Source organism: Mucilaginibacter sp. P5_A6, from assembly GCF_056400585.1.
Genome location: NZ_JBFUKZ010000012.1, coordinates 1 through 57,671, shown reverse-complemented (window position 1 = coordinate 57,671; position 57,671 = coordinate 1). Strand labels below are relative to the sequence as shown.

Sequence of the window (57,671 nt, the reverse complement as noted above, 5' to 3'; positions counted from 1 at the left end):
TTACGCCCTACAATAGAAAAGGTTGCTGATTGCAGCCCAACACCCTTAACCCATTTGGACGGAAAAGTGTAACCCAACTTTACTTCGCGCAGTTTAATATAGGATGCATCGTAAACAAATGCTTCATCAACATTGGTAAACCCTTTGTAGTATGATTGGGCAGGTAATATTGTAGTATTAGGAGTTCCATCAACCTTTACGCCTTTAAATATCATCCCATCATGATAAACAGTTTCGCCATTAGGAGCGCTACCTGCCTGCACAGCCGTTGCAGAAGTATTATTACCCGGATAGTAATAACTTAAACCTCCATTTGTGGCACCACGTCCCGGCAATGTTGATGCAAGCACACCAGTGTAAGTACCGGTACGGTTGGTATTTGAATAAATAGAACCACCAAAGCGAGCGTCAACCAAAACACCAAGGTTAATGCCTTTATAGGTAAAACTGTTATTGATACTGCCCAGCCAATTTGGTGTAAATTTCCCCAGGTATTGTTTGGTGGGGTTAATAACCGGTGTACCATTAGCCCCAATAACTATCTGCCCGGATGAGTTACGGGTGTATGCATTGCCAAACAATGTACCATACGGCTGACCAACAGCAGCCAGTACCTGCACCGTACGATCGGTACCCAGGATGTAACTTTGTAAACGGCCTTCAGCATCAAGCGAAACTACCTTACTCCGGTTAAGGGAATAATTGGTAGTAATATCCCAGGTGAAATCTTTTGATTTTATGGGGGTTAAACCCAGCTGAACTTCTAAACCTTTATTGTTGATCTTACCGCCATTGATCAGCTTTTGACTGTAACCGGTAGATGGACTTACATCAACCTTTATGATCTGGTTTACACTATTGGTGTTGTACACGCTCACATCCAAATGTACCCTGTCCTGAAAAAAACCTAATTCAAAGCCAGCCTCAGCAGATGTTGTGGTTTCGGGTTTCAGATTTGGGTTCAGATCTACACTGTTTGCGTTTTGTTGCGGATTTGTGTTAAAAGGAGCCGTAAAATCATAAACGTTGATCAGTTGGTATGGTGTGGTTGCCTTACCCACTTTTGACCATCCACCTCTTAATTTAGCATAGGTAAGCACGTTGCTCTTAATATCCAGCGCCTCTGATAATATTAAGCTACCATTTACAGATGGGTAGAAATAAGACAAGTTAGCCGCCGGCAAAGTTGATGACCAGTCGTTACGGCCTGTAAGGTTAATAAACGCGTAATTTTTATAACCCAATTGTGCCGATGCAAAATAGCTATACGTTTTCAGCTTGCCGTAGTCATTTGATGACACCAGCGGATCGCGCGAATTTTTGAGCGTATATAAACCAGCGACTGCCAACTTGGGTGCCACCTGGTCGTTTTGCTCATTTACTATGGTGCTGATATTACCACCGCCCAATACATCTAATGAGAAATCATTACTGAGCTTTTTGGTGTATTGCAGGCGGGCTTCGGTATTGGTTTCGTTTACGCTATAGGCATCTTCCTCGTACGAACCAAATGGTGTACCATTGGTACCATAGGCTACTTTTATTTTACGACGGTCGTTATAATAATCGGTCCCGGTACGGAAATTGGCCGATAAACCTTCGATGATCTTATAGTTTAACTCAACACTACCTATAATGCGGTTTTTGTGCTGGCCAACGGTGTTTTCATAAGCCAGCCAGTATGGATTACTATAATAGCTGTTGTTCCAGTTAAAAGTATTGCCATTGGCATCCTTATAGTTTTTCAATTGATTAATATCAACCTGGCGGCCAAACCAGGTGAATTGCAGCATAGTACTGGTAGCTCTTCTGCCACCTGCCCCAGGCAGGTTATCTGCATCATCTTTGATGTAATTGGCAATGGTAGTTATTGTTAATTTAGGGCTAAGCCTGAAGGTAGAGTTCAGTAAAAACGAATTTCTGCCCTGTGACGTATTTGGAATAACACCCGTTTGATGCAGGTTGTTGTAGGATAGACGGTAATCAGCCTTATCGCTACTCCCGGATAGCGCTACTCCATTATTAAGGGTTACACCTGTTTTAAAAAAATCCTTTACATTATTGGGATGCGCCACAAATGGCACAGCCTGCCCATTTGAATAAAACTGTGGTATAAGTGAACCGTCAAGAGCCGGACCCCAGCTTTCGTCGACACCATCATTTACGCCACCGCCTTTACCATCCACATAGCTGAACTTACCGTTTGAACCCTGACCATACTGATTTTGGTAATCGGGCAAAACCTGCAGATTGGAGAAACTTGTATTTGAATTAATAGTGATACCTAATCCTTTTGAACTTTTACCAGTTTTGGTTTTAATAAGGATAACACCGGCAGCAGCCCGGTATCCATAAAGCGCCGCCGCGTTTGGACCCTTGAGTACGCTTACAGATTCAATATCTTCGGAGTTAAGATCGGCTATGGCATTGGCAAAATCCCTTGAACCATTTGTACCCAGGAACTGGGAGTTATCTACAATAGTACCATCTACCACAAATAATGGCTGATTGTTACCGGCTATAGAGGTTTCGCCACGAATTATAATGCGGGATGATCCCATATCACCCTGGCTGTTGGTAACCTGTACACCTGCAATTTTACCTGCCAGCGCGTTTACCAGGTTGGTCTCCTTGGCCTCAGAGATGTCCTTTGATTTTAATCCCTGAACAGAATAGCCCAGTGATTTCTTGTCTTTAGAAATATTAAGCGCCGTGATTACTACCTCGTTAAGTGAATTAGGAGCATCCTGTAATATGATCTGTAAATTGGTTTCATTTTGCCTTACCGTTATCTCCTGTGTTGCAAAACCTATATAGGTAATCTTCAATACATCGTTAACATTCGCTGAGATGTTGAACTTGCCATCAGCATTGGTTTGAGCACCGGTTGTGCTACCCTTAACAGAGATATTAACGCCAGGCAATGGCAGGCCATCGGATTTTGCGGTTACCACCCCGCTTATTTTAACAGATTGCGCCGCAACCGTTTGGATGAGAAAAAAGGGCAATAGGATTGCCAGTAAAAATCTGTAATTTTTTAACATGATGGTTAATGATTAATTAGTTTTTGTTGCCGGCACAGCAAAGCCAGTCAACAGCTTTTTTTGGGCAAAACAATCCCCGCTGGATACTTTATAGTGCCGGTAAATTCATTATTGATTGTGTTGGTTATAAGCAAAGGCAGCCAGCTGCAGCAGGCATGGGGCTAATAACCGTTGCCATTAAGTTAACAGCAACAACGCATACACTGCATATACAGGTAAACAGAGGCGGAGGAAAATGATACCAATTTGCTGGCAGGGAGTACGTTTTGGAAAGGTGTTCTTGTTGTTTTCATAACAATTTGATATATAGATGGTAACAGGGTCAGTTTAAATACGGAGTTAAAATCATTATTTAGCTTTAAGCCTTTATTTAGTTTACAGATGCAGTTTTATTGTTAACCAGCGCATCTACTGCTTTTAGCATCGATGCAAATTCCTGTGTATCATACAAACGGGTGAGGTAAACAATCTTCCCATCTTTATCGATAACTACATTACGGGTTACCCCGCTTTTTTTATTGGCAAAACGACCGAAAATATTAGCCCCCGGATCAAGCGCCAATGGATAGCTGATCTTCATTTCCTGTTGAAAGTGCTGCACCTTTTCAAGGGGTTCATCGCGGTCTACCCCTATCAGGATCAGACCATTGCCTTTGTAGGCTTGCCATACTTCCTTTTCAAGACGAGGCATTTCCTGGCGGCATACACTGCACCAGCTGGCGGTAAACTGCAGGATAACCACTTTGCCACGCAACTCTTTTAAGGACGTTTTGCTGCCATCGGCCAATACAAGCTCAAAATCGGCAGGGGCCTGGTCGCCAACTTTTACAATATAGCCACGGTCAACAGATGCACTATCGGCTGGTTTTGCCGTTTGTGCGCCGGCAAACAGTGCGCTTATTAAAAACGAGCAGGTAATTAGTAAATGTTTAATATTCATAGTTGTAAATTTTAATGCCTATTTTATGCAGGCAGAAATTTTCAGAAATTTAATTAAACAGGAAATTTTGGAGAGAAAGGCACAACGATCAGCCATAAGCTGCGCAATAATTTGCGGATATTATCTTTTCCGCTTTTTACGGCGGACAGGAATTAGCACCTTTATAACAATGGGCTTACAGGTTGCTAAGACATCATCGGGCCTTTCCCTCAGTCTTTCTTGATAATTAAATTAAAGAACTTATTTCGCCTGCAAATGTAGAATATATTCTACTAAATACATAGACATTGTATAATTTAATTGTCATTTATTTGCAACACTGGCACCAGCCTGTAGTATCTCGGTATTTTGCGTCCCTTCAATACCTTATTAAATCCCTCCGGAGGCCGCGTTATGAACCTGCCACGCTCCTTTTAAGCTCCTTTCAACCACCATTCGGACTCCGCGATAATTATTAGATTTTAGGATAAATTTTAACAAACTATATACTACTATTAATGTACTATTATTGAGGAATGTTGTACTATTATTGAGGAATGTGCAAAAAGCAACTAAGTAAATAGAATTGGAAACGGGAAACAAAATAGACAGCGGATCCGGCGGCGTTTTTCGGATGCCGGGCGCCCCTCCCAGCTACTGGCTTACGCGCTTTGTCATCCTCCGGCTGCTGGGGGTGGTGTATGCTGTTGCCTTCCTGGTGGCCATCAACCAGGTAGTACCTTTGATCGGTTCTCATGGGCTCCTTCCCCTGGAAATTTACCTGAAGCAGGTGAGCGCCGCCCTGGGCTCGGCGGGGGCGGGGTTTGTGCGGCTGCCGTCGATCTTCTGGCTCTGGCATTCTGATGCCGCGCTTTTAACTGCCGCCTGGATCGGGTTTGTGCTGTCATGCGTAGTAGTGGCGGGCTACGCCAATGCGCCGCTGCTTGCGGTACTCTGGTTTCTGTACATGTCGTTTGTTCACCTGGGGCAGGATTGGTATGGATACGGCTGGGAGATCCAGCTTAACGAAACCGGCTTTCTGGCTATCTTCCTCTGCCCGCTCCTCAGCCTGCGCCCGTTTCCGCGGTATGCGCCTCCCCTGCCCATTATCATTTTATTTCGCTGGCTCACCTTCCGCATTATGCTGGGTTCGGGGTTGATCAAATACCGCGGGGATGAAATATGGCGTAACGGCACTGCCCTTTACTACCATTTCGAAACACAGCCTATTCCCGGGCCGCTGAGCCGGTGGTTTCATTTTCTGCCGCGGATAATGCTCAAGACCGGCATCTGGTTCAATTGGCTTGGCGAGCTGATAGCACCATGGTTCGTATTCGGGCCAAAGGTTGTGCGTCATGTTGCGGGGGCGGTGATCGTGTTATTCCAGGTTAGCATTATACTCAGCGGCAATCTTTCTTTTTTAAACTGGCTTACCATTATTCCGGCTTTGGCCTGTTTGGACGACAGCTTCTGGGCCAGGGTTCTTCCCCGCACACTGGTTCGTAAGGCGGAAGCTGCGGCCGGGGGCGCCGAAGAATCCAAACCTATGCTCATCACCTCCTGGGTAGTTGCCGGCTTAATTGCAATCCTGAGCATCCAGCCTGCAATGAACCTGCTGTCCCCGGGGCAGGTTATGAACTCCTCCTTCGACCCGCTGGATCTGGTAAATACCTATGGCGCATTCGGCTCTGTGGGGCGGGAACGCTTGAACGTAGTATTTGAGGGAACGATGGACCAGGTACCCGACAAAGCCAGCTGGAAACCCTACATCTACAAAGGCCTGCCGGTGCTGCTTAACAAGCCGTCGCCGCAAATAGCGCCCTACCAGTTACGTTTAGACTGGCAAATGTGGTTCGCCGCCATGTCTTCTCCCGATCAATATCCATGGACCTATAACCTGGTGTGGAAGCTCCTTCATAACGATCCCGGTGCTATAAGTTTGTTTGCCGGCAATCCCCTCCCCACCGGGCCGCCGCGGTATATCCGGGCAGTGCTATATCGTTATACATTCGCAAAGCCAGGCAATCCCCAGGGCCTTTGGTGGAATCGCGAACAGATCAGCATTTGGATTTCGCCAACCTCAACAAATGATCCACGCCTGGTGGAATATGTGAAAGGTATGGGATGGATGCCGTGAATTGATGGATAGAAGAACAAGCGTGGACAATCATTTTATCGAACTGTTTTCACCTGCAGTAACGCAACAAAAGATCGACTATATTCATCAAAATCCCGTTAGGGCAGGATTAGTATACCGCACCGACGATTACATCTATTCAAGCGCATCTAATTATGCCGGTATTGATGGATTAGTTGATGTCGATTGTTTGTTTTAGTTATTCTGTAGTCGGAGACTACAGGCATAGTGGTTCGGAGACTTCGAACAGCGAAGAAATATTAAGTTGTGAGGGCAAGAAATATTTTGCATTTAAGATTTAATCCTTACTTTGCAAAACCAGAAACCTTAGATCCGGCATGGACACACAAAACCCTCTATTCAGCCCTCAACGTGAAAAAGCAGGCTCCGAAACAAAGGCTAAATACGCCTACCAATATCATTGGGCGCTTTACAGAGCAATTCAAGAACACACGAAAAAAAATGAGTATGCGGTATTTGTTGAACTTCAAGAAGACGTGGTTATGTGTGATTCATTAGATGCCACGAAAGCAAAATTTGAATTCAATCAAGTTAAAACCAATAATGCGAAGTTCACGAAAAATGTTCTAATTAGGCAAAAAAATGGTAGTTCCCCTCTAGGGAAATTGATAAGTAGTGCAGCCAATAAAGTATATGCTGACAAGGTATCAGAACTGAATTTTGTTGCTGTATCTGGATTCGGAATCACTTTAAAAAAACCAGGAGTCACTCTAAAGAAAATTACCGTTCCAGATATTGATGATACTGATTTATCACATTTAACGCTTGCGATCAAAAAAGAACTTAGTGTTACTCCATTACCGACAAACCTTCAGTTCATCATTCCTGATTTATCGAATACCAACTTTCAAAATGACGTAATCGCAGAAATCTCTAAACTCATAAGTCTCTTATTTCCGGGCTCAAACTATAATTCTGTTGATATTTATCGAACACTAATTGACGAAGTTAACAGGAAAGGCGAGGTTTCTTATGATTTTACTAAATGGGATGAAGTATTCAAAAATAAAGCCCTTACATGCTCAACTGTTGCGAAAGTTATAAATGAATTTACAAATCTAAAAGACCAGGCAAAAATTGAAGCCAGTTTTTACGCATATATGCAAGATTTAAATTTGAATACATTGCAAAGTATGAGTTTCAAAAGAAGTTTTGATCGTTATAGACAAATGCGAATAGGCACTAAGACTGTAACTCAACTCGACGTTTCCAAGGAAATTAATCTTCAGATATCAACAAATTTAGTTTCGGACCTTTCCGATGTAGAAAAATTTATAAACGAGGTTTATGTTGCATTAGATAGTAAAATAAAGGCAAATTTTATTTCTGACCAAGATGCAAAAGCCGCAATAATTTGTGAACTGATTATAGGAAATCATGGCCAAGGACAATTTTAAACTACTTATCCGCAATCTAAGAATAGGCAATAATGCAAAGCTTAAAATTCAAACAACTGCTACTGATATCAAATTCAACCGGGTCGGCAAATATGTTCGACTTCCAAAAAGATTTGACGATCATAACGGCGGACGACAATAATTACGGCAAAAGTACGCTTGGAAAGCTTCTTTACTGGTCATTTGGTTGCGATCCCGATTTTGATACGAAGTGGGGTAACCTTGATTGCAAAACGATTATCAGGTTTTCGATAGGTGATAGCCAATATGAAATTATGCGATATAAAAGCATGATTTGCATTAATTTGGATAACAACATCAGCTTTTACCCTAAAATAACGGGGGATTACAGTACCAAAATTGGTCAAATCTTAGGATTCCATGCGTTAATGCCTAAAAGAGATACTGTAATATTAGAAACACCTCCTCCAGCTTATTTTTTTGTTCCATTTTATATTGATCAAAAGAAAAGTTGGGCCGCGGCCTGGGAGGGATTTGGCAGCTTAGCGCAGTATCAGGGCTGGAAATCAACAATAATTAAATATCACATAGGCCTATTACCAAAAGAACACTTTGATTTAGAGCTATCAAAAAGCCTTAAGAAGCAAGAAAAAGAAGCGTTAGATATAGCAATTGAAAAACTAGATGTGACGCTGGAAATTGTTTCTCAATATATCTCTGAACCAAGTGCCACCATTGATCAAAACAAATAGCAAAAATCACAGCTGAAATACGAGAAGATCTTAAAAAGCTTTCAGATTTCCAAGAAAAAACGCTCGATGAGGTAACCAAGTTAGAAGGCGATCGTTCATTTTTGTTTCACCAAAAAACAATATCTGAAAGAATTATTGAAGATTTGGAAAAAGACTATCAATTTGCCGTCGAACATTTCGCCAGCGATGCTATCGAATGCCCGTTATGCGGTACGCAACATGAAAATTCAGTTGTGAACCGTGCCTCAATACTTACAGATAAACAACAAGCTGAATCACAATTAGGTGAAATATCCCGGGCTTTAAGTGACACCGAAGCCAAACTTGAAGCAGTAAAAATAAAGCTTGATAAAACAAGATCAGATATTGACGTAATACACGACAAATACTTGATAAACGAGACGGACCAAAAAATTAGCTTAAATGAAATCATCGAGAATGTGGCTGGAAATTCTATTAAAGAAAGCGTTAAAAATTCTAAATCTGAAAAATTGGTTGCATCCAAATCTCTCGAAAATGAAATAAAACAAATAACCTCTGATCAAAAAAATCTCTTGACAGAAGAACAAAAAAACCGTATCAATGATCTTTTCTTATCAACTTTTACTTCTTATATTGAATTGCTTGATGCGGAGGATATCAACACATCGGCTGTTACGTCCCCAATGGACTATAATAAAATCATTAGAGAGGGTGGTGCAGCAGAAGGTAGTCGCGGTATTCTTGCTTATTATCTTACTATCCATACGATGATTGAACAGTCAGGAAATGACATTATAACACCAATTTTAATTGATACCCCAAATCAGCAAGAACAGTCAGGAACAAACTATGACAAAATATTGCAACTAATTAAAAAGAAAGTTTCCTCGGACTCTCAAATAATTTTATGTGCATTACAAAACGAAAAGTTAGATATTTTAAAAGAGGATGCAAATATTATTCATTTAAATCAGAACAAGCTTTTAGATCCAGACAAATACGAAGAAATAAAGAAGGAATTTGACATTTATAAACTGGACGGACTCGGCGATTATGAGTAAATTGAGTTACTTATAATTATAAACTTAATGTAGTGCTTAAACCTAATTATGAAGAAAATTACAGAACTGGATTTTGGGTTTAACGATGTAGTCAACTACAAAAAACCAGGATATAAACCAATTTTAGATCGTTTCAGCCTGTGGTCGGTATTTTCAAGCTGACCGAGAATTCGGAGTATTCCCCCCCGAGCCGTTGTTGGAGTTGTCTCCAACAACTTTGTTACCGGAGGCATTTTTGTTAAACAGTAAAGCCCGACGACTATTAACTGATGTCGATAGTAGTAAAGTTTATAGCATATGCGAAGATCGGCTCGGCTTCTGCGACATTATAACGGGTAACGAGTTCGTTGGAGACAACTCCAACAAAGTGCGGGAAAGGATGAGGAACACCAACAAGGGCACAGTAGGTGTAGATGAATAAATCACCCAACTAATCTGCCTATATTTAGTCAACGAAATACTTATTGAATATTTTTTCAGATCAATGGGGCATTTCCTGTAAGTATTTTTATAAAACAGTGATAGAAAATGCTTATCAAGTGATGATAGGAGGTACACTTGATGGATGTTGGCAGGAAAAACTGATGCCGAGTTGACGTCAGTTTTGCTCAAATTAAGACACCCGCGAGGGTTTAATTTAAATAAACAATTTACCGCGAAGCCGATTCCAGCTTATGAAAAACATCAGCGAAACTCTGCCCATTAATATCACAGCGGATCAAATCTCGCGCTGACCAGTTTAGTCATGTAATCCCGGTGTTCTCTTTCACACTGATAAATAAAGTTTCTGTGATGTCCAAACAAAGACAGTTGAAAAAAAAGAAATAAGAAAAGATAAGCACTGCTTGTTCAGGCGTCCATGCCTGAACTTAACAAAAGCACTCGTGCAAGTTTACATCGGTTTGCCGTCACACGTATCGACTTAACCGGGCGGAGTTCGTTGCAAATTTGAGAAAATTTCCGTGAAATATTTTTTTTTAAAAATCAATTGCATATTATTCATAATAGTTGTATCTTGGAATGCCATGCAATTCAATGACTTGCATGGCCAAACCAAAACATATCACGTTTATGAAAAGATATTACCTATATCTTATTGTTTTTTTAGTTTCCATTTGTAACACCGTTTTTTCACAGACACCCGTGCCGGTGACTACCGCTCCCGTTACAACGCCCGCGACTGTCACGCCTGCTGCAGGTGCCCCCACTACAACGCCTACGGTTGCCGCTCCTGTTACAACGCCTGCTGCTGTCAATAACGGCGCCCTTATTACGTTAAATTTCAATAACGGAACTCCATCGCTCGATAAGCATTTTCCGTTTGATAAATTGTTTACGCTTCGTTTAACAAATATACCGGCGGCGGTGGACAAGATTGAAATAAGACTTCAAACAGATCCCGTTGCTATTGCCGACTACAAAAGCAAGAAAGCGAGAACAGACGATGGCCCGGCAGACATAATTTTAAAAACATGGAATCGGGGAGATGCCACCGATCTTGTTATCGCATCTTATTTAAAATACAATACTGATATTTTAGTCAAGATTACAACATTTGCGACCAGGCCAATTACTGAAGACCAAAAGCCTGCGTTACGTAATGCATTAGCAGGTGATCCTGACATTGGTGCCATTGTTGCAAAAATGGGCAAGGTATCTGCAACGGACGCGCCTTCGGTACTGGTTGACTATAAGGCTGAAATAATAGGTGTTTTAAAAAAGTCCCTTCAAAAAATCAATCCTAATTATAGCTTTAAAGAACCGGATGCTATCCCGGTGATTCAAATTTTAAGAGACTTTAGGCAGGGTATATTTAATGTGGAAGAACCGATTAAGGATTTTGAAACGTTTACCCAACAAAGCGACACCAAAAAGGCCTCGCTTCGTAAAGCTTTCAATGAGTTAAATTGGGGGTCGCTACAGGTTTCGTCTCCGCAATATCAGGCGTTTAAAGAAATTATAGTCTCGTTGAAGGCGGAAGAACCAGCAGGCGACGCTAACACAGCCGTGAAGAATAGCTTAGATGTTATGGCCAACGCATTTGACCCCACAATTACAAAACGAAATGATTTAATAAAGGGCCTGATAGACAGGGTGATTTTAACCGACTCGTACGAAGCATCTGCCGTTAATACCACATACGATCCAAATTTTGTAAACAGCGCAGCATCATATATTACCCTTGATATCGGAATCCCTTACGTAGCCCGCGTTGACAGAGTTATTATGTATTCGGGGATAAACATCTACTTCAGACCCATTGATAAAAGTATCCCGCTGGAGCATTATAAGAAATGGGATCGCATTTGGTCAAGCACATCTTTTTTACTCGGTGTTTCGCTTGCCTCGATAGAAAAAGAAGGCCAAAGGAAAGGACTTATCGGCACAAATGCGCTGGTTGTTGGGTTCGGGTACCGGGTTTTGCCATTTTTAAAACTAACTGTAGGTACATTTTGCCACTACCGTTATGATAATAACCCGGTAATTGATTTAGGCAGGTATCATTTTTCAACCAGTCCCTTCATCGGGCTTTCGATAGACGCGGATGTTAAACAATTATTTTCGGCGTTTGGTACACCATTTCAATAACCACATAAACATAAACCATGGCAATTTCAGTTAGTAGTTTAGTTGCGGCGCCAACTACCCTTAGCACAGGGACAAATAATGTAACAGTAACCTATTCAGGGTTGGTAACCTTAGCAAGCGACAATAACGTAGCCATAAGCGCGGTATCTGGTAACGCCAATGTAAGGGTAGTTTCGGTTATGCCTTCATCAGCCGCCTTCCCGATGTTGGCAAGTGGGGCACTCCTGCTAAGTTTACAGTTGGCGGTGAGCAGTTCGGGCGGAGGCGTGTTGCAGGCTACTGTAACCACCACTTTCAGAACTGCTACAGGAGCTGCCATAACCAGAAGTTTGGTTTTTTTATATTAAGATGAAAAAAATAATCATTATCGTATTTGCGGTAAACCTTTGTTTGCTTTCGTGCAAAAAGGATGACGATGTATACACGCCCGGGACCGCAACGGGTACCGATATTGCAAATATTTTGCAAATAGATAGCAAGGGCGCCACCGATATTCCAGCAGATTTGGCTACGCCGGTAACCATATATGTTACCGTACCTGCCGACGCTGCAACGGCAAAGAAAACGATCTCGTTAACCACCACCTTAGGGGTGTTTGTTAATGGACTGGCAACATCGTCGGTTATAGCCGACGCTTATGGAAAAGCGCAGTTTACACTTAAATCGGCCGCAATAGGGACTGCGATAATTTCAGCAACGTCGGGTAATTACTCTGTAAACACCTCTGTGAAATTTATTGCCGCAATGCCTGATGACCTCATACTCACTGCAGACAAGTACCAGGTATCGGCATCTGAAACAGCTACAATGACGGCTACGTTGTATCGTGCACCTCAAAGCGGCAGCGTTACCGATCCGGCTAAGGTGGAGTTTAGCGTTTCAAGCGGGTCGGGCAATCCATTATTTATTCCGGCATTTGCTTACAGTGTGCATGGTGTAGCCACTGCAGTGTTAGGGAATCCGTTTAGTAGCACCGGCACCTATACTATAACAGCAAAAACAAATGATCAACAAGGCCAATCTGTTAGTAAAAGCATTACCATTGTAATAAGATAAACATTTATTTAATGTAATAAACGAAGGGCGCTTACCAGTCATGTTCCTATTTTGTTCCTCAGTTGGGGATGCATGTCAAGTATATGTTCAAAATGCTTTTTCAGGCATCCGCAAATGATCTTACCTGGCGGGTAAGCTCGTCGGGGCTTTTAAAAAGCTGTGTTTCTTTTTCATGAGCTAGATTACCCTCTTAACAAAAGATAAGCCACAGTTACAGGTTTAAATGTCTTTGATATCGGGGCCCTGAATACTATCAGCTTACAATTTATAAATTTAAATCCCTATCCGATGAATTCACAATTAGTTACAAATGGATTAAAAATCCTTGTCGCTCTCGTGGCAATGTATTTTATAGGTCTCGGCACCTCGAATTTGCAATGGACCGGCAAAATAGAAAAGGGAACCACATTTACGCCACAGGATTCGACTGTCGCAACATCAATCACAAAAAATAAAAACGAGCAGGCTCTGCAAGTAGAATCCACTGTAAAGCAGAAACAGGTTACCTACTCAAACTCAAAAACACAACATGTAAATCCTTTCAGCGATGATCTGTTAAAAGCGCAAAACGATACCGCACTCAAATTAATTTTTACCGGTTTATTTCTATTGTTGTTATTAGCGCTTTTGCCGGGGTTGAAAGACTTCAATTTCCTTAACTTATTCTCGGCTTCTTTTCAGGATCGGGTAAATACAATGCAGCAACTTCATAACGATGCGCAGCAAACGCTGGCGGGCACTCTTGCGACGGCGCCCATGCTGCCGATAGCCGCAAAGACTGTTGATGCGCGACCGTCGACAGGTATAACAGAAAAAAATTCACGTAAAATGACGGCGACGGCAGCAAAAGATTTGACGACTACTGATACCTATCTTATAAATATCAACATTATTAGTACCGATCCGGAAAAGCCGCTGAAAGGAGGTGCCATCTTTCATTTGACGAAGGAATACCCGGTACCTGATCCAAAACTTTTCATCATTGCGGGAAAAGCTGAATTTCAGGTAAAAACCAAAAAAGGCTTTTTATTAAAGGTTGAGGTCGACGATGGTCAAACAGAACTGGAATTTGACCTTACAACCATATTAAGATAAAACCTAAACTCGAAATCCTACAACCCCCGCTGTTCGAAGTCTCCGAACGCCTATGCCTGTAGTTTGCAACTACAGTAATCACTTCATTTATATCCCCAAAAAATAGCATTTTCAGAAAAAGATTACCTTATCTGCGATGACCAACAATTTGTTATATGACTTTTATGGCTATTGGCTGAAATAGATGTATCTACCCGTAGTCTGGAGACTACAAGCATAGTAGTTCGAAGTAGCAGACAACAGCGGAAAAATCAATTGTTACTCATTGGGGTAGTATACGCCCTAAATTTGAATTGTGATATGCATCGTGAAACTGTTTGCAAAGCCTCAGGATTTCCTCAGGCAAAATATCTAAACCACCTATCGGGTAATAATTACTGTTCTTGCCGGGAGCTCCATTAATAAAAAGGATATCTGTCCTTAAGATATAAGTGCCGCCCTGATCTCCACTTGGCCTCTCGCTGTAACTGGTATCCAGTTTGAAATTTTCAATATCATCCCACTGAATCAGCTGTTCCTGAATTGGAAAAAATCTCTTTATTATAGCGAGCCCTCCATATCTTTTGTGATTCCTGGAAAGCGTTAATCCTTCCTTTGCCAAGGTTATTGACGGAGCTACGGGGAGTCTGGAAACCAAAAAACTCTCCAATGGCAGTAGCAAAAGGGCTGCAATGAAGCAGGAAAAAAACCATACATCAAAAGTACCGAGCGGATGAATTATTCCATATATCGCCCAAATGATAGGAAAAATGATTACAAGCAAACACCCCATCCTTGTGTCTGCTTCCCCTTCATTCGATTTTTTAATGATTACAGGTTCCATTTAGGAGCATCTTTGATTCTAATTGGGTAGACTTATCCCGATTGCATAAATCTATAAAATCATTTTTAAAATTGGGGATGATTGTTCAGCCTGTGGTACCCCGGTGTTCGAAGTCTCCTTCGAACACCGGATAAACACGATGAACACTATTTCTTTGTTTTTTCAGGCCCCGAGAACGTATAGTTAAAAAAGTCGACATCTACATATCCTTTTTCCTGTTTGTTATTGTAAGAATATATTCCCAGTCGATCACCTCTATATGATCCCCACATTAACTTGTACGCAGGCCCGAAATCCTTGAAATTCTTACCATCTGTACTGTAAGAATACTGGCTAACACCATCAAGGCCCCAGACAGACCGCAGCCAAAGCACATTTTGGTTTATTTGATCACCTTCTGTTATCTGGCCCTTTAAGTTGTATTCCAATCTTTTTATTTTGCCACCACAACGTACACCTATAGCCGAATAAGCTGGATGTCCGAAATGAGTGAAACCAGCCTTTTGGCCGTCTGCCATTCCGCTTAAATCCAGTTTAATAATTACTTCGTTAGTCTTAGTAGACATAGACCGCTGCGTAAGGATATTACCCACCTTTGTAAGGTTGTCATTCTTTTCAAGGGCGCCGAACGCGTAAAGCCTAAGCCACCCCTTTCTTTCCTGCAAAGACCACTTGCCTCTCCTCGGCTGATAGTTCCACTCCCATTGCTCATTCAACCGGGTTTCCGAAAAAGAATCACTTGTTTGGGGAGTATTGATTTTTGTTCCGCTAACCGGCTTCTTGCCATCCCAAACCATGGTACCAACACCATCATCTCCCACTTTTCCTAAAATAGGCCATCCATCCACCCAGTTCACCGGGATCAAACTCATAACCCTGCCAAACCAGTCTCCGTCTCCGTGATGGGTAAGAAAATACCAATCTCCGTTCTGGGCTTGAACAATGCCGCCCTGGTTGGGTGATTTTATATCATTTTGAGCATGGCTCAATTGCTTAATTTCGGTATAAGGCCCCCAAATATTCTTTGAGCGCTCCATCATTACGGTTCGGCCGTCGGCTTTCACTTCACTGAAAAAATGGTAGTAGGTTCCATTTATATTATAAAGTTTGTTGGCCTCACTTCCCTTCGATTGATAAATAACCTTATCAGTCTCCTTCATGATATCTTTACCGTCGGCGGTAAGTTTAAAGAGATGTATTTTATACTTATCCTTGAAATTTGTACCAATAAAATAACCCTGACCGTCATCATCCCAGAAAGGGCAGCAGTCATCCCAACCTGCTTCCCCCATAATTTTATGTAATGGGTCCCAGGGCCCTTCTATATTTTTAGCAGTTGTCATAAAATACCCTTCATCGGGCGTTCCGAAAAAAATCCAAAATTTGCCTTTGTGATAGCGTATTGATCCTGCCCAGATACCAGTACCATACCGGTTCATCCGATTCCAGTTCATTTCAGGAGATATTTGTGTAATATCCGGCACTGCATGGCCTTTTATCCTCCAGTTTACCAGATCCTTTGAATGAAGGATTATTATTCCAGGAGAATATTGAAAAGTAGAAGATATGGCATAATAATCGTCTCCTACGCGGATACAATCAAGATCGCTGTAGTCTGCCGGCAATACGGGATTCCGATAAGTGCCATTATTCTGATCTCCCCAGGTGACCCAGGTGTTCCATTTTGGATTATCATTATCCTGCCCTCTTACTGATTTAACAGTAGCAATTAGGATGATTACAATAAGAAATTGCTTATACATAATTTGAAAACACTGAGCTGGCTGGTGTCCATAAAAACCTTGCACAATTAATACAGGCTCCGGTTTCAATGCCGGTTGCCGCTGTAGTTAGCGTGTGGTCCTTTTTTCGGTTGGCTTATAATGGCTTTTGGCAAATAACTCATACGTTGGTCAGTCAGGCTATTTGATTAAAACAAAACTATATAAAGTCTCCCATGCTGAATTACTCCAAACAGACTTTATTTTATACAAAACCGACTTTAATGCTACTGCACATTTTTCCTGAAAGAGCGTGACATGTCCTTAAATTACTCGGTAATGTAACCGACTTTGGACAGCTGAGTTGTAAAAATGTTACTTTATAAGGTAGATGGATAGTGGTTTACCAGAAAGGTACTTCCTGTACAAGCGGAACAGGGAGGTTGAAGGTATTGTACCTTTAAAAGGGGGGATGATAATCTAAATTATTAAAATGTAATATATTGACTTAAACTTTAAGAAATTTACATAACCTTAGACGTATTAATTAGTTACCCCCGCTGTTCGAAGTCTCCGACTTCAAACGCTTATGCCTGTAGTTTGCAACTACAATATCCCGTTAGGGCAGGATTCAGCCTGAAAACACCGACCACAGGCTGAAAATTGCAAATCGAACCCTTGGAAATGGGCGCTTAGTTAGAAACTAATAATTTAATAAATTTGAATATGTTTAAATATCTGGTTTGCCTCGTGTTAATCGTAAGTGGAATGGAATGTAAGGCGCAGGCTAATTATAAGGAATTGCGTTCGGAATTCAGCGTTATCAACAGGTTTGGTCTGCCAAATGACTACACACATAATCTTCTCAAAACGAATTATTCTGTGGGCTTACGGCGGGAGTTTTCCTTAGGGAAATTTGTATCCCTCAATGCCATTGGAAATTATAATACAATGGCTGGAAAAAATGCTAATCCAAGTCTCAATGTTGTTTCTGTAGGTGGGGGTGTAACGCTCTATCCAAAATATCTTATCAACAAGATTTTTGGTTTACCTTACGATGATAACGTTGCCGCAAAAGACCAATTCTACTTTGATGAAAGCCTCGAGGTGAATCTGAACCATGCAAGCTATGGCGATGCGGGTAAGTTAGTGAGTTCAAAATTCGAATTCAATTTTGTGAAATTACCTTTGGGTACTGGCTTGAGCCTACTTCCGAAGGTTGGAGCGACGGCATATTTTAGAACTAATTTGCCATCGAACGTTTCAAACGATCCGTTCAGCTTTATCTATGTAGGTATTGCGATACAATTCGGAAAAAATAAATAATTATTAAGACTAACCAAGTGACTTTCCTAACTGGAGGGCCGCTTGATTTTTACTGTAAGGTCTTTTTTATAAATTGCCATTGGCTGTTGCTTAAATCGGTTGGATAGTTTGTCATACTAAATGCGTTTGTCGTTGTTCACAATCACCTCCGGCATACCCTTTAGCAACCCCAATCACTAAGCAACTTTTCTATTTATTACTTACGGCGGGATTAACTTGTGCTAATGGGCTTTAGCATGTTGAACGCAAAGTCACAATTTATTTAATACATATCTACAAAAGCTTTTAAAGCCCTGCTCTGCGGTACGTTTTTACGAAATATCAACACTGTAGACATGGTGCCTAATTCTTTATTTAGGGTAAATGTTTTCAGTTTACGACCCGGATAATATTGACTGATCAGTTCGGCTGGTAAAATACTAATACCGAGACCGGCCTCCACAAAGTTTACGATACCTTCAAGCGAGTTAAGTACGGTGCTTTTATACTGTATAATTCCCTTTGAATTAAGCCATGATTCGAGCCTGGCGCGAAATACACAGCCCTGATCAAACACTACGATCTTAACGGGCTGGCTGCCAAGGATCACTTTCAATTCGGGTGCGTTTGCTGATGCAAAGATCACCAGTTGTTCATCCTTTATATGCAGTTGCTCTAACTCTGGAATATTAACAGGAGCCGATACAAAGGCAGCATCAAGCTTGTAGTTGATCACTTCACTGATTAATTCAGACCGCATCTCAGATTTGAATTCAAGATCGATATCCGGATAGGCTTCAGTAAAACGCGCAAGAATATCAGGTACTTTAAAAGCCATGGTAGTTTCAATACAGCCAATTTTAAGATGCCCACTTACCTGATTGGATTTTTTAATGTCTTTTTTAGCCTCCTGTACCAGGTGATCAATTTGTTTGCTATAGTGCATCAATGTTTCACCGGCGCCGGTAAGCGCCACTTTACGTGATGTGCGGGTGAAAAGGCCGGCACCAAATTCTTCTTCGAGGTTTTTAATGCGCGCCGTTACGTTTGACTGTACGGTAAACATAGCTTCGGCCGCTTTGGTGAAACTGCCATGGGCAGCTACGGCTTCAAATATTTTCAGATCGTGCGTATTCATATATCACTAATTATGATTTATTATATCACTATTAATCGTTTTTAACAATCAAATATCAACATTACATTTGGATAAGCAAAATAGATATGAAAACAAAATCCTTAATTAAAACCATGTTTGCGGCGATTGCAGGTCTGGCCCTGACAGGCGGCATGGTATTAGCTCAACCAATAAAAAACTTACCAAAAAAAAATATGGAAACTCAAGAAGTTCATTACCGTACTATTAAAGCTAATGGTTTAAATATATTTTATCGTGAAGCGGGCCCGCAAAATGCGCCTACCATTTTATTATTGCATGGCTACCCCACATCATCGCACATGTACCGGAACCTCATACCACTTTTAAGTAAACAATACCATGTGCTGGCGCCTGATCTGCCGGGATTTGGCTACTCGGACGCGCCTGACCATACACAGTTTAATTACACATTTGATAACCTTGCCAATACCATGCAATCATTTATTGACGAACTTGGCCTTAAGCGCTTTGCCATATATATATTTGATTATGGCGCGCCGACAGGCTTGAGGCTGGCATTGGCGAATCCTGAAAAAATAACCGGTATTATTTCACAAAACGGTAACGCCTATGAAGAAGGTTTGAGCACGGGCTGGAATCCGATACAAAGGTATTGGCAGGACCCCTCACCTGCCAACCGTGATTCATTAAGAATGTTCGTATCTAATAAAGTGACCTGGTTTCAATATCACGAAGGTGTTTCCGACCCATCATTAATAGCCCCGGAATCCTACACATTGGATCAACATTTTCTTGACCGGCCGGGTAATGTAGAAATACAGTTAGATCTTATGCTTGATTACCGTACCAATGTAGCGCTTTACCCCAAATTTCAAGCTTATTTCAGGGAGCGCAAACCAAAGCTATTAGCTGTTTGGGGCAATAAAGACCCTTACTTTTTACCGGCCGGTGCCGAAGCTTACAAGCGTGATAACCCTAACGCTGTGGTTAAATTTTATAACACCGGTCATTTTGCCCTGGAAACAAACGCCAAAGAAATAGGACAGGATGTCTTAAATTTTCTGGGCGGACTCCCTAAGTGACCGAAATTAAAACGCCGGAAACTTTGGTGCCCGGCGTTTTTAATTTTTTATGCTAACAATTGCAAAGTTAGATGATAGTTTTTTACAGGTTAGTCATTTATATGCAATGCTTGTTGTACCTCTTTATATTTTTTGAGATTGACAACGCTGAGTGTGTGTACGCCACCCGGAATTATAATATACCTGAATTGGTGTGCGTTTGATATGTTGCTGTAAGCATTTGTACTACTGGTTAAGCTTATCCTTACATTCCCAACTGTGCAAAGTGCCGACCATGTATCAAGGTTAGGAGTAGCGCCACTCATATAATTAATTGCAATTGGTAAGGCACTCACCTGGTTAGTAGGCCATATAGCAGGGTTATATCCATTAAGCCTGGCATATACTACTACTGCGCCATTGTCTAAAATAGCCTGGGTAATTTTAGAGGCAGCGATATCGGCTGTAAAGTTAATCGTGCCAAAAATGGTTGTTTTGGCATATGTAGCTGGGGTATACCAGTCAGAATATATTACATTCGCTGTTCCCGGGTCGCCTTTGGCTCCTTTTAGGTTAATAGGTGAGGGCCATGCGCCACTTGCTTTGGGGCCGTAAAATAAATAATTAGTAGAATTTAAGTAATAATCTCCATCTGCCCCTAATGAAGATGCCGGTGCGGTAGCGCCGCTATAAATTTTAGAGCCTGCGGTCCCTGCTGCTCCTGCAGCTCCTGTTGCTCCCTTCAGGCTGGTGGCTGCTCCCCATCCTGAACTTGTTTTAGGGCCATAAAAATTGCTGTTAGAAACGTCAAGGTAGAAATCGCCTGTGGTTCCCTGCGTTACTGCAGGGGTGCCTGTGCCAGAGTAAATTTTGGTGCCATCAGCACCGGTTGCACCAACAGCGCCTGCGGCTCCGGTTGTGCCTGCAGTACCTGACGGCCCCGCGGGCCCTACAGCGCCATCTTTACCACAAGAGGTAAGAATTACAGTTGCAGTAATAAATGTAAAAATTAAATGATTAAAATGTTTCATGGTAGTTTGATGTTTTAATTGTTTGTTAAAATATAAAAGGCTTTTCCTTAGCCTTATCTTAAATCACATAACAAAATAACAATGTATTTTTGCCATGGGCACGAGTTTAACTACGTGATTACCATGCGGATATTACGCGTTTTTATTCAGCCTGTGGTCGGTATTTTCCACAGCACTACCTCCCGTACGCCCTTTAGCAACCCCAATCACTAAGCAAAACACCAAAACAACTTTTCTATTTATTCAGCCTGTGGCCGGCTGTTCAAAGTCCCCAACTTCGAACAGCCGGGTACAAACGAAAAACTGAATAATACAGACGAAAGCCTGTATGTGCATTCGGAATACCGGGTTGTAAAGATCGACCTAAACACCATCGAGTATATTGAAAGCATGGAAAACTATATACGGATTCATTTAACTAATGACAAACCTGTGCTTACGCTGATGCCATTAAAAGAGGTATTGAAAAAGCTAGCGCCTGATAAATTCCAGCGTATTCACCGCAGCTATATTGTTTCGGTAAGTAAAATAAGATCCCTGCAAAATCGTAAGGTACAATTGGTAGACATTGAATTACCGGTGAGCAGCGCCTATTATAATGCTATCCGCGGTTTAGTTAATTAGCTGTTCGGCATTGGGCCGGTGTTTTCACCGTATCATCTCCATGAGATTCTTTTCTGTATTTTAAGTCTAACTAACTATATTAATCTTCCTTTTACATCCTGCGAACCGGTATCGCGGTCTCGCTTATCCTTTACCCTTTGCTTACCAAAGTTATAGCTAATAGCCAAGGCAACACTACGTGTATCGTTGTAATAATTGTCCTTGATACGTAATGCGCCAAGCATAGTTAATGTTTTAGTATAAACAGGATCAATATCATTCCCATAATCAGTATTGATTACATAATATGGGCTATCAATATTTACATTCTCCCAACGACCAGGCTCACCAAGTAGCTTTGTAAGTTGACGGTAACTCATACCCTTTAAATGGTAGTTTGTAAACAGATCGTTGAGCATTGCATCGCGATATGGATAAATTTCTATGTCGCCATCGTCCCATTGAGCCCTGTTAAACTTAATTTGCTGATGCGAGCATCCATACAAAATAAAAACAAAAAAGCTCAAACTGGTGAGAAACTTAACTCCAATAAATTTTGGTTGCTTCATTGGTTCCGATTAGTCTAACGTTCCTGTGATGTAAGTATTTAAATTGTCTCGATTTATACGGTGCAAAGAGGTGTTTTCAGCATTGCTTATCTTTAAAGCCGAAGATTTGTTGTATAAATAGGTGATGATATCCGACATTGTGATAAACGAGCAAGGGTAATCACTTAACTAAAATAGGTAGAAATTTTAGTTAAGTGATATAATATTTAATGTTCAATTTCATAAAATCTTTCGCGTATCTGGATCAACAAGCTTTCAGCTATATGAATGTCAGGCCTATCAGGCAAAGTAGACTTTTCATATGCCATTTTTATCTGCTCCATTTTTTCTTCAACCATTTTCATCAGGTCGTCAAATTCAAACTCCCCGTTACGGATTTTTAACAAAAAATCACGGTCCTCGCGTTTGACAATTACCTGCTGATATAGGGCGATCTCTTCGGCCATGCTCAAAAGCCGAAAGGTGTGCATCATATTCTTAGCATCATAACTTTTACCATGTGATAGTGTACTTTGATAACGTTGTTCGTTTCGCTTTTCTTCCCATTCCAGATACTCTTTATATTCACGGCAGTAGATGGAATAACTATCTTTATTAAAGTTCATTACTGCTATGTTTTCTATTCCTTTAGGTACAGAACTTAATTGAACATCATCAGCATCGGGACCAGATGATATTCCTTTAAATCGCCGTTCTACTAACTGTTTTTGATGGTACAATAAGTAAACACTCCTGAAATGATCCAGATTCACTAAACCACATTCTTCCTGGCTGAAACCATATTCTTTCAGCCATTCCTTTAATGGGATACTGCCATTATTATGGATCACAAAACAAAAATCCAACACAGATTTACGTTCAGCGTCTAATGGTTTATTGATCTTTTTATTTAAGCCGCGGGCTTTCCTGATCTGTGTTTGTGCATATCCGGCGAATGTATCCAGGCAGAGTTTCGACAAGAAATCTTCCGGTTTGATCAGATCCATTACCGGGTGACGAAATAACACATGCTCTTTTGGCGTGCTTAACAGTTCCAGTATGTTAGGGTTGTTCTTCGCTAGTAGCTCCAGGAAACGGCCTATTTCAAAGTAAACTTCATCGTTGGTTGCATTAGCAATCTGATCTTGTTGCTCAAATCCATATAATTGCTTTTGAGGCATAATAAAGATTCCTTTCTTATCCACGTCAGAACCGGCAACATTCAGGTTATAAGCCATGCTGCCGCTGATACAATCCAGCAAGATCAGTTCTTTTTGCTGTTTTAGCTGTTCGTAGGTCATGGCTGGATATACTTTCTAAAGATATTATTCAACTCATCCGGGTACTTCTTTTCGGATGGAAGCGCAGCTATTTGCTCTTTGCACCAGTCAAGTGTATCGCTTAGCCATTGGTTAAGTATCAGGACGGGCGATATAGATGCTTTTTCATCAGCCACTTTTTTCCTTTCCAATAGTTCGTCTATTGCGTTTTGAACTTCATTGTCGGTTATCATAACTCTCAAATGCTCGAATTCCATAGGTGGTACCGCCTGTTTCTCAACGATCCACAAGCAGGCTAATGCCGGGCGAAGTGCATAAAAGTAGCGCTTTAGCTTTACCTGTTCGGTTTGCAGATCATCCCGAAGTGTATTGTGCGCCATTGATAGATAATGGTTAGCGCCTGAACGTAATGAAAAGTATTCCGGCATCAGCTTACGCAGGTCATCAGCAAAGTTTGAATCTCCCTGGTATACGATTGGCGATTGCAGCCACTCATACAATGTGCTGTTTGATTTCAGGAATAACTTTAGTGCTTTTTTGATATCCCAGCCACCGATGTCCAACACCTCGTTAACCGGTAATCCCACATTGTCGGGCAGCTCTTCTATTCCCAGGTAATCGTTTAGCGGCCTGGTATATATAAAGCGAACATCAAAATCACTATCAGGCGAGGTAAAACCCCAGGCCCGGCTGCCTGATTCACAGGCATACAGTATTTTTATATTTTCATTCTGTTCCAGTTCGGACAGTTTTTGAAGGATAGTTTTAGTCATGATTTAATAATATAAGATTACAAAATAAAAATGAAAGAGCAACAAGCGACAGGTGGCTTTCAGGATTCGAACCTGTACCGCTTTCGCGGCATTCAACCGGGCGAAGTATCACCCACCTACGACATCTTTCATTGTTTTTTTTTAAAAAAGGGCAAAAAGCAACCAGTGAGTTTTTTTAGATTTAGACTACTACAATTACTTGCAGGCAGAACTCGAATCTGCACCTTTCCCCATAGGGAACATCATACCGAAGTATCACCAGTTTACGGCACCTTTTTCAGGTTTAGGTATTTTAAAAAGAAGAGCAACAATCTGGTAAGCGTGTTAACGTGACAGGTTGAAGTAACGCTGGCCTACGGCATCTTCTTTATTCTTAAGGGCTACGGTCAATACGTGCTTGCACTGCTCTACCAACTGAGCTACATTGGAATTTACTTCCAAAGGCCGGGATCGAACCGGCGCCACGAAGTAGCACATATTTACGGCACCTTAATATTTTCAATTTCTTTAAAAAGGGTAAAAAGCAACGAGTGACTATTGGTGTGCTGTCCTCTACCAAACTGAGGTACCCTTTTACAGGGCTGGAATCGAACCAGCGACCGCAGCGTTATGAAGTAACACTCATTTACGACACCTTTTTAATTCATTTAAAAAGAAGGGTAAAAAGCAATAAGCCAATCTGCACTGTGCTCTATCCAGTTGAGCTACCCTTGCGGGGACGGATTCGAACCGCCAACCCCAGCGTCCAATCGAAGTAAGACTTATCTACGACACCTTCTTTTATGTTTTATAAGGAGCAACAGGCGAACGCGGGCCGGGGGAACGCTCAAGGACTCGAACCCTCAGCATGTTTAACCACACTGCCCACCCCCTCAATGGCGCGAAGTATCCCGTTTCTACGGCATCCTTATTCCCCCCAGCCCCCTAAAGGGGGAGTTGGGTGTTGGTTAAAAACCCCTTGTTCCCCCTTTAGGGGGTTAGGGGGCTTATAGTTCTATATTATTGATAGCATCTAATGCCGAGCCTCCGTTTTCTAAGGCAGCTAACACCTCAAAAACTTTATCGCTCCAACCTGCTACCAGGTAAACGTCATTGCGCAATATTTGCAATGGCGCTTGTCCGTAACCCTTCAGGTCGAACAGGTAGAGCTTTGCGCTTGGCGATACCTCGGCCTTGTAACGTAACCACAGGGTTTGGATATGGTCGGCAGTGTTATTGCTGTTCCATAACTGGGCGTCGGTGAATAAAAACACCTTGTCCATCTGCACCCTCCGTTGTAATATATCCTTGATAACCAGGTAGCCATTAGTGCTGTAACCCACCTCGCCCTCGCGGCGATAAAACTCCTGTACGTTACCCAAGATGTTATTACGCGGCACCACAATGGTTTTCCATGTATCACCAAACATGCCCACCTCCACGTTTTTGCAACGCGATTGCAACAGCATAGCCAGCATTAAGCCCACATCGTACAACAGTATCTTGCTTTTGGCCGATACCGGTACCTGCATTGATCCCGAAACATCGCAGGCTAACAGCACACGGGTGTTCTCGTCAAATCCTTTGATGTTTACAGCGCTTGCCTGTGCTGCTTTTTCCAAAGCATCCAACAATTCACCGGCGTAACCTTTATTACCCGCCAGCAAAGCGTTTAAACGTTGTACTATGCTTTTTGCCGATACTTCACCACCTGCGTTTAACAATTCGCGATAAGCCGCCAGGTAACGGAACGGAAACTGTTTTGCCCTGGCAACCTCATCTGCATCGGCTAAACGGTTGCACACTTTTTCAAAGTGCCTGTAGCTTACTCCGGCTTCCTGTATGTTGCGCAGGTTACGCAACAGGGCCATGTAACCCAGTTTGCCACTATCTATCAGTTCTTCCCACTTAGCTCGGAAGGCTTCTGCCTTAGCTTCGTCGCTGTCAAAATTCAGCTGACCTAAGGCCGACAGCTCGGTTTCCCATGTATATGGCGTTTGCAGATCGCCGTTTACTATTTTGTTGAACAGTACTTGCTGCAATTCGTCCTTTGCTTTTGGGTGAACCAGGAACAAGGCATCGCGTAGTTTGATGGCACCGTCGCGGTTGTATTTACCAAACTGGTACTCGTCAAAACGGTTGAACGCTGTGCTTAAGCCTTTTTGCAATTGCTTGCTCAGGCGGTTCAGCTTTTTAGTGCCAGTACGCCTGTTCAGCGTTTCGTAGCAGGCCAGCAGCTCGGTGATCTCGTCGGCACGGCCGATTACGCCATCAGTAACCCGGGCAACCAGGTTGTCGCCGGAGTGCAGATTAGCCAATTCGGTAACTAATACCAGCGGTACCGAACGCAGATACATTTTGGTGCGGGCATATACGGCCAGCTTACCCACAAACTCGGGCTTGCATTCATATATCAATTTGCGCAGGCGGTTTAAACGCGCCTCATCCTTTTCATAAAAAGAGTCGTTTAAGCTCCAGGTAACCACGGCGGTGTACAGCTCCATTTCAGGCGACAGCGTAAATGCTTTAGCACCCGCGTGGTTAACGGTCTGGTTTTTAAATTTGCTTAACAGGTTAAATTTCATTGTGACCTCCTTTATTTCTTATTGTTGATACAAAGAAACAGGGGTGCTGCGCAGTGTATTTGCGCAGATGAATTATTTTGATTTTATTCTAAATTATTAAGGTGCCCGAAGAGAGACTCGAACTCTCAAGAGGCATGTACAAGTTGAAATCCTGAAATGCCTGCTTAGCATATGAACCACAAGCGGGATGCTTGCGGTAGCGGTGGAAAATATACACCTTATTTATACTCCAATTTCCGCACCCTGTTATTCCCGTTATCCATAACAAATACAACTCCTGTATTATCAACCGTAATCCCAAAAGGATACTTGAAAAGCGCTTTCGTGTTATTTCCATCCGAATAGCCCATTACTCCCTTTCCCGCAATCGTGGTGACCGTACCGTCTGGTGTCACCTCCCGTATTGCATGATTGTCACCGTCGCACACCCAGAGATTGCCGGAAGCATCACAGGTCATGCCCAGGATGGTATTAAATTTGGCGAGGTTTCCTTTTCCGTCTTTAAAACCGATATCGCCAGCCCCAGCCAGAATGGTTACGTTGCCGGCGGGATCTACTTTTTTTATAAGGCAGTTCCCATTCCCTGTTACATAAATATTGCCCGATGCATCAACCGCTACGGAATACAGATAATGATAATTTGGTAGTCCGTTAGAGGGATAACCTGTGTTGTCATGCAAAGTTAAAGTGGAGACAACTCCAGTGGGAGTAACCTTGCGCAGACGAAAGTTATTGCTCATATCATAGTCTGGCAGAAAAATATTGTCCTGATTGTCGATGGCCATATTGCCGATAATGTTGAAAGCGGCATTGGCCCCCGTACCATCTAAATAATTGACTGACAGTGATCCAGAAAAAACAGAGCTATTGGTCGGCGACGTTATTTTCCGGATTAAACTGTATTCAATTGTATAAAAATCGCCCTGGCTATTTCTGACAAGACTGTAAATATTACCAAAAAGCGGGATGGGGTTGCCGATATTTTTACCTGCATAGGTAGTTACATGACCCGAGTAAGTGACCTGCCGGATACTTGTATTTCCCTGATCGCCTACAAACAGATTTCCATGATTGTCTGTGAGGATACCTTGTGCATTGTTGAAACGCACCTGTGTACTGTCCCCGTCTTTGAACCCAGGAGTGGTTGATCCGGCCACAGTAGAAACGATCCATTTCTTGGAAGGGGTCGGCGGCRGTGTTGGTGTGGGGATTGTGGAATTTTTATTACATGCAGCAAAAAAAAGAACAAGGCTCAGGTATAAAACAGTGTGCCTTACGATAAGGATAGGTTTTTTTATCATGGAGTAATCAATATAGAGCTGAAAATAATAAAAAAAGCCGAAATAAAACATTAACCGTTTTTTGGCGCGGGTATGTAGCGTTGGATAAAGCCTGACGTACTCGTGACATATTTGAACATTATGGCCGCGACACAAGTACGCCGACCGTTAGCCTTCGCTGTATACTTGCGCGAGATGGGGACGGGCCAACTGTACGAGTTCGAATCTCGTTCTGGGCACCTAACGATTCATAGTCATGAGGCTTGATCAATGGAATAAAAAATATTACAGAAATTTCTTTGTTTATAAAATAATTGTGTATTATTGCATCATGAAAACAACAACAATACAATGTACTATACCCCAACTGATTTATCAGAGAGGATAGGCTATGTATTGACTTAAATATAACAAGATACTTGAATCCTCTTAGATAAATCTAAGGGGATTTTTTGTTTTAGGGAGATTTTCAGGGTAGTATATCAATTGGTTTAGATTACTCCGTTTGGAACGGAGAGGTTCCCGGTTCGAGTCCGGGTTACCCTACTAATATGTTATGGAAATATAGCTCAATGGTTAGAGCAACACCCTTATACGGTGCCGGTTAAAGGTTCAAGTCCTTTTGTTTCCACAAAAAATGGTCAGTTGCCCGAGTGGTTTAAGGGAGTCCTCTGCAAAAGGATTATTCACAAGTTCGAACCTTGTACTGACCTCTCAATTTTCCTATGGTGCAACGGTAGCACGTCTGATTCTGGATCAGAAGATCGTGGTTCGAATCCATGTAGGAAAACGGGGTTCTTGGAGCGATGGTATGGTTTTTTGTTTGGTCACCTTTAGAAAAGGTGGGTAGGGTGGGGCGTGTTTTGAAGTAAAGATATTTCTTTAAAAAGGCAATTAAAGTGGTGTAGTGATAACACCGACCACAGGCTGAATGCCAAAAACTGGCCAGGACACCGCAGGCTAAACAATGCCGGTTCTGCGGATTTGATTGGCATTAAGGTGTTGTTAAGTTGAAAGCCTAACATRTGTTGGGTCGAGGTTGGAAATTTCGACCAGTTGTGTGCGGTATTATTTTAGTAATGCTTCGATTTGATCTTTATCTATTTGAAAAGCGGTGGTTATACCAATTTGACCTTTCGCGTCTGTTGGGTCTATTTTTACCTCAGTTTTATATATTGCCTCCGCAAATTCATGACTATTTGTTTCAAGTTTATTAAAAAAACGATTGCTCATTAAAATTCCATTTACCGAACAGTTTTTTTCTAACCTTGCTGCAAAATTTATTTTATCACCGATAAATGTCACTTCATATTCATCGGAGCCTATATTTAAAGCATATATCGGACCTGATGCTATACCAACTCTTGTACCAGTTTCGATTTCTTGATCCAAATTTCTTTGATAATCTTTTAAAATATTTTCTCCCATTAATATTAATTCTGCGCAAAATTTCGTTGCATTCATAAATGAGGATTTATCTTTTTCAGGGTAATTGAATATTGCTAATACTGCATCACCAATAAATTTATCAAGAATTCCGTTATATTTAAATACCAATTTCTTAGCAGAAGAATAATATTTACTCATTAATTCGTTTAATTCTTCCGGATCTGAAACAGAAACAATTGATGAAAAATTTCTTATATCGGTTAAAATAATAATTGCATCATCATACTTTTTTCCAAAACTTAATTTATTAGATAGCTCGTCTGGATTTCTTTCTAATTCGACGATTACATTATAAGGAAACTGTCTTCGCAAGCCAAATAAAGTGTTTGTTTTCCCCACTCGATTGTCTTTTACTTCTTGCAAATTTTTCTTCAAATGCTCTTTAGCATTTTTTTCATCAAGATTGTTACCAATAACGTTATTGCTGTAATCTTCAAGCTTTGAAGTTACAGCCGCAACTTGTAAATTTTGTAGTGTTTCTCGTAGATTACCACTTAGTTCAATACCTAAATCTTGTAGCTGTATAAAATTATTTATCCCAATCCAAAATATTTTAGCGTTCTTATTATTTTTAGGTCTTAAATAACGCTTGAATATACTTTTATGGTCAGAACTGGGTTCTTCAGGGCTGATTAGATAGAATTCTGTGATATCTGGATCTTCATTTAGCGAATCTGTAATATCTCGAAGTATTTTGACCGAGATTTGTTGCCCCTTAACTAATATTGCGATTTTTCTGTTGTTTTTTTCTTCTATTACAAAATCAAATTTTACGTGGTCGGCCGGACTATATAATACATTTTTTTTTAAAAAGTCAAATAAAGATGATAATACATTTTCTATAAGGTAAGGTTCAATCATTGGGCAAACATCTACTTATGGTTATTGGTGCTATCGATAATTAGTAAATATACAACAAAATGCAGATTGCAATAGATTAGCATTTCGCTATTGTAAGCGTCATTACACGTAGATTTGCAAGATTCTTAATGATAGCCTTTTGATACAGCGTCAAAATAGTTGGCGAAGTAATACTCCTTATAATTTGTATGAAATTTTATAAAATTATCCGTTCGGTTGTCTGCATGTTGGAATATGAATTCAAAACCAAATTTGCCTGAACAATTATCCATGACAGATTTCATCATACTCAGTTGACGAAAAGCGTCCTCAATTTCCGTGTCAGTAAAACTGTGAAAGGTGAACGGATTACTACTATCTACGTCGGTATGTGCAAATTTTTTATCCCTATCATTTTTGACTTTTATGTACAAATCAGTTTCTTTAATTGCAGACAAAATTTTCAGATTCTGTTCGTGTTTTTGTTTAAAGTCAACGTCTTGCATATCGTAAACAGCAAGCGATAATTTTTCTAAACTTCCGTAATGACTTTTGGGGTACCTATTATTTACCCCTTCCAATAGTTTGATGTATTCCATCGTAAACATGTAATGTAGCGTCATCCTGTAAAATACAAATAACGATCCGTTAACCAATTCAATTTCTTTAGGTGTTCGTTCTTTATTTAGAAAAGAAATTTCGACTAAAGCCTTATGTGTCCAATGTAGGCAAGCCTGCACATAAGAGAAATTTTCAAGTTCTTGATTCATCTTTTGTTGTATTTAAATTAAAATTTAATGGTTTACCATGCCTATACCCTTTGCTGTACGAAGTCTCCGACTTCGACCTATTAAGCCCGTAGACTCCGTCTACAGGCCTTCAATCCTCCGGCCTCTCCCTCGGATCCGCCATCCTCACAATCCTCGGCTCAAACTTAGCCAATACCTCCACCAAATTCTCCTGCGCAGCCATTATAGCATGGATATCTTTGTAGGCCATTGGCGCTTCGTCCATATCGCTGCCCATCAGGGTAATGCGCTTATCAACAAGGTTGGCAGCAATCACCGCTTTATCTAAAGTTTTAAAGGCCGCGCTTCGGCTCATTAAACGCCCTGCACCGTGAGATGCGGAGTTGATGCTTGTCGCGTCGCCTTTACCACGTACCACAAAACCAGGGGTGCTCATGCTGCCGGGGATAATACCCAATACACCTTCGCCGGCCGGGGTCGCGCCTTTGCGGTGTACCATTACTTCGGTGCCGTCGGCTAATTGCTCTTTCCAGGCAAAGTTGTGGTGGTTTTCTATACGCATCAGCGGTGCAAGGTTCAGCGCCTTCGCTATCTTGTTATGAATCTCGTGGTGGTTGGCGCTGGCATATTCGCCGGCCAGGTTCATGGCTATCCAATATTCCTGTCCCTCGTCCTTATCCAGGTCAAGCCAGGCCAGGTGTTTGGCTTCGGGCGGGAGCTTGGTTTTAGTCATGGCTATTTTACTGTAATAGTCGGCCACGCTGCCCCCAAAGCCACGGGAACCGGAGTGGGAAAGCAATGCCAGGTAATTACCAGCCGGGATGCCATCCAAAGCACCTTCACCAATGGTCAACTCGCCCCATTCCACAAAGTGATTACCGGTACCGCTGGTACCTAATTGCGCATAGGCTTTATCTTTAAGCGAGCGGATCACCTTGGTTTCGCCCCAGGTTTTGCTGTCAAATAACGAGCTATCGAAATACGATTTGGTTGTACACCCCATCCCGAAGTACGTGTTATCAACCAATATGTTCTTCAGCTTGTCGGTTTCGGTATCAATGGCTTCGGCCGGCAAGTCGAAAATACTTAAACACATACGGCAGGCAATATCCACCCCGACAGCAAACGGAATAATGGTATTAGCAGTAGTAGCGAGTACGCCGCCAATAGGTAAGCCATATCCCTGGTGGGCATCGGGCATTAAAGCTCCCGCAACGGCAATTGGTAATTGTATAGCAGTCCGCATCTGCGCCAAAGCGCCAACCTCAATATTCTCTAATCCCCATACCGGGAAATCGGCTATTTCTTCTTTCAGCTTAAAGTTGCTGCGTTGTTGCTTCACAAATTTGCCCTCTTTGCGCATGGCAATTACGTCTTCGGCCAGGTTTTTAAATTTGCCGCCTTTCTTTAAGGCGTAGGGCATAGGGTCGTCAATTAAGGCTTCTAAATTGGCCAGTATTTCGGGTTTAGCCATTACGTTGTGTTTAAGCAAACCATTAGCCACACGACTAAAGTTTACCAATACTTCCACATCATTAATACCTAATGCCTTTAACTCGTTGTTGCCTATTTTTTCCTTTTCCATAATATTAATACTAAAGATATCATTTAACAATTTAATAGTCTTCGGGCCAAAACCCCTCTCCCCAAGTTGAGAGAGGGTGCGTTTTGTGAACAGGTTTAGCCTTTCGACAGTACAAAGAGAAACACCAAGTGCGCAGCGTATTTGCGCAGTGAAAAATAATTTATAAATTCATCAAAAAAATTTCAAACCGATGCCTGTTAACCGCAACGCCCTTATCCGCTACCGCACCATTGACCAATGCCTGCAAAACCGTTTTAAGAAATGGACGCTGGATGATTTGATAGATGCCTGCAGCGATGCTATTTACGAATACCAGGGCATTGATACTGGTGTAAGCCGCCGTACGGTACAGGCCGATATGGAAATGATGCGCAGCAATAAACTGGGATACGAAGCGCCAATTGTGGTGGTTGATAAAAAGTATTACACCTACAGCGATAAGAATTATAGCATTACCAACAGTCCATTAAACCAACAGGATATGCAGGTGCTAACCGAGGTATCCGACCTGCTGAAACAGTTTAAAGGATTCAGTCACTTTACCGACCTGAATGAAATGGTGAGTAAATTGGAAGATAAGATCTACACACAAAAAACGCAAAGCGCGCCGGTAATTGATTTTGAGAAGAACGACAATCTAAAGGGGTTGGAGTGGATAGAAGTGATACGTAAGTATATTGTAGCTAAGAAAACAATGTGTGTAACCTACCAATCGTTTAAAGCGAGGGAAGCCAGCACCTTTTGTTTTAGCGGATATCTGCTGAAGGAATATCGTAACCGTTGGTTTGTATTAGGTATATCGCACCAGCGTTATAAACCACTGCTTAACCTTGCTTTGGACAGGATACAAACGATTACTGCGCACGATGAAGATTATATTGAGAATACCACTATCGATTTCTCAACTTATTATAACGACGTGATAGGAGTAACTAAATCACCCGGCCAGCGCGATGTGGAAGTAGTGTTTTGGATAGACGCTAAAAATGTGCCCTATGTAGTAACCAAACCTTTACATCATACGCAAAAGCTTTTGAGCGAAGATGAAACAGGGAAAATTTTTAGCATACGCGTAATTATGAATTTTGAATTGGAGCGAGAGCTATTGGGTTTTGGATCCAAGCTTCGTGTGCTTGGGCCAAGGATACTGGTCAAACAGATCAAAAAACAATTGTATGAAACGTTGGAAAGTTATAAGGTGCCGGAACAAAAAGAGATTAGCCCGGAAAGTTGATTAAAAGCTGTGTTAACCTATTGCGGTCTTTTTTGCTCATTGCCGGATATACTGGTAAATAAACAAGATTGTCCAATGTCAACTCTTCAGGTTTGGGAACGACGCCCGGCTGGCTCAACCTGATTAAGCTCGATGCTTTTTGTGAAGCATCAAAACCGTTTTTGCGTAAGTAGCTGATCAGCCCGTCCGGATTATGGGTTTCAACAGGCATCACCCAGTAAGTATGTTTCTTATTCTTTAAACCAATTTTATAGTCATCGGGAATATTTGGTAAAATATCATTGGCTAACAGTATCCTTTCAGTAATACTATGCTGATTAAAATTAGCAAGCTTATTTCGGAGCAATCTTTGATTTGGCGTGGATGGCTGGTAACGGATTTGTTTAAAAACATCGTCATCCGGGAAGCCTTTGGTAAAGCCATCCAAAACCTCCTCAAAATCCTTTCCCATGGCCATTACGACGTTATAAAATAAGGTATAAATGGTTTTGTTGGTGAGTACCTTCACCAACGCTACTTTACAAAGCCTTTTAAAGTATCCAAGAGAATCTTGTTGATCGTATTGTGCATTACGTGCAACAACTTCTGCATATAAAGCCCGATCTTTTATTTTGACCATCGCCCCGCTAATAGCCGTATTGGTTTTAATAAAGCCAAAACTAAACATCGCCACATCTGATGCGGGATTCCCACCATATAAATTACCGGCATACGCCTGTGCGCAATCCTCAAATATAATGAGGTTATGCTTTTTGGCTATGGCAACTATCGCTTCAGTTTCCATAATACCACCAAAAAGGTGAGTGATCAGTATAGCTTTGGTTGCAGGTGTAATTGCTGCTTCCACCTGAACAGGGGACATATTTAAGGTATACTTATTAACCGGAATAGGAACAAGTGTTAGTTCGTGCCAGTTAATTATGGCGAACATATCCGGGATACTGATATCGGTAACAATCATCTCGAAGCCCGGCGGAAAATTCAAAGCATTTAATACCAGATCCATGCCAGTTCTCACCGAGAGACAAACCAGTTCGTTAGCGTGTTGATCAACATCCGGCCTTTGTGAGCGAAAGCGATCAGTAAGGCAATAATAAGCTCCTGAAACCAGATCCTTGTAGCTGATATATAATTTACCTCTGGGTATCATTTTACAATTTATATATGCGGCTATAATTATAATTGAAAGTAATGATATATTAGCGTATTGCCAATACTATCTATGCGCCTGAAACAAAAACTACCAGTAACCTATCTGCTATTTACTTTTAACGGCCGCTTATCAAAAGGGGCTTTTTGGCTGGCTTCCCTGTTTTACTGGTGTACCTTTTATGTGCTCTATAATTTGTTATTATTTGCCATAGGTGAAAGTGCTACGTTTATACTATATCCGTTACTATTCTTGATCATTACGGCCACTTCCATCAAACGCCTGCATGATCAGGGCTATTCAGGTTACTGGCTGTTTGCTGTTTTAATACCCGTGCTTGGGCCGTTATGGTTATTCGGGCGATTAGGTTTCAAGAAAGGGAATTATACGACAAATCAATACGGCTCGGTGCCCGGGTCGGCGCCCGATTATTTGAAAAATGATGAAGGCAAAGAGATCCCACACCTAAAAACCGACGAGCGCATTATAGATGATGTGACCCGATTGAACCCGGTATTGGTTGCTAAAATAGTGCGTCCGGCTTCTGTTGGGGAAGTTTGCGAAATTGTTAAAAACACCACCGGAGCTATCTCCGTAGGCGGCGGTCGTTTCAGCATGGGTGGACAAACGGCCAGTCCGCACAGCGTGCATATTGATATGCGCGGAATGAATAAGGTGCTAGAGTTTTCTGCAACAGATAAGCTCATCAAAGTACAAACTGGGATCCGCTGGTGCGATATTCAGCAATATATTGATGAATATGACCTAAGCATCAAGATTATGCAAACCTATGCCAACTTCACTGTTGGAGGAGCACTGAGTGTTAATGCACACGGGCGATATATGGGCATGGGGCCGGTGGTTTTATCAGTACGTTCAATTGATGTTGTATTAGCCGATGGCTCATTAGTGCACGCCACTAAAACAGAAAACCCAGAAGTGTTCTTTGGCGCTATCGGCGGTTATAATGGCATTGGCATTATTGTTCAGGCCGAGCTCGAGTTAGCGGATAATCTGGCCATTAAACGAATTGATAAAAAAATGAAAGTTGAAGAATATAAGGATTACTTCTTCAAAACCATACGCGATAATTCACAGGTAGTTTTCCATAATGGCGATATCTACCCGCCAAAATATAAGCGTTTACGAGCTGTAAGCTGGATAGAAACTACCGAAAAACCAACTGTTAAAACCCGCCTGATGCCGCTGAAGGAATCTTATCCGCTGGAGCGGTATTTCCTATGGGCGTTTACAGAAAGGCCGCTGGGTAAGCCCTACCGGGAGTTTATAATTGACCCTTTATTATTTAGGGGCAAAAGGATCCACTGGCGCAACTACGAAGCCGGTTACGATGTTGCCGAACTGGAGCCTAAATCACGCATCAACAGCACTTATGTGTTATTGGAATATTTTGTTCCTTTTCAGCGCTTTGAGGAGTTTGAACAGACCATGGCCGAAATATTTATCCGGTTTAATGTAAACGTGTTAAATGTCTCTATCCGCCATGCCAAAGCCGATCCGGGCACTTACCTGGCTTGGGCACGTGAAGAGGTATTTGCTTTTGTAGTTTATTATAAACAACGTACAGACCCGGCATCAAAACATGCCGTTGCTGTATGGACACGTGAGCTGGCCGATGCCGTAATAGCTGTAAATGGTGCTTATTATTTGCCTTACCAGGTACATCCAACCACCGCACAGTTTCATAAAGCTTATCCTAACGCGCAAAAGTTATTCGACTTGAAAACCAAGCTTGATCCTGACTATAAATTCAGGAACATTTTTTGGGATACCTATTATCAACCATTAAAACCAAAAAGCAATGTCTAATACATCCGAATTTAAAGCAGTATTTAACGATACCAAATGGAGCGACGATTTTTACCGCTTTTTGCAGGTGATATTTCATTTGTATCCTGAAGATAAATTCCATCAGCTGATAAAAGAAGAAACCGCTGCCGGTAAAACCGACGAAGAGATCTATAAATCGGTGCAAAGCAAACTGAGAAGCATTAAGCCATTCTTATCGGAATTAACTTATGCGCTACCGGCACTCAAAAAGCAAAAAAAGGAGATCGTTCGGCAAACGCTAGAATTATTGGGCGGTGTAAAACAGATCGACGGTTATGCCGAGATCGGTTCTACCGGCCGTTATATTAGTCAGCTAAGAAAAGAAACCAAAGTTACCGGTCCGATATATCTTATTAACGATCTGGCGCCAACCAATTCGCCTGGCGATATTATGGAACGGGGGCAATTAGGCAAGTTGGGGGCTTTTGTGGATATTAATGGTTATGATCCCATCAGCAATTCAATTATTCCTGATGCCAGCCTGGATGTGGTTACCTGCTATATTGGTTTGCACCATTGCCCGGTGGCTAAGCTTGATGGGTTTGTAAAATCGATCTGCCGTATCCTGCGGCCTGGCGGCTCATTTGTTATCCGCGATCATAATGTTAAAACGCCAGACATGGCCACTTTTGTTTCTTTGGTGCACACGGTATTTAATGTGGGATTTAATGAGGCCTGGGAGTTTGAATCCAAAGACTTCAAAAACTTTAAATCCGCTGATGAATGGGCGGCAATTATTGAAAAAGGCGGGTTTAAAGATGCCGATAAACGCATACTGCAAGAAAAAGATCCATCCGACAATACCTTAATGTTGTTTACCAAAATATAAGCATGAGAAGGCTAAGGATACTGGCATTAATTGCGTTGCTGCTGGCCATCATAACGTTTGCTGTTAAAAACACGAAGCCATCCACTTTCCCAGCCGGGAAGGGCTTGTTGGTTGATAAAGCCTGGCTGGCAACTGATCAGCATCCGTTAACACCTCAGGCAGCTATACGCCCACCTGATCAAACTTTCCTTACCTATCCGGAGTGGTTCCTGGTCTTTAGTCCGGCTGAGCAGGCAGATTACTTTAAAACGCGCACTTCAACCACATTTCCCTACCTAAAGCATATTGACCAAATGTGGGGTGGCAATGGTGTAATGTATGATCAGATTAAAGGCAATTTCCCATTCAATACCGGCTACCACGTTATGATATGGGTAATAGCCGGCAGCACAACCGTTGAGTACGGTATCAAATCATTTTACGAGACCATTATTGGCCGGATAACGGATACCAGCCCTAATGAAGAAATAACAGTCGAGGATAAGTTCAACGCCGATTATGAACACAGCTATGTGAAATTTATTGAGACATTGCCATGGTACGAGTATGATTTTAACCATCAGCTTAAATCGTTGTGGAGCAATAGCTCTTTATCTGGCCCGCATTTACTTCGTAAACTGGAAAGACGCTATTATCTTACTACCGAGTTATTGGTTAAAAGTGGCTATGGCTGGCTGATTGGCCTCGGCACCAAATCAGCTTATGAAACAGCCTCTTTGCAAACAGCAGTAGTGGTGGATAGGCTACCCTCAGGGCTGGATACAACCGGCTTTGTACATAATGTAAAAGTATTGCCAAACGGTATGGTATTGGCTAATTTACCCCGTTATGCTGAATTTAATACTGCGGTTAGTAAGCTGGCCAAAGATGGTGTTGTTTTTAATGAGATTGCTGGGAATAAAGGTGCAATTATGCTTACTGTTTTAACCTATAAAGCGTTAAATGTAACTGGCAATTATAAAGTATTATTTACTCAGCCGGTCTTTACTACGCCGGGCTTAAGTAGAGTTGCTTTAGTCACAACGGTGGGAAACCTAAGTACAACTGTCAAAACACTTTTAGATGATAAAGTTACTATTGAGCATGTGTACGACTATTGAGTTAAATAGGCGTAATCAAAATTAACAAAAAACACAGTACATTAACAGAAATGCAATGTTAGTAGCGAATGAAAATAAAAGTCAATAAATATTGGTTGGGTGATTTTGAATATGAATAAAATATTAAAAAATCCACTCAAAGCCCTTGCCATGTTGGCTATCTGTTTAGGGCTTGTGATAATTTACTTCACTGGTGGGTTTGGGCTGGGAATAGGGATATTGATGATGATAAGTTCAATATTACTTTATCTCATTAATTACTTTGCTTCCAAGACTAAATATTTTAAAATAATACAGATTGGAGTTTCGGCAGTATATATTTTTACTGTTTCTTATTATGTTTTGAAATGGCAGGAACATACAACTTTTATCTTCTCTAAAGCATCCAAAGGAGCGGTGGGAATAGTTTTCGGCATTGAAGGTTATCCTGCGCTGCCTCCAACTTTTCTATGGRCTAAAACTTTTACAATCCCTGATAGTGGTATTGTCATCACGTCCACAAAGGAGGAAGATATGCCAACCTTTCAACGATACCGATACTCCGATAGATCTGCAGTTGAAACGAATGACATCGAATGGAATCCAAACTTTCAATATCCCTGCATTAAAAGCAAGGGAATAGTAAAGGCATGGTTATTTAGCAAAAAAGGGCAATCCGATTCGTTAGCGCAGAAGCGTATAGTAGAAATTGTGAACAAAATTGATGCAGGCAAATTGAAAACCTTTTATAAGTCTTTGGGGGTGTCGATTGTAATGGCTAATGAGGGGGCGTATTTAACTCTTCAAGGTGCTGGACTTGCTTACCTGCCTGATGCTGTCAGCACATTCCCGATTAACACAATTTACCTCGCAGATAATAAATTCACAACGATACCCCCACAGCTTTATAAAATTAAATCACTTCATAGTATTTATTTGGGTGCAAATCCCATAAAGTCACTTCCAATTGATTTGTATAAAATACGAGGGCTAAAAAGCTTGTTAGTAGGAAAAACAGAAATCCGCGAAATTAAAACCGATCTTTCAAATCTTGATAGTTTAGAGGACCTTGATATTTCTGGCAATAAATTGTCAATGTTTCCTGAAAAAATCAAGACAATTCCTCACCTAAAATGGCTTTCAATTGAAGAGAATGAGTTTAAAGACTTGGGGTTCGTAGATAGTAAATTAAGTGGGCTTCAAACATTGCAGGTCTATACCAATAAGATTAAACGCATACCTGGTAATATTCGCTATCTATCAAATCTTAGAGAATTGCTGATTTTTGATAATCAAATAGATAGTATCCCTAACTGTATAGGTTCGTTGGTTAATCTCGAAAAACTTGAAATTTGGAATAATCCCGTCCGTTACATTTCTCCTGAAATCAAAAAGTTAACAAAATTAAAGGAGATAAGATTGGATGACAATTACTTATCAAAAGAAGATAAGAAACAGTTAAAGCAGTTGTTGCCGCATTGTGATATTCACTTTCAAACCAGATAGAAGTGATTGATATATGAAAATTAATATACTTGTGCCTGTGTCGCTAGTATCAATAAGGGTCGGTCTGTAGTTAATTTATTTATTAACTACACGGATGACAAAACGCTATCCGCTGGGACAAAAACGTTTTGGCCAAAAAATTTTCACGCAGATTGCGACTGGAAAATCTCAATAAAATTTAAGCAAAGTGTTGTACCTATGTTGTACCCACAAAAAAACAGGCTTTTAGAAACCAATCTAAAAGCCTGATAATCAATAAGTGGAGAATATCGGAGTCGAACCGATGACCTCTTGCATGCCATGCAAGCGCTCTAGCCAGCTGAGCTAATCCCCCATTTCGGGAGTGCAAATATATACCTTTAAGCCATAAAATAAAATCCTTAAGTAATTTTATTTTTTTGAAGCCCTGTTAGCATACATCATCCCATTTGGGATTCATTTTTCCAGAATTGCCGGGGCGTTATCTAAAATCAGCTGCATGAATTTAAGATCGAGCCAGCGGTTAAATTTATAGCCTACCTGCTTAAATGTACCTATTTGGATAAACCCCAATTGTTGATGTAATTGCAAGCTTGCTTCATTATCCGCATCAATACCCGCAATAATAGTATGCACAGATTTTTGCTTAACTGTTTCTATTAGCTGCATTAATAGCATTTTGGCAATACCCCGCCTACGATAATCTGCATGTACATATACAGAATGTTCGATGGTATATTGATAAGCCGCCCAGGCCCTGAAGGGGCCATAAGTTGCAAATCCAGCAACTTTTCCGCCCACATCGGCAACAAAAACAGGAATATTGCTTCGGTTTTTATCCTCGAGCCAGTCCAACCGCATAGCAATGGTATGCGGTTCATAACTATAAACTGCTGTTGTGTTCACAATGGCGTGGTTGTAAATATCAAGAATATCGCCCGCATCGGCTACACCGGCCTGGCGAATGACAACCTTTGCATGATCAGCGTTGTTTTTTTCCATAATAAGCTATTTGCATCTAAATATAAGTATTGAAACTACCTGTGATGATGGTGTGCTACTGATTTACCGGCTAAAACACAAAACCCCTTAAAACAAGTAAAGCCCCTGATGGGCAGGGGCCTTTACTAACCAATTATAAACCTAAATTATGAGAAGACTATTTTGTGTTTTTGTTATAGTGTAAAAGTAACACTAAGTTTTTATATTATCAAGCATTATTTTGTAATTCTATTGTAACATTTATTAAAACCACTCAATTCTGCTGATTGATTCTCAAAAATACAAATAAATYATTRTTAAWGTGWTAATTTTTTAATTTTTTAATCTTAATCTATTTAACAAGCAAAACAAACCATAAATAATTGTGTTTTACTCAAATTTTTTTATCAATAACATAAAATATACACAAATTACAAGTTAAAAATATTGAAATTCATTAAAAAATCAATGTTTTAATGAATTTTACTCAAATTTTATTCCAAAATAAGGCCACAAAAATAAGAAATAGCCATAAAATTCATTTTTTTATTCCAATTAGGAAAAAAATCTTCGTTTTTACTAAAATAATAAACTCCCAACCTTTGGAGATATTGTAAGCCCGTGTGTAAAAATTACTTTAAATAAGCATAATTTTAAGATTGCTTCTGCATTTTTGCGGCGCATTTTATATTTTTTCTGCCCATGATAGCTACCCGGTCGCCCAAAACACATCCTCACTTAACGTCGTTCACTTTATGGGTTATGACCATCGCTACGGGATTGGTAGTGGCTAATATTTACTACAATCAACCCCTACTGGCCGATATAGCGCACACTTTTAACATCACCGATAAAAAAGCGCAGCAGGTATCGCTGTTTACACAGATAGGTTATGCAACCGGCTTACTGTTCATCATCCCCCTGGCCGACATGGTTAAGCGAAAACGGTTAATATTGATTGATTTTATATTCGTGGTTTTCTCCCTGCTGATAAGTGCACTGGCCCCTTCTGTAACAATATTAACTATAGCAGGTTTTTTAGTTGGCGTATCATCCGTAATACCACAATTATTGATACCTATGGCAGCCCACCTGGCTAAACCGCATGAGCGGGGTAAAAAAATAGGTTTTGTAATGAGTGGGTTACTAATAGGAATACTACTCTCGCGTACCTTAAGCGGTTTTGTAGGCGAACACTTTGGTTGGAGAGCAATGTACTATATAGCAACCGGGCTGATGCTGGCTATGTGGCTAATGCTGTTTTTCTTTTTACCCGAGGTGGAGCCCGATTACAAGGGCAATTATAAAAACCTGATGAAATCGCTCATTCATTTGTTTAAAACAGAACCTAAGTTAAGGATGGCTGCCTTTCGTGGCGCGCTGTGCTTTGCAGGATTCAGCGCTTTTTGGACAACACTTGTATTTTTACTAAAACAACCCCAGTTTAATGCGGGCAGTACGGTAGCCGGTGCTTTTGGCCTGGTTGGGGCCTTTGGCGCTTTAGCCGCCGGACTGATGGGCAGATTAAGTGACAAAATGAATGCCTATAAATTATCGGGGTATACTTTGTTGCTGGTGCTCGTCTCCTTTATCATTTTTTATTTCTCTACCCATAGTATCATTGGCTTAGTTATAGGCGTTATTGTGCTTGATATGGGTGTGCAGGCTACTCATATATCCAACCAATCGATAATTTTCTCGTTGATACCAGAGGCCCGCAACAGGTTGAATACGGTATACATGGTATCTTATTTTATAGGCGGCGCCTCTGGTACGTTTTTAGCCAGTCAGGTATGGAAAAGCTACCAGTGGAATGGTGTATGCGTTATTGGCGCCGCTTTAGCTGCCATTGCCCTGGCAGCGCACTTACTTGGTTATCAAAAAAACGTACGGAATTAATGCAAGTGTCCGGTTATTGATTACTAAGCGGACACCTGTTTGATGCCGATTAATACTATACCTCAAAAAAAATAAAAAAAAATCTGGCAATAAAAACCGCTTAAAAACAGCCATTTGCACATTATTATAAAAAAAACATGGCGATTTAATACCTTTTTTTGCGCGCCGCAAAAATTTTGGCACAGGATTGGAATAAAGCCTATCAAACGTAACTGTTATGGAAACTACTAAGAAACCGGTTAAGGAAGAAGAAAAAGAGTGGGAAAATCCGGTAGAGCCAACAAAAACAACAGACCCACGCGATGAGGAACAACTTTTAAGGCAATACAACGAAGCAAAACGCCGTAAAGACAACCTTACCGAAAACCAGGAAACTGAAAAGAAAGACTAAACACAAGAAATTAAACGTAAAAAAACTAAACTATGAAAACCACCAGAAAACCATCAACCAACAAATTAGTAACACGTTTTGATAACGAATTAAAAATGATACTGGTGAATGATTTGAAAGCTGCTAAGGCAAAAGCATCACGGCTTTTACCAAGCGCGGCTTAATAAAACCAAACATACTTACCTACAAAACATCTACCTATGAAAGCTTATAAAATTGCACCATCAATGAGTAAATTAATTAACAGATTTGACGATGAATTATTAAACATTTTATTGGAAGATCTGAGAAACTTCAAATTGAAAAATCAATTTGTTAAAAACAACACGCAGGTTGCCACGCAACAAACAAGCAAGGCTGCCTGATCATCATATATACCCTACATCTATCTATCCGAAGTACTACACATCTATGAAAACGATAAAACCCTGCCAAAACAGGGTTTTATTTTTTTAAAGCATATTTGATGATAAGGCCCGCGGTTTTAGCCGATGCCCCTGGCTGCCCCATCCTCCCATCAAGCTCATCATAGTTGCTCAGCATGTTTGCACGGTAAGCATCATCCTTTATGATGGCGTTAAGTTCGGCGGCTATTTTCAGTTCGTTGCAATCCTCCTGTATAAGCTCTTTTACAATGCCCTTATCAACAATAAGGTTAACCAACGATATAAATTTAATTTTCACCAACAGGCGTGCTATAGCTATGGTTAGGGGATTCCCTCTATAAACCACTACCTGCGGCACATTAAACAAAGCGGTTTCCAGCGTAGCCGTGCCGGATGCTACAACAGCGGCATAGGCATGGGTTAACAAATCATAAGTAGCATTAAATATTACAGGAATGTTTTTGCCACTTAAAAACCGACTGTAAAAATCCGGCTTAAAAGATGGCGCTCCGGCTATAACAAACTGATGATCAGGAAACTGGTTTGTTACCGCTATCATTTCGGGCAGCAAGTAGCTTATCTCCTGCTTACGGCTGCCGGGTAACAGGGCGATGATCTTTTTATCAGTTAAATGATGTTTCCGTAAAAAACCAGGTTCGGGTTTAAATGCAGTTTTAGCATCCAGCAGCGGGTTGCCTACATAGTCAACATCCATTCCCCAGGTTTTGTAAAACTCAACCTCAAAAGGCAGGATACAAAACAGGTGATCAACAATCTTTTTGATTTTTAAAACCCGTTTCTGATTCCAGGCCCATACTTTGGGCGAGATGTAATAGTAAACGGTTAATCCAGCAGATTTTGCAAACTCCGCTATCTTTAAATTGAAACCAGGAAAGTCTATCAGCACTAAAACATCGGGTTGATACGCAACAATATCCTGTTTACACGCCTTCATGTTTTTCAGGATAGTGCGCAGATTTACTGCTACCTCCACAAAGCCCATAAAAGCCATATCGGCATAATGTTTTACCAATGTACCACCTTCGGCCTGCATCAGGTCGCCACCAAAAAAACGAAAATCAGCTGTTGGGTCGAGCTCTTTTAGGGCTTTCATCAAATTTGCGCCATGCAAATCGCCCGAAGCTTCGCCGGCTACCAGGTAATACTTCATCTGATGGGTTGTAATTTAAGTAAAAACACAGCCGCCATAAATACAAAGGTAACCAGTATGATACCTGCTCCGGTTTTATCATACCCCTGCTTAAAACAATACCTGGTGATAAACAAATTAAAAGCGATAGCCACCAGGTATGGCACACCCGGCTTGTTGAATATTAAAAAGTTACCTTTTAGTAAGTACAAAAAAACGAACAGACTAATGCCCGGCAGTATTAAACCGCCAATTATCCCTGCCGCTATACTGTTGTTTTTTAACATGTTTTTTAACACGGTAATTTATACATTAAACTGCCAGTTATTTAAAAACGGAATAGCGTGGTGCGCCGTCATATCAAACTGTATAGGCACTACCGAAACATAATTATGGTCCAAAGCCCAAACATCGGTATCTTCGCCGCCATCATTCAACTGGAAAACGCCGGTAAGCCAGTAATATGGCCGCTTATGCGGATCAACCCTTTCGTCAAACTCCTCGGCCCATTTGGCATTGGCCTGGCGGCAGATCCTGATGCCTTTGATATCTGGTGTATTAGGAAAATTTACATTCAGCAAAGTATTTGCCGGTAAGCCATTAGCTAAAACCTGCATGGCAAGCTCCTTTACAAATTTAACGCAGTGACTAAAATCTGCATCAAGGTTATAGTCATCCAAAGAAAAACCTATTGAAGGAATACTCTCAATAGCGCCCTCAACCGCAGCCGACATGGTACCCGAATACAATACGTTAATGGAATTATTTAAGCCATGATTAATACCTGATACGCACAAATCGGGCTTTTGACCTTTAAAGATCTTGTTCACAGCCAGCTTCACACAATCAACCGGCGTGCCCGAGCAACGATACATTTCAATACCTTCGTAAATATCAACCTTATCTAAACGTAATGGTTTCCCAATGGTAATGGCATGCCCCATTCCCGATTGCGGACTATCTGGCGCAACCACCACTACCTTTCCAATCCCGCTCATCGCTTCAATTAAAACTTTGATACCGGGGGCGGTTATGCCATCGTCATTTACTACAAGAATATTGGGTTTGGTGATTTTCATTGTGCGAAATTAGTTATATTTGATTTATGCTGACTGCTGATAGGAAAAAGAAATGCACCGTTGTGTTAAAGAATATATCATTATTGACCCTATCCAACAAAATGCAGACTTGTACATTTTGAAAGACGGCATTTAACCATCTTCAACAAAAAGCGCAAAAGGCCGAAACGCTTAAATCATTGCTTTTGCCTGGCTTTGAAATAGAAATTTCAAAATTATTCCAATAAAATTCAATCCACCTTCGCTTTTACGGATGCTACCCAATTAGCATCCCTGTCAAAATCATTTTTAAAGTTTTGCAAAACAAAAGCTTTGTCGGGCTTAACTATGTCGTTAAAAACCTGCTTGCCATCAACAATTATGATAATCGGTTTAGACATACCAACCATAGCTGGACTGATTAAAATCTCAACCTCTTTAACCCTTGATGTTTGTATGTTGAATGTATTTTGAGCGTAAGATGCCTGTACCGCCATGCGCTGTCCGTCAAGGTTATAGTAAAGGTCATCCATGTCTTTTTTATGTATTTTATCATACTCTTTAACATTAAATCCCTTGTACCAGCGGCCATCTTCCTTGTTAAAACCAGCCTGGGTTATCCTAAGCCAATCACAATTGTTAAATATTGTATCCGAGGATGTTTCCCAATAAATTTTAGCCTGAAAAGGGTTCCGCTTAATACTATCCATATACTTTACCGCAAACGGTAAGTCAATATCCAGGTGTTTATCCTGATGAGTGTAGCCAATGTATTCTTTGTATTGTATTTTTTGCCCCGCAATAGCTTTTAATTGGTTCACTATATTACGAGTTAGCATCATAGGCCTAAGATCGTCGAGGTCGGAATGAACAATATAAAGCGGACGATTTGTAATATTTTTTATATAAAAATCCTTCACAAAAAGTTGGTTCATCATCGAATTATAGGCTATTATACCGGCAAACATATTTGGAGAATAAACCCCAAATCCAATTGCGCCATCAGACCCATCTGAATGTCCAAAAGCAAATACCCGGCTATCATCAATATTCAGGATCTTTTTTAATGAGGCCATGATAGATGTCAACGTACTGAAAGTATAATTTGGAGTATTCTGTCCTTTGCCCCTAATTGGTTTTTTGCCCCAATCAAAATGAACATCCCGGTCGGCAACTGGTCTTACAATGATATAGTTATGCTTTTTTAATTCAGTAAACAGCACATCATCGTTAAATTGTGCCAAACTATCAATATCATTGAACCCACTGCGGCTAACGGCACCGTGCAACAACAATACGCATGGCGTTTTTATTGAATTTTTATAAGATGAAGGAATAAATACCCTAAGCGGAACTTTACCAAATAGGGTATCAGTATAAACGTATTTATAATCTATCCCCGTTTTATCAACTACCGGGTAAGCTTGCCAATTGTGTATAGTTTTTAATAATCCATCAGCAGAAATGGCGGCATTGTTTTTTAACTGACCTAACAGCTTATTGGCATTGGCAGGCGATAGTTGCAATAATTGTGCATGTGAAACACGCGAAGCAAAAGCAGCAAAAATAAAAAGAATCAGTTTTGATAAGTTTGGTTTCATGTATCCGTTTTGGTAAATGACAGCCCAAGACACTGATTGTTGCATACTCAAAACAAAAAAGGAGCTTATCGCTCCTCTTTTGTTTATCATAAACTGTTAATCCACTTGACTAATTCATCTCGGGTTTTACCCGTTTTTTTCTGAAGTTTCCCTAATGTTTCCTCGTCTTTACCTTCTTCATAGGTCAGGTCATCATCTGTCAGGTCGCCGTAAGCTTGTTTAATCTTCCCCTTTAGTTCGTTCCAGCTGCCTTTTATTTGTAACTTATCCATAATGCTTTTTTATTTAGATGTATTGTCATAACATTCGGAAAACGATATGGTTTCGGGGAAAGAGTCAAGAGATTAGAGTCAAGACTTGTGAATTGGAACTGAACAATAAATAGAATCCATTCCTGGTTCTTTCAGTCCTTCACAAATCGCTTCAATACCTTACGCTCAAAATTATTGGAGGACCAAAGTTCTATTTTGTAGTGATCGGTGCCTTCATCTGCTTCGGAATTAATATTCTTGAGATCATAGGAGTAAACCCTTATACGATAATATCCAGGCGTTACTATAGCTTTCAACTGGATTTTATGATCCGGAAAATCGAGCACCTCCAATATCCCGGAACTGATCCTGATACCGGCCTCAACTACGTGATCGTACTTTTTAAAATCTTTTTCCCGGCTTGCTGCATCCAGTACAGCCAGTTCGGCCTTTACATGACCAAAACTTTCTATACCAATACCTACAATATCTTTATCTTTTGATGTCGCCAATCTATCTGCATAAGCAGCAGACGTCCAAAAGCTGGTGTCGCCGGTTTCGCCGGTAAAGGCAGAATCACAGAGGTAAAACTGGTTTTCTGAAGTGAAAAAATCGAGTTTATATCTTGCAGACGGGCGATCTTTAAAGGCCGATAAAAGAACAAGCATAAAAGGAGTAAGGATCAAAGCCATAGCTATTTTCTTCACTATTACTTTGATCCTCATCATTTGCACCTGTTTATTGTTAATGCTACAAATTAGTTTTTGCTCCTTTATCCAAGCGTCCTTATTCTTACAAAGCCCCCGCCTTTATCTCTTCCACAACAGCCGGATCAAGCAGGGTGCTGGTATCGCCAAGGTTACCTGTTTCACCTTCTGCTATTTTGCGCAAAATGCGGCGCATGATCTTGCCTGACCGTGTTTTTGGCAGCCCGCTTACAAACTGAATTTTATCTGGTTTGGCAATGGCGCCTATTATCCTGGCAACTGTCATAACTATATCCTTACGGGTAAGCTCAGCATCACCATGCTGATTTGGGCATACCACGAAGGCATATACACCCTGTCCTTTTATATCATGCGGGTAACCTACAACCGCCGATTCAACTACGCTGCTGTGCATGTTAATAGCATTCTCCACCTCGGCTGTTCCAATACGATGACCGGATACATTCAGCACATCATCAACGCGACCGGTTATGCGGTAATAACCATCTTCATCGCGCAGGCAGCCATCCCCGGTGAAATACAAATTTTCGTAAGTGGCAAAATATGTGGTGCGGCAGCGTTCATGATCACCATAAGTGGTACGCAGCATACCCGGCCACGGGAACTTGATGCATAGGTTGCCACTTACACCATTGCCCTCTATTATCTTCCCATTTTCATCAACCAATACAGGTTGTACACCGGGTAAAGGCAAAGTTGCATAGCCCGGTTTGGTTGGCGTAACATTACAAATAGGCGATATCATTAATCCTCCATTTTCTGTTTGCCACCAGGTATCGGCAATAGGGCATTTGCCATGGCCTATTTTTTCATCGTACCAATGCCAGGCTTCTTCATTAATAGGCTCCCCTACTGAACCCAGTTTGGTAAGCGAACTAAGGTCTTTCCCTTTTAACGGTTCATCGCCAAAACTCATCAACGAGCGAATGGCTGTTGGCGCAGTATATAATATATTTACTTTATACTTATCTACAATATCCCAAAACCTGCCGGCATCCGGATAGGTAGGCACCCCTTCAAACATTAAAGTTGTTGCTCCCTGCGATAGCGGACCGTATACAATGTAAGAGTGCCCCGTAATCCAGCCGATATCGGCAGTACAAAAATATACTTCGCCCTGGTTGTACTGGAACACGTTAGCAAAAGTATAGCCGGTGTAAACCATATAACCACCGGTAGTATGCACCACACCTTTAGGTTTACCTGTTGAACCTGATGTATACAGAATGAACAACATATCCTCGGCATCCATTTGTTCTGCAGGACATTCGGGGTTACCTTGTGTTTCTACCTTTTTAACTTCATCTTCCCACCAAACATCGCGTCCCTTTATCATAGAAACCGGTGTGCGGCTGCGGGTTAAAACAATTACACGCTTAACAGATTTACACTGTACCAGTGCGTCATCAATTACCGATTTTAAAGGGATAGGTTTATTAGCCCTAAAGCCTCCATCGGCAGTTATTACAATATTACATTCGGCATCATTTATTCTATCGGCAATGGATTGTGCCGAAAAACCGCCAAATACAACCGAATGAATTGCCCCAATACGGGCACAGGCCAAAACGGCGATGGCCAGCTCAGGTATCATAGGCATGTAGATACAGATGCGATCGCCTTTTTTTGCGCCGTTATTTTTTAACACATTGGCAAACTGGCAAACCTTATCATGCAGCTGGCGGTAAGTTAATATGCGGTGATCTTCCTGCGGATCATTTGGTTCCCATATAATAGCAGGCTTATCGCCAATGGTCGCCAGATGGCGATCAAGGCAATTTTCTGTAATGTTGAGTTTAGCTCCCTGGAACCATTTAATCTTTGGCTCTTTAAAGTTCCAGTCAAGTACTTTATCCCACTTTTTTTGCCACAAAAAATTTTCGGCAATATTGGCCCAGAACTCTTCAGGCTGCTCAACACTCTGTTGATAAACCTGTTTATATTCGTCAAACGATGTAATCTTCATAGTATTCATAATGGTGGGCGTAAATTAGTAATTTCTGTGTTATGTACATATTAAAAAACACCACTTATTAAATATTTTTAATAAGTGGTGGCATTTGAAGGCAGGCAGCCTGAAATAAGGGCCGCTGATCGTTTTTATAAATAATTTGATAATTTTTAAAAACACTGTTGAATAATTGATTTAAAAGTCTGATATTTGCAAACTCTTTTGAATAAAGGGTTGATAATTAAAAATATTTGTCATGTCAAGAATTTGTGATCTAACAGGAAAAGGATCTATTGTAGGTAATAACGTTTCAAACTCAAACGTTAAAACAAAACGCAGGTTTCATCCTAACTTAAAACTCAAGAAGTTTTATATCCCTGAAGAAGATAAATGGATTACCTTAAAGGTATCTACATCTGCTGTTAAAACTATCAGCAAAAACGGCATTACTGCCTGTATCAATAAATTTGTTAAAAAGGGATACATTTAGTAGGTATTACGTTAAGGCCTTATGTTCGGCATAGGTATTAAACGCAGTATATAATTTAAAAAATTACGTAAGCCGGGATGGTGATACGTACAACATAAAAAGAAAATGGCAAAAAAAGGCAACAGGGTTCAGGTAATTTTAGAGTGTACTGAACACAAAACAAGCGGTATGCCAGGCATGTCTCGCTATATTACCACCAAGAACAAAAAAAATACAACTGAAAGACTGGAAATGAAAAAATTCAACCCGGTTTTAAGGAAAGTAACCGTTCACAAAGAGATTAAATAATCAGTTGAAGTTACTGTTTGTTGCTGTAGTTTTATACAGTATACAACTATAACATACAACTCAAAACTTAAATAACATGGCAAAGAAAGTAGTTGCAACACTGAAAGTAGCAGGTAAAGGCAAAGAATATTCAAAAGTTATTACAATGAACAAATCACCAAAAACTGGTGCTTATTCATTCAAAACCCAAATTGTCCCTAACGATTTTGTTAAGGATGCAATTGCAGGTAAAACTATATAATACCTTTTGATTTAAATATTGAAGCCGTCTTGTTTTTACGAGAGGGCTTTTTTCGTTGATGCCTATGCATCAGATGTGCAGACACGCAGATTAAAGTAATTATATTAAACTGACATCTGTTAATTATCATTTGGACATATTTGCATTGCTAAATTAAACATCAAAAATACGCACATTATAAATCTGCATATCCGCACATCTAAAATTTGCACATCTAACTATGGGATTATTTGATTTTTTTAAGAAAAAGGAAAACACACAGCAGGAGCAACAAGCCCTTGATACCGGTTTAGAAAAAACCAAGGATAACTTTTTTTCAAAGATCACCAAAGTTATTGCCGGTAAATCAACCGTTGATGATGATGTGCTTGATGAACTGGAAGAAGTGCTGGTTACATCTGACGTAGGTGTAAGCACCACCCTAAAGATTATTGAGCGGATACAGGAACGTGTTGCCCGCGATAAATACGTGGGTACAGGCGAGTTAAATACGCTGTTAAAAGACGAGATTCAAAAACTACTTGCCGAAAACAACAGCAATGATTTCCGCAATTTTGAATATGGCGATCATAAGCCTTATGTAATAATGGTTGTGGGTGTTAATGGCGTGGGTAAAACTACCACTATTGGTAAACTGGCACATAAACTTAAACAGGCGGGTAACAAGGTAGTGCTTGGAGCCGCAGATACTTTCCGCGCAGCCGCGGTTGAACAATTGCTGCTTTGGGGCAAACGGGTTGATGTAAAGGTTGTAGCCCAACCAATGGGATCAGATCCGGCTTCGGTTGCCTATGATACCTTACGCTCGGCCGTTGCCAACGGCGATGATGTAGCTATTATTGATACTGCAGGCCGTTTACACAATAAGGTTGGCTTGATGAATGAGCTTACCAAAATTAAAAATGTGATGCAAAAGGTAATTCCCGGCGCACCGCATGAGATCTTGCTGGTATTGGATGCATCAACCGGCCAAAACGCCATTGAGCAATGCAAGCAATTTACCGAGGCCACCAACGTAAATGCCCTGGCTTTAACCAAGCTTGATGGTACCGCAAAAGGTGGTGTGGTGATAGGGATCTCGGATCAGTTTAAGATCCCTGTAAAATATATAGGCGTTGGCGAAGGCGTTGAGCATCTGCAGTTGTTTGACAGGCAAGCGTTTGTAGACTCCCTATTCAAACAATAATTATGTCATTGCGAGGAGGTACGACGAAGCAATCTCCTACCTTGCAATTCAATCCTATATAGTTCGCGATTGCTTCGTTCCTCGCAATGACAATTTTTTCATTGCAATGATTAGTGTGTTATGAAGACAAAAGAAATTTCGCGCCCATTATCAAAACCAGTTAAACAACGTGTTAACGTGGTTACTTTGGGTTGTTCAAAAAATATATACGATTCCGAGATCCTGATGGGGCAGTTGAAGGGCAACCAGTTTGATGTGGTGCACGAGGCTGAAAAAGTGGGCAAGAATGATATAATTGTTATCAATACCTGCGGCTTTATTGACAACGCCAAGCAGGAATCTATCGATACCATATTACAATACAGCGAGCTAAAGGAACAAGGCAAGGTTGGTAAAGTGATTGTAACCGGTTGCTTAAGCGAACGCTACAAACCCGAGCTGGAAGCCGAGATCACCAACGTTGATGCCTACTTTGGTACTAATGACCTGCAGAATTTATTGCAATCAGTTGGCGCCGATTATAAGCATGAGCTTATTGGCGAGCGCTTGCTTACCACCCCATCCCACTTTGCCTATTTTAAAATTGCCGAGGGGTGTAATCGCCCGTGCTCTTTTTGCGCCATCCCATTAATGAGGGGCCAACACCTGAGTACTCCCATTGATCAATTGGTAAAGGATGCGCAAAACCTGGTTAAAAACGGCACAAAAGAACTGATATTAATTGCACAGGACCTAACCTATTACGGCCTTGACTTATATGGCAAACGTAACCTGGACGAATTGCTTCGCCGGCTGAGCGATGTTAATGGGGTGGAATGGATCAGGCTGCAGTACGCCTACCCATCGGGTTTCCCGATGGAAATATTGGATGTGATGAATGAGCGGGACAATATCTGCAAGTACATGGATATGCCTTTACAGCACATCAGCGATGATATGTTGAAATCTATGCGCCGCGGTATCACCAAACAAAAAACCATCGACATTGTAAACCAGATTCGCGATAAAGTACCCGGCATTGCTATGCGTACCACCCTCATAACAGGTTATCCCGGCGAAAGCCAACAGGACTTTGAAGAAATGGCCCAGTGGGTTGAAGATACTAAATTCGACCGGTTGGGTTGCTTCACTTACTCGCATGAAGAAAAAACACATGCACATTCTTTAGTGGATGATGTGCCGGCCGATGTTAAACAGGAACGTGCCGATGCGATAATGGAAATTCAGCAAGGGATTTCGTTTGATAAGAACCAGGAAAAAATTGGCCATACATTTAAGGTATTGGTGGATAAAAAAGATGGGGATTATTTTGTTGGCCGTACAGAATTTGATTCGCCCGAGGTTGATAACGAAGTGCTAATTGATGCCAGCATTGATTACGCAACAATAGGCGGCTTTGTTAACGTAAAGATAGACAGCGCAGAAGACTTTGACCTTTATGGACAAATTGTAAAATAATGCTAATTTGTGGCGCATTACCAGTAATGATTTTACATTTGGATTAATGGAAGCCTCCTGTATAAGTTATAAAGAAACCGGATTTTTTTCGCCCACAGTTATTGACTACCTCGAAAACCGGGCCGAGCTACAATCGTTTTATGCCTTCCGGCCTGATATGGACGGTTTTGCCGAACTGCTGAAAAACAAAAAAGTAGTTGCCAATCGGGAGATATTGTTCCGTGTACTATCAAAGCAGTACGTGCATAATGAACAGGAAGGCAATTCAAAATTCAAAATTCAAAATTCAAAACTTGTCGCAGACAATATTGATCTGCTAAAGCTTGATAACACCTATACAATTACTACCGGTCATCAGCTGAATATTTTTGCAGGTCCGTTATATTTTCTTTACAAAATTGCCACTGCTATTAAACTGGCACAGCAATTAAAAGCAGCTCACCCCGATAAAAACTTTGTACCTGTTTACTGGATGGCCAGTGAAGACCATGATTTTGCCGAGATTAATTACACCAATATTGGTGGTAAAAAAGTGCATTGGTGGTTTGAGGCTTCGGGCGCTACAGGGCGGATAAATCCTGATACCATGCGCCAGGCGCTTAACCAATACAAAGGGGTTTTAGGAATGGAAGGCCATGCCGTGGAAGTTGCCGAAATTGTTGAAACCGCTTATACCCGCTTTGATAAACTGGCCGATGCCACCCGCTATTTGGTGAACGCACTATTCGGTCAATATGGCTTGGTTATTATTGATGCAGATGACCACGAATTTAAGCAACAATTTGCTCCCATTATGGAGCAGGATATCGTTAACCAAAACAGTTTTAAAAATATAAGTGCCACCAACGAGCAACTGCAAAAGCTGGGGGTACATATCCAGGTTAATCCGCGCGAGATTAACTTTTTTTACCTGAAAGATAGCCTGCGCGAGCGGGTGATATTTGAGCAGGAAAGCTACAAGGTAATGAACACCGAAATTAGTTTTACAGAAGCGGAACTGAAAGAGGAAATAGCTAACTATCCGGAACGCTTTAGTCCCAATGTAGTGATGCGCCCCCTTTACCAGGAGTGCATATTGCCCAACATTGCCTACATAGGTGGTGGTGCCGAGGTGGTGTACTGGCTTGAGTTAAAATCAAATTTTGATTATTATAGGGTTGATTTCCCGATCCTGATCCTGCGTAATTCGGCATTGGTAATACGTAGGGAACAGGCTGCAAAAATTGAGCGCATGGATCTTGATGCCGCCGCCCTGTTTAAGCAAGATGACGAGCTGAAAACCGAATGGATAAAAAAACACAGCAACCACAACCTCAGTCTTGCAGGTGAGTGGCGCGAAATGTCTGCAATTTTTGAAAAGATCAAGCTCCGCTCCTATAAAATAGACCCTTCCCTTTCGCCATCAGCATTAGCCGTACAGGCCAGGTTAAAACATGCTGTTGATAATCTCGAAAAGAAATTAATAAAAGCCGAGAAACGCAATTACGCAGTAAGGCTGGAGCAATTATCAGCCGTAAAAGCCGAGCTGTTCCCCAAAGACAGTTTGCAGGAACGCACAGAAAACTTTGGTTTGATGTATGTTAAATGGGGCCAATCATTCATCGACGAACTCATCCGTCATTTTGAACCGCTGAATTTTGAGTTTACGGTGCTGACAGAGGAATAAAAACAGTACAGTAATGCGATTTACTTTTATTATTATTGCCACAATAATAATAAAACCAATTTGAAAAACCTTATCTCACTTAAGACATTTAAAGCGTTTGCAATTTTGTTTGCCAGCGCTGGCATATTTTTGGCATGCACCAAAGGCAAAACAGAACCAACGCCGCCGACGCCCGAACCCACACTGGCAATAACTTCGATTAATGTAACAGAGGGCCCTTATAACACCATTGTAGAGATTACGGGGACTGCATTTAGCAACACAATTAGCGAAAATAAAGTAACTTTCAATGGTAAAGAGGCTACTATTAGCACGGCAACTGCAAGCAAATTAACGGTTAAAGTGCCGCTTGGTGCTGGCACGGGTACTGTTAAAATAGTTGTAAATGGAAAAACTGTTACCGGCCCATTATTTACCTACCAGTTATCTATTGTTACAAGTATTTTTGCCGGCAGTGGTACATCCGGATTGAAAGATGACAACGGAATAAATGCCAGTTTTAATCATCCAACCGGTGTAACTACCGATGCTGACGGCAATGTATACGTAGCTGACCAAGGCAATAATAAGATCAGAAAAATAGATGTAAATGGGTTGGTTACCACCTTTGCCGGAACCGGTGTAGCCGGTTTTGTTAACGGGAATAATGCTTGCTTTAACACTCCTACCGGGCTTACAGCCGACAACGTTGGTAATATATATGTAGCAGATGAAATCAATCACGTTATCCGCAAAATAACACCTTCGCGTAACGTAAGCACATTCTCAGGAGATGGCACTTATGGTTTAGGCAACGGGCCGTCGATTAGCGCGCATTTCAAAAACCCAACAGGTATAACGATAGACGGAAGCGGCAACTTTTACGTGGCCGACCCTCAAAACAACATCATCAGAAAAATTGACAACACCGGCGAGGTAAGCACTTTTGCGGGTAACGCTGCATACGATTTAAAAGATGGATTAGGCAACGCCGCCAGTTTTAACTTACCCGTTAGTGTCACTGTTGATAAAAATGGCAACATCTATGTGGCCGATGTATTAAACTACCGGGTGAGAAAAATCACATCTGGTGGAGCGGTTTCAACGATTACCACCACAGGCGCATTTACTACTCAGTTTGACGGTATTGATGCGGTTGCTGCCGATTTTAACGGAAATGTTTATATAAGTGCTAAAACTAAACTTATAAAATTAAATAGCTCAAATGTCACAACAGTTGTAGCTACCAACTTAAAAGATGCACAGGGAATAGCCATTGATAAAAATGGCAATATTTATATTGCCGATACGGGCAACAATATCATCCGAAAAATATCAATGCAGTAAATTGAAATAAAAGACTGTCCTATTATAAGGCTGGACAGTCTTTATTTCAATTTAAAGAAACGGTTTAGCATTAAATTGTTTTGTAAACATAAACTCATATCACCAAAAAACCCGGCGTTAACCAGTCATGGTCGGAAGATTATTCTTCCGACTTTTTTGTTTTTATAGGTTTTGCATTTTGAAATTAACTATCTGATTACCAATTATTTAATTGTTTTTATCATGTTAATTTTGTATCTTATTGGC

General features: G+C 41.0%; 53 protein-coding genes, 5 tRNA genes and 1 riboswitch (1 of these 59 running past the window's edge). Of the genes, 33 read left to right on the top strand and 25 right to left on the bottom strand.

All coding sequences use genetic code 11. The annotated features are described in order from the left end of the window. Positions 1–3,044: the 5' portion of a SusC/RagA family TonB-linked outer membrane protein gene (locus tag AC1DO4_RS14415; protein ID WP_477416943.1), read on the bottom strand. The gene continues 136 nt to the left of window position 1, outside the view; only the first 3,044 of its 3,180 coding nucleotides appear in the window; the start codon lies at positions 3,042–3,044; its stop codon lies beyond the left edge, outside the window. A 26-nt stretch (positions 3,045–3,070) separates the two neighbouring features. Between AC1DO4_RS14415 and AC1DO4_RS14410 the strand changes: the two genes are divergently transcribed. Next, positions 3,071–3,283, top strand: a complete 213-nt coding sequence (locus AC1DO4_RS14410) for a hypothetical protein (protein ID WP_477416941.1) — start codon at positions 3,071–3,073, stop codon at positions 3,281–3,283. Between the two features lie 131 nt (positions 3,284–3,414). On the opposite strand, the gene AC1DO4_RS14405 is transcribed toward AC1DO4_RS14410, so the two are convergent. Then, positions 3,415–3,984 (bottom strand): TlpA family protein disulfide reductase, encoded by a 570-nt coding sequence (locus AC1DO4_RS14405; protein WP_477416939.1) that lies wholly within the window; start codon positions 3,982–3,984, stop codon positions 3,415–3,417. Between the two features lie 117 nt (positions 3,985–4,101). Then, positions 4,102–4,213, bottom strand: a riboswitch (SAM riboswitch). Positions 4,214–4,510: 297 nt separating this feature from the next. Then, a complete protein-coding gene (locus tag AC1DO4_RS14400) occupies positions 4,511–4,720 on the bottom strand; it encodes a hypothetical protein (protein WP_477416937.1) in 210 nt (69 codons plus the stop codon). Between the two features lie 69 nt (positions 4,721–4,789). Between AC1DO4_RS14400 and AC1DO4_RS14395 the strand changes: the two genes are divergently transcribed. From AC1DO4_RS14395 to AC1DO4_RS14355, 9 genes are all read left to right on the top strand, one after another. Beyond that, positions 4,790–6,100 carry a lipase maturation factor family protein gene (locus AC1DO4_RS14395; RefSeq protein WP_477416935.1) on the top strand — a complete coding sequence of 437 codons (1,311 nt, stop codon included), beginning with the start codon at positions 4,790–4,792 and terminating at the stop codon, positions 6,098–6,100. Positions 6,101–6,104: 4 nt separating this feature from the next. Continuing rightward, positions 6,105–6,299: a hypothetical protein gene (locus tag AC1DO4_RS14390; RefSeq protein WP_477416933.1), complete on the top strand. Its 195-nt coding sequence runs from the start codon at positions 6,105–6,107 to the stop codon at positions 6,297–6,299. Between the two features lie 139 nt (positions 6,300–6,438). Then, entirely contained in the window at positions 6,439–7,518 is a 1,080-nt protein-coding gene (locus AC1DO4_RS14385; protein ID WP_477416931.1) for a DUF4297 domain-containing protein, read from the top strand. Between the two features lie 32 nt (positions 7,519–7,550). Continuing rightward, positions 7,551–8,231, top strand: a complete 681-nt coding sequence (locus AC1DO4_RS14380) for a hypothetical protein (RefSeq protein WP_477416929.1) — start codon at positions 7,551–7,553, stop codon at positions 8,229–8,231. Between the two features lie 143 nt (positions 8,232–8,374). Beyond that, positions 8,375–9,274: a hypothetical protein gene (locus tag AC1DO4_RS14375; RefSeq protein WP_477416927.1), complete on the top strand. Its 900-nt coding sequence runs from the start codon at positions 8,375–8,377 to the stop codon at positions 9,272–9,274. A 1,071-nt stretch (positions 9,275–10,345) separates the two neighbouring features. Next, positions 10,346–11,863: a hypothetical protein gene (locus AC1DO4_RS14370; RefSeq protein ID WP_477416925.1), complete on the top strand. Its 1,518-nt coding sequence runs from the start codon at positions 10,346–10,348 to the stop codon at positions 11,861–11,863. A gap of 17 nt (positions 11,864–11,880) precedes the next feature. Further along, positions 11,881–12,210 (top strand): hypothetical protein, encoded by a 330-nt coding sequence (locus AC1DO4_RS14365; RefSeq protein ID WP_477416923.1) that lies wholly within the window; start codon positions 11,881–11,883, stop codon positions 12,208–12,210. 1 nt (position 12,211) lies between these two features. Then, complete coding sequence (locus AC1DO4_RS14360) at positions 12,212–12,919, top strand: hypothetical protein (RefSeq protein ID WP_477416921.1); 708 nt, start codon at positions 12,212–12,214, stop codon at positions 12,917–12,919. Positions 12,920–13,207: 288 nt separating this feature from the next. Next, the gene (locus tag AC1DO4_RS14355; RefSeq protein ID WP_477416919.1) at positions 13,208–14,014 is read left to right on the top strand and encodes a hypothetical protein; all 807 of its coding nucleotides are present in this window, start codon (positions 13,208–13,210) and stop codon (positions 14,012–14,014) included. Between the two features lie 262 nt (positions 14,015–14,276). On the opposite strand, the gene AC1DO4_RS14350 is transcribed toward AC1DO4_RS14355, so the two are convergent. Both AC1DO4_RS14350 and AC1DO4_RS14345 read right to left on the bottom strand, forming a co-directional pair. Beyond that, a complete protein-coding gene (locus AC1DO4_RS14350; protein WP_477416917.1) occupies positions 14,277–14,837 on the bottom strand; it encodes a hypothetical protein in 561 nt (186 codons plus the stop codon). 146 nt (positions 14,838–14,983) lie between these two features. Then, the gene (locus AC1DO4_RS14345; RefSeq protein WP_477416915.1) at positions 14,984–16,600 is read right to left on the bottom strand and encodes a glycoside hydrolase family 43 protein; all 1,617 of its coding nucleotides are present in this window, start codon (positions 16,598–16,600) and stop codon (positions 14,984–14,986) included. Between the two features lie 684 nt (positions 16,601–17,284). Here AC1DO4_RS14345 and AC1DO4_RS14340 point away from each other — a divergent pair. After that, the gene (locus tag AC1DO4_RS14340; RefSeq protein WP_477416913.1) at positions 17,285–17,884 is read left to right on the top strand and encodes a hypothetical protein; all 600 of its coding nucleotides are present in this window, start codon (positions 17,285–17,287) and stop codon (positions 17,882–17,884) included. A 262-nt stretch (positions 17,885–18,146) separates the two neighbouring features. Here AC1DO4_RS14340 and AC1DO4_RS14335 read toward each other — a convergent pair whose 3' ends face one another. Further along, the gene (locus tag AC1DO4_RS14335) at positions 18,147–19,001 is read right to left on the bottom strand and encodes a LysR family transcriptional regulator (protein ID WP_477416910.1); all 855 of its coding nucleotides are present in this window, start codon (positions 18,999–19,001) and stop codon (positions 18,147–18,149) included. A gap of 194 nt (positions 19,002–19,195) precedes the next feature. Here AC1DO4_RS14335 and AC1DO4_RS14330 point away from each other — a divergent pair, with 194 nt between their 5' ends. Continuing rightward, complete coding sequence (locus tag AC1DO4_RS14330) at positions 19,196–20,065, top strand: alpha/beta fold hydrolase (protein WP_477416908.1); 870 nt, start codon at positions 19,196–19,198, stop codon at positions 20,063–20,065. Positions 20,066–20,154: 89 nt separating this feature from the next. Here AC1DO4_RS14330 and AC1DO4_RS14325 read toward each other — a convergent pair whose 3' ends face one another. Continuing rightward, a complete protein-coding gene (locus tag AC1DO4_RS14325; RefSeq protein ID WP_477416906.1) occupies positions 20,155–21,075 on the bottom strand; it encodes a hypothetical protein in 921 nt (306 codons plus the stop codon). Positions 21,076–21,405: 330 nt separating this feature from the next. Here AC1DO4_RS14325 and AC1DO4_RS14320 point away from each other — a divergent pair, with 330 nt between their 5' ends. Continuing rightward, positions 21,406–21,699 (top strand): LytR/AlgR family response regulator transcription factor, encoded by a 294-nt coding sequence (locus AC1DO4_RS14320; protein WP_477416904.1) that lies wholly within the window; start codon positions 21,406–21,408, stop codon positions 21,697–21,699. Positions 21,700–21,773: 74 nt separating this feature from the next. Here AC1DO4_RS14320 and AC1DO4_RS14315 read toward each other — a convergent pair whose 3' ends face one another. The 5 genes from AC1DO4_RS14315 to AC1DO4_RS14295 form a co-directional block, all read right to left on the bottom strand. Further along, positions 21,774–22,247 carry a hypothetical protein gene (locus AC1DO4_RS14315; protein WP_477416902.1) on the bottom strand — a complete coding sequence of 158 codons (474 nt, stop codon included), beginning with the start codon at positions 22,245–22,247 and terminating at the stop codon, positions 21,774–21,776. A 206-nt stretch (positions 22,248–22,453) separates the two neighbouring features. Continuing rightward, positions 22,454–23,527, bottom strand: coding sequence for a DNA polymerase beta superfamily protein (locus AC1DO4_RS14310; RefSeq protein WP_477416900.1), 1,074 nt, complete (start codon positions 23,525–23,527; stop codon positions 22,454–22,456). Further along, a complete protein-coding gene (locus AC1DO4_RS14305) occupies positions 23,524–24,279 on the bottom strand; it encodes a nucleotidyltransferase domain-containing protein (RefSeq protein WP_477416898.1) in 756 nt (251 codons plus the stop codon). The genes AC1DO4_RS14310 and AC1DO4_RS14305 overlap by 4 nt, the downstream gene beginning before the upstream one ends. Before the next feature lie 986 nt (positions 24,280–25,265). Continuing rightward, positions 25,266–26,843 (bottom strand): TROVE domain-containing protein, encoded by a 1,578-nt coding sequence (locus AC1DO4_RS14300; protein ID WP_477416896.1) that lies wholly within the window; start codon positions 26,841–26,843, stop codon positions 25,266–25,268. Between the two features lie 218 nt (positions 26,844–27,061). After that, entirely contained in the window at positions 27,062–28,195 is a 1,134-nt protein-coding gene (locus AC1DO4_RS14295; RefSeq protein WP_477416894.1) for an SBBP repeat-containing protein, read from the bottom strand. Positions 28,196–28,594: 399 nt separating this feature from the next. On the opposite strand from AC1DO4_RS14295, the gene AC1DO4_RS14290 reads away from it, so the two are divergent. The 4 genes from AC1DO4_RS14290 to AC1DO4_RS14275 all read left to right on the top strand — a co-directional run bounded on the left by AC1DO4_RS14290 (position 28,595) and on the right by AC1DO4_RS14275 (position 28,913). Continuing rightward, a tRNA-Pro gene (locus AC1DO4_RS14290) sits at positions 28,595–28,669 on the top strand. A gap of 12 nt (positions 28,670–28,681) precedes the next feature. After that, positions 28,682–28,754: transfer RNA gene (locus AC1DO4_RS14285), tRNA-Ile, on the top strand. Between the two features lie 8 nt (positions 28,755–28,762). Continuing rightward, positions 28,763–28,836: transfer RNA gene (locus AC1DO4_RS14280), tRNA-Cys, on the top strand. Between the two features lie 6 nt (positions 28,837–28,842). Next, positions 28,843–28,913, top strand: a tRNA-Gln gene (locus AC1DO4_RS14275). Positions 28,914–29,191: 278 nt separating this feature from the next. Here the strand turns inward: AC1DO4_RS14275 and AC1DO4_RS14270 are convergent. The 3 genes from AC1DO4_RS14270 to AC1DO4_RS14260 all read right to left on the bottom strand — a co-directional run bounded on the left by AC1DO4_RS14270 (position 29,192) and on the right by AC1DO4_RS14260 (position 32,746). Further along, positions 29,192–30,433: an adenylate/guanylate cyclase domain-containing protein gene (locus AC1DO4_RS14270; RefSeq protein ID WP_477416892.1), complete on the bottom strand. Its 1,242-nt coding sequence runs from the start codon at positions 30,431–30,433 to the stop codon at positions 29,192–29,194. A 125-nt stretch (positions 30,434–30,558) separates the two neighbouring features. After that, a complete protein-coding gene (locus AC1DO4_RS14265) occupies positions 30,559–31,182 on the bottom strand; it encodes a hypothetical protein (protein WP_477416890.1) in 624 nt (207 codons plus the stop codon). A gap of 109 nt (positions 31,183–31,291) precedes the next feature. After that, positions 31,292–32,746: an RtcB family protein gene (locus tag AC1DO4_RS14260; protein WP_477416888.1), complete on the bottom strand. Its 1,455-nt coding sequence runs from the start codon at positions 32,744–32,746 to the stop codon at positions 31,292–31,294. A gap of 190 nt (positions 32,747–32,936) precedes the next feature. On the opposite strand from AC1DO4_RS14260, the gene AC1DO4_RS14255 reads away from it, so the two are divergent. Continuing rightward, the gene (locus AC1DO4_RS14255; RefSeq protein WP_477416886.1) at positions 32,937–33,980 is read left to right on the top strand and encodes a helix-turn-helix transcriptional regulator; all 1,044 of its coding nucleotides are present in this window, start codon (positions 32,937–32,939) and stop codon (positions 33,978–33,980) included. Here AC1DO4_RS14255 and AC1DO4_RS14250 read toward each other — a convergent pair. Beyond that, on the bottom strand, positions 33,964–35,130 hold the full coding sequence (locus AC1DO4_RS14250; protein ID WP_477416884.1) for a DegT/DnrJ/EryC1/StrS family aminotransferase: 1,167 nt from the start codon (positions 35,128–35,130) through the stop codon (positions 33,964–33,966). The two genes, AC1DO4_RS14255 and AC1DO4_RS14250, sit on opposite strands and share 17 nt — an antisense overlap. A 72-nt stretch (positions 35,131–35,202) precedes the next feature. Between AC1DO4_RS14250 and AC1DO4_RS14245 the strand changes: the two genes are divergently transcribed. From AC1DO4_RS14245 to AC1DO4_RS14230, 4 genes are all read left to right on the top strand, one after another. Further along, entirely contained in the window at positions 35,203–36,960 is a 1,758-nt protein-coding gene (locus tag AC1DO4_RS14245) for an FAD-binding protein (protein ID WP_477416882.1), read from the top strand. After that, positions 36,953–37,810 carry a class I SAM-dependent methyltransferase gene (locus AC1DO4_RS14240; protein ID WP_477416880.1) on the top strand — a complete coding sequence of 286 codons (858 nt, stop codon included), beginning with the start codon at positions 36,953–36,955 and terminating at the stop codon, positions 37,808–37,810. The genes AC1DO4_RS14245 and AC1DO4_RS14240 overlap by 8 nt, the downstream gene beginning before the upstream one ends. Before the next feature lie 2 nt (positions 37,811–37,812). Continuing rightward, a complete protein-coding gene (locus tag AC1DO4_RS14235; protein WP_477416878.1) occupies positions 37,813–38,910 on the top strand; it encodes a hypothetical protein in 1,098 nt (365 codons plus the stop codon). A 111-nt stretch (positions 38,911–39,021) separates the two neighbouring features. Beyond that, positions 39,022–40,395 carry a leucine-rich repeat domain-containing protein gene (locus AC1DO4_RS14230; RefSeq protein WP_477416876.1) on the top strand — a complete coding sequence of 458 codons (1,374 nt, stop codon included), beginning with the start codon at positions 39,022–39,024 and terminating at the stop codon, positions 40,393–40,395. A 260-nt stretch (positions 40,396–40,655) separates the two neighbouring features. Here the strand turns inward: AC1DO4_RS14230 and AC1DO4_RS14225 are convergent. Both AC1DO4_RS14225 and AC1DO4_RS14220 read right to left on the bottom strand, forming a co-directional pair. Then, positions 40,656–40,729: transfer RNA gene (locus tag AC1DO4_RS14225), tRNA-Ala, on the bottom strand. A 101-nt stretch (positions 40,730–40,830) separates the two neighbouring features. Then, positions 40,831–41,376, bottom strand: a complete 546-nt coding sequence (locus tag AC1DO4_RS14220; protein ID WP_477416874.1) for an N-acetyltransferase family protein — start codon at positions 41,374–41,376, stop codon at positions 40,831–40,833. 681 nt (positions 41,377–42,057) lie between these two features. Between AC1DO4_RS14220 and AC1DO4_RS14215 the strand changes: the two genes are divergently transcribed. The 4 genes from AC1DO4_RS14215 to AC1DO4_RS14200 all read left to right on the top strand — a co-directional run bounded on the left by AC1DO4_RS14215 (position 42,058) and on the right by AC1DO4_RS14200 (position 44,010). Next, complete coding sequence (locus AC1DO4_RS14215) at positions 42,058–43,254, top strand: MFS transporter (RefSeq protein WP_477416872.1); 1,197 nt, start codon at positions 42,058–42,060, stop codon at positions 43,252–43,254. Between the two features lie 217 nt (positions 43,255–43,471). Continuing rightward, positions 43,472–43,645, top strand: a complete 174-nt coding sequence (locus tag AC1DO4_RS14210) for a hypothetical protein (RefSeq protein WP_477416870.1) — start codon at positions 43,472–43,474, stop codon at positions 43,643–43,645. Between the two features lie 32 nt (positions 43,646–43,677). Continuing rightward, a complete protein-coding gene (locus AC1DO4_RS14205) occupies positions 43,678–43,809 on the top strand; it encodes a hypothetical protein (protein ID WP_477416868.1) in 132 nt (43 codons plus the stop codon). Positions 43,810–43,845: 36 nt separating this feature from the next. Beyond that, positions 43,846–44,010, top strand: a complete 165-nt coding sequence (locus AC1DO4_RS14200; RefSeq protein WP_477406521.1) for a hypothetical protein — start codon at positions 43,846–43,848, stop codon at positions 44,008–44,010. A gap of 79 nt (positions 44,011–44,089) precedes the next feature. Here AC1DO4_RS14200 and lpxB read toward each other — a convergent pair whose 3' ends face one another. The 7 genes from lpxB to acs form a co-directional block, all read right to left on the bottom strand. After that, positions 44,090–45,202, bottom strand: coding sequence for a lipid-A-disaccharide synthase (lpxB, locus tag AC1DO4_RS14195; RefSeq protein WP_477416866.1), 1,113 nt, complete (start codon positions 45,200–45,202; stop codon positions 44,090–44,092). Then, positions 45,199–45,468, bottom strand: a complete 270-nt coding sequence (locus AC1DO4_RS14190) for a hypothetical protein (protein ID WP_477416864.1) — start codon at positions 45,466–45,468, stop codon at positions 45,199–45,201. Before AC1DO4_RS14190 ends, lpxB begins: the two co-directional genes overlap by 4 nt. 18 nt (positions 45,469–45,486) lie before the next feature. Continuing rightward, positions 45,487–46,260, bottom strand: coding sequence for a 5'/3'-nucleotidase SurE (gene surE, locus AC1DO4_RS14185; RefSeq protein WP_477416862.1), 774 nt, complete (start codon positions 46,258–46,260; stop codon positions 45,487–45,489). Positions 46,261–46,490: 230 nt separating this feature from the next. Next, positions 46,491–47,840 carry a hypothetical protein gene (locus AC1DO4_RS14180; protein ID WP_477416860.1) on the bottom strand — a complete coding sequence of 450 codons (1,350 nt, stop codon included), beginning with the start codon at positions 47,838–47,840 and terminating at the stop codon, positions 46,491–46,493. Between the two features lie 86 nt (positions 47,841–47,926). Beyond that, positions 47,927–48,112, bottom strand: coding sequence for a CsbD family protein (locus tag AC1DO4_RS14175; RefSeq protein ID WP_477406531.1), 186 nt, complete (start codon positions 48,110–48,112; stop codon positions 47,927–47,929). A gap of 131 nt (positions 48,113–48,243) precedes the next feature. Continuing rightward, on the bottom strand, positions 48,244–48,819 hold the full coding sequence (locus tag AC1DO4_RS14170) for a hypothetical protein (RefSeq protein WP_477416858.1): 576 nt from the start codon (positions 48,817–48,819) through the stop codon (positions 48,244–48,246). 64 nt (positions 48,820–48,883) lie between these two features. Further along, on the bottom strand, positions 48,884–50,785 hold the full coding sequence (acs, locus tag AC1DO4_RS14165; protein ID WP_477416856.1) for an acetate--CoA ligase: 1,902 nt from the start codon (positions 50,783–50,785) through the stop codon (positions 48,884–48,886). 241 nt (positions 50,786–51,026) lie between these two features. Here acs and rpmB point away from each other — a divergent pair, with 241 nt between their 5' ends. From rpmB to AC1DO4_RS14130, 7 genes are all read left to right on the top strand, one after another. Continuing rightward, positions 51,027–51,260: a 50S ribosomal protein L28 gene (gene rpmB, locus AC1DO4_RS14160; protein WP_022830076.1), complete on the top strand. Its 234-nt coding sequence runs from the start codon at positions 51,027–51,029 to the stop codon at positions 51,258–51,260. 105 nt (positions 51,261–51,365) lie between these two features. Further along, positions 51,366–51,548, top strand: coding sequence for a 50S ribosomal protein L33 (rpmG, locus tag AC1DO4_RS14155; RefSeq protein WP_067063463.1), 183 nt, complete (start codon positions 51,366–51,368; stop codon positions 51,546–51,548). A 76-nt stretch (positions 51,549–51,624) separates the two neighbouring features. Continuing rightward, on the top strand, positions 51,625–51,789 hold the full coding sequence (locus tag AC1DO4_RS14150) for a DUF4295 domain-containing protein (protein ID WP_477401119.1): 165 nt from the start codon (positions 51,625–51,627) through the stop codon (positions 51,787–51,789). A 220-nt stretch (positions 51,790–52,009) separates the two neighbouring features. Continuing rightward, positions 52,010–52,975: a signal recognition particle-docking protein FtsY gene (gene ftsY, locus AC1DO4_RS14145; RefSeq protein ID WP_477401121.1), complete on the top strand. Its 966-nt coding sequence runs from the start codon at positions 52,010–52,012 to the stop codon at positions 52,973–52,975. 120 nt (positions 52,976–53,095) lie between these two features. Further along, complete coding sequence (gene rimO / locus AC1DO4_RS14140) at positions 53,096–54,433, top strand: 30S ribosomal protein S12 methylthiotransferase RimO (protein ID WP_477416854.1); 1,338 nt, start codon at positions 53,096–53,098, stop codon at positions 54,431–54,433. Positions 54,434–54,479: 46 nt separating this feature from the next. Further along, positions 54,480–56,099, top strand: coding sequence for a bacillithiol biosynthesis cysteine-adding enzyme BshC (bshC, locus tag AC1DO4_RS14135; protein ID WP_477416852.1), 1,620 nt, complete (start codon positions 54,480–54,482; stop codon positions 56,097–56,099). A 60-nt stretch (positions 56,100–56,159) separates the two neighbouring features. Further along, positions 56,160–57,425, top strand: a complete 1,266-nt coding sequence (locus AC1DO4_RS14130; protein ID WP_477416850.1) for an IPT/TIG domain-containing protein — start codon at positions 56,160–56,162, stop codon at positions 57,423–57,425. Positions 57,426–57,671 lie beyond the last annotated feature (246 nt).

Excerpts from the sequence above, each read along its gene's own strand:
- AC1DO4_RS14405 (WP_477416939.1), bottom strand. The coding sequence starts at position 3,984 with ATGAATATTAAACATTTACTAATTACCTGCTCGTTTTTAATAAGCGCA.
- AC1DO4_RS14400 (WP_477416937.1), bottom strand. The coding sequence starts at position 4,720 with ATGAGAACCGATCAAAGGTACTACCTGGTTGATGGCCACCAGGAAGGC.
- AC1DO4_RS14390 (WP_477416933.1), top strand. The coding sequence starts at position 6,105 with ATGGATAGAAGAACAAGCGTGGACAATCATTTTATCGAACTGTTTTCA.
- AC1DO4_RS14385 (WP_477416931.1), top strand. The coding sequence starts at position 6,439 with ATGGACACACAAAACCCTCTATTCAGCCCTCAACGTGAAAAAGCAGGC.
- AC1DO4_RS14380 (WP_477416929.1), top strand. The coding sequence starts at position 7,551 with ATGCAAAGCTTAAAATTCAAACAACTGCTACTGATATCAAATTCAACC.
- AC1DO4_RS14370 (WP_477416925.1), top strand. The coding sequence starts at position 10,346 with ATGAAAAGATATTACCTATATCTTATTGTTTTTTTAGTTTCCATTTGT.
- AC1DO4_RS14365 (WP_477416923.1), top strand. The coding sequence starts at position 11,881 with ATGGCAATTTCAGTTAGTAGTTTAGTTGCGGCGCCAACTACCCTTAGC.
- AC1DO4_RS14360 (WP_477416921.1), top strand. The coding sequence starts at position 12,212 with ATGAAAAAAATAATCATTATCGTATTTGCGGTAAACCTTTGTTTGCTT.
- AC1DO4_RS14355 (WP_477416919.1), top strand. The coding sequence starts at position 13,208 with ATGAATTCACAATTAGTTACAAATGGATTAAAAATCCTTGTCGCTCTC.
- AC1DO4_RS14350 (WP_477416917.1), bottom strand. The coding sequence starts at position 14,837 with ATGGAACCTGTAATCATTAAAAAATCGAATGAAGGGGAAGCAGACACA.
- AC1DO4_RS14345 (WP_477416915.1), bottom strand. The coding sequence starts at position 16,600 with ATGTATAAGCAATTTCTTATTGTAATCATCCTAATTGCTACTGTTAAA.
- AC1DO4_RS14340 (WP_477416913.1), top strand. The coding sequence starts at position 17,285 with ATGTTTAAATATCTGGTTTGCCTCGTGTTAATCGTAAGTGGAATGGAA.
- AC1DO4_RS14335 (WP_477416910.1), bottom strand. The coding sequence starts at position 19,001 with ATGAATACGCACGATCTGAAAATATTTGAAGCCGTAGCTGCCCATGGC.
- AC1DO4_RS14330 (WP_477416908.1), top strand. The coding sequence starts at position 19,196 with ATGGAAACTCAAGAAGTTCATTACCGTACTATTAAAGCTAATGGTTTA.
- AC1DO4_RS14325 (WP_477416906.1), bottom strand. The coding sequence starts at position 21,075 with ATGAAACATTTTAATCATTTAATTTTTACATTTATTACTGCAACTGTA.
- AC1DO4_RS14315 (WP_477416902.1), bottom strand. The coding sequence starts at position 22,247 with ATGAAGCAACCAAAATTTATTGGAGTTAAGTTTCTCACCAGTTTGAGC.
- AC1DO4_RS14310 (WP_477416900.1), bottom strand. The coding sequence starts at position 23,527 with ATGACCTACGAACAGCTAAAACAGCAAAAAGAACTGATCTTGCTGGAT.
- AC1DO4_RS14305 (WP_477416898.1), bottom strand. The coding sequence starts at position 24,279 with ATGACTAAAACTATCCTTCAAAAACTGTCCGAACTGGAACAGAATGAA.
- AC1DO4_RS14300 (WP_477416896.1), bottom strand. The coding sequence starts at position 26,843 with ATGAAATTTAACCTGTTAAGCAAATTTAAAAACCAGACCGTTAACCAC.
- AC1DO4_RS14270 (WP_477416892.1), bottom strand. The coding sequence starts at position 30,433 with ATGATTGAACCTTACCTTATAGAAAATGTATTATCATCTTTATTTGAC.
- AC1DO4_RS14265 (WP_477416890.1), bottom strand. The coding sequence starts at position 31,182 with ATGAATCAAGAACTTGAAAATTTCTCTTATGTGCAGGCTTGCCTACAT.
- AC1DO4_RS14260 (WP_477416888.1), bottom strand. The coding sequence starts at position 32,746 with ATGGAAAAGGAAAAAATAGGCAACAACGAGTTAAAGGCATTAGGTATT.
- AC1DO4_RS14255 (WP_477416886.1), top strand. The coding sequence starts at position 32,937 with ATGCCTGTTAACCGCAACGCCCTTATCCGCTACCGCACCATTGACCAA.
- AC1DO4_RS14250 (WP_477416884.1), bottom strand. The coding sequence starts at position 35,130 with ATGATACCCAGAGGTAAATTATATATCAGCTACAAGGATCTGGTTTCA.
- AC1DO4_RS14245 (WP_477416882.1), top strand. The coding sequence starts at position 35,203 with ATGCGCCTGAAACAAAAACTACCAGTAACCTATCTGCTATTTACTTTT.
- AC1DO4_RS14240 (WP_477416880.1), top strand. The coding sequence starts at position 36,953 with ATGTCTAATACATCCGAATTTAAAGCAGTATTTAACGATACCAAATGG.
- AC1DO4_RS14235 (WP_477416878.1), top strand. The coding sequence starts at position 37,813 with ATGAGAAGGCTAAGGATACTGGCATTAATTGCGTTGCTGCTGGCCATC.
- AC1DO4_RS14220 (WP_477416874.1), bottom strand. The coding sequence starts at position 41,376 with ATGGAAAAAAACAACGCTGATCATGCAAAGGTTGTCATTCGCCAGGCC.
- AC1DO4_RS14215 (WP_477416872.1), top strand. The coding sequence starts at position 42,058 with ATGATAGCTACCCGGTCGCCCAAAACACATCCTCACTTAACGTCGTTC.
- AC1DO4_RS14210 (WP_477416870.1), top strand. The coding sequence starts at position 43,472 with ATGGAAACTACTAAGAAACCGGTTAAGGAAGAAGAAAAAGAGTGGGAA.
- AC1DO4_RS14205 (WP_477416868.1), top strand. The coding sequence starts at position 43,678 with ATGAAAACCACCAGAAAACCATCAACCAACAAATTAGTAACACGTTTT.
- AC1DO4_RS14200 (WP_477406521.1), top strand. The coding sequence starts at position 43,846 with ATGAAAGCTTATAAAATTGCACCATCAATGAGTAAATTAATTAACAGA.
- lpxB (WP_477416866.1), bottom strand. The coding sequence starts at position 45,202 with ATGAAGTATTACCTGGTAGCCGGCGAAGCTTCGGGCGATTTGCATGGC.
- AC1DO4_RS14190 (WP_477416864.1), bottom strand. The coding sequence starts at position 45,468 with ATGTTAAAAAACAACAGTATAGCGGCAGGGATAATTGGCGGTTTAATA.
- surE (WP_477416862.1), bottom strand. The coding sequence starts at position 46,260 with ATGAAAATCACCAAACCCAATATTCTTGTAGTAAATGACGATGGCATA.
- AC1DO4_RS14180 (WP_477416860.1), bottom strand. The coding sequence starts at position 47,840 with ATGAAACCAAACTTATCAAAACTGATTCTTTTTATTTTTGCTGCTTTT.
- AC1DO4_RS14175 (WP_477406531.1), bottom strand. The coding sequence starts at position 48,112 with ATGGATAAGTTACAAATAAAAGGCAGCTGGAACGAACTAAAGGGGAAG.
- AC1DO4_RS14170 (WP_477416858.1), bottom strand. The coding sequence starts at position 48,819 with ATGATGAGGATCAAAGTAATAGTGAAGAAAATAGCTATGGCTTTGATC.
- acs (WP_477416856.1), bottom strand. The coding sequence starts at position 50,785 with ATGAAGATTACATCGTTTGACGAATATAAACAGGTTTATCAACAGAGT.
- rpmB (WP_022830076.1), top strand. The coding sequence starts at position 51,027 with ATGTCAAGAATTTGTGATCTAACAGGAAAAGGATCTATTGTAGGTAAT.
- rpmG (WP_067063463.1), top strand. The coding sequence starts at position 51,366 with ATGGCAAAAAAAGGCAACAGGGTTCAGGTAATTTTAGAGTGTACTGAA.
- AC1DO4_RS14150 (WP_477401119.1), top strand. The coding sequence starts at position 51,625 with ATGGCAAAGAAAGTAGTTGCAACACTGAAAGTAGCAGGTAAAGGCAAA.
- ftsY (WP_477401121.1), top strand. The coding sequence starts at position 52,010 with ATGGGATTATTTGATTTTTTTAAGAAAAAGGAAAACACACAGCAGGAG.
- rimO (WP_477416854.1), top strand. The coding sequence starts at position 53,096 with ATGAAGACAAAAGAAATTTCGCGCCCATTATCAAAACCAGTTAAACAA.
- bshC (WP_477416852.1), top strand. The coding sequence starts at position 54,480 with ATGGAAGCCTCCTGTATAAGTTATAAAGAAACCGGATTTTTTTCGCCC.